This window comes from Brevundimonas sp. D3-1P (assembly GCF_055809335.1).
This window is the reverse complement of sequence record NZ_CM147908.1, coordinates 56,793-110,762: the sequence shown is the minus strand read 5'-3', so window position 1 is coordinate 110,762 and position 53,970 is coordinate 56,793. Positions and strand designations below refer to the sequence as shown.

Below are 53,970 nucleotides of genomic sequence, written 5' to 3'. Positions count from 1 at the left end.
CGGCGAAACCTTCCCCGTCCGCGCCTTCCCCAAGACCGAGTTCCAGTTGGCCGGCCTGTTCGTGCAGGACGAGATCGAACTGCTGGACGGCGCCCTCAGCATTATCCCGGCCGTCCGTTACGACTGGTACGATCTGTCGCCCAAGGTCGACGCCCGGTTCCCCGCCCCGGCCTCGGGCCAGAGTGACGACCATATCTCGCCCAAGCTGGGCGTCGTCTATTGGACCGGCGCGCATCTGGGCGTCTTCGCCAACTACGCCTTGGGCTTCCGGGCGCCGTCGCCGATGCAGGTGAACAACTTCTTCGAGAACCCCGTCTACGGCTATCGCTCGATCCCGAACCCGAACCTGTCGCCCGAGACCAGCGAAAGCCTCGAGGCCGGTTTCCGCCTGCGCGACATCGATATGGCGGGCGGCAGGATGCGGCTGAACACCACCGCCTTCGCCACCCACTACGACGATTTCATCGACCAGGTGGTGGTGTCCGGCACGGGCGTTCCCGGCGTCGATCCGCTGGTCTATCAATACGTCAACTTGACCGAGGTCGATATTCGCGGCCTGGAGGCGCGCGCCGACATCTATTGGGACAACGGCTTCAGCCTGATCGGTTCGGCCGCCTATGCAGAGGGCGAACAGACCACCGAAGGCCGCCGCACCGAACTGGCCAGCGTCGATCCGGTGAAGGTGGTCGCCGGCCTGAACTATGCGGCCCCTTCCGGCGTCTGGGGCGGGTCGGCCACCGTCACCTGGTCGGGCAAGAAGGACGACGCGACCTATGGCGGCCTGGGCTGCGGCTCGGCCTGCTATCTGGGCGACAGCTTCACCCTGCTGGACCTGACGGCCTATTGGAACGTGACGGAGCGGGCGACGCTGCGCGCCGGCGCCTTCAACGTCTTCGACGAGACCTATGGCTGGTGGAGCGACGTGCGCGGCCTGGGCGCGACTTCGACCGTCAAGGACGCCTACACCCAGCCGGGGCGCAACTTCGGCGTCTCCCTGACGCTGCGTCTGTAAGCAGCATGTCTTCTCACACTGCAAGGAAACGCCCCATGCGCGCCATCCTCATCGCCGCCGCCCTGCTGACGACCACCGCGCCTGCGGCCCTGGCGCAGCAGGCGACCGCCCCGACGGCTGCGGCGGCCATGCCCGCCAACGCCTTCGAACGGGATCGCCAGTCGATCCTGGCCCAGGCGGGGCAGTACCGCGTCCATTTCGACATGCGCGAGAACGTCAGCTTCCGGGCCGACTACGATCCGCTGGAGGAAAAGCTGTCAGGCGGCAGCGAGATCGTGCGCGTCGTCTATGACAAGGGCGACAAGATCAGCCTGCAGCACATCCTGGTCATGGAGCACGACGGCCAGACCATCGTCGTCAAACACTGGCGTCAGGACTGGGTCTATCAGCCGGAAACCGTCCTGACCTACGCCGGGCCGAACCAGTGGACCCTGACCCCGGTGCCGGAGGCCGAGCGCGCCGGCGCCTGGTCCCAGACCGTGTGGCAAACCGACGATTCGCCCCGTTACGGCGGCGTGGGTCGCTGGACCTACGACAACGGCCTGTCGGCCTGGACCTCGGACGCGACCTGGCGTCCGCTGGCGCGTCGCGACGCGGTTCGAAACCCGGTCTATGACCGCTATCTCGGCACGAACCGCCACATCCTGAAGCCCGACGGCTGGGTCCACATCCAGGACAATATGAAGATGTCCGGCAGGAACGGCGGCGAACCCATCGCCATCGTCCAGGAAGACGTCATCAACACCTACGACCGCTCCACCGGCTATTCGCCGCAGGCCGGCGACGACTACTGGGCCAAGACGCAAGGCTTCTGGGCCGCCGTTCGCGACGCCTGGGACGCCGCCATCGCCGCCCATGACGGCGTTCGCCTTCAGGAAGAAGGCGAGACCGGATCGGCCACGGGCGCCCCCTTGATGGACCTGGCCCAGGCGGTGGCGGACGGAAAGACCGCCGAGGCCGAGGCCATCGCCCAGGCGCGCACCCTGATTTCCGAGGCTACGACCCCGCGCTGACGATCCCCCGGCGCGGGTTCCTGCAGCGGCGGCCGGGCGACCGGCCGCCGTTTTCGCCGTCAGTTCAGGACGACCCGACCATCGACCAGGCGGAAGGCGACGCCCGTGCGCTGGAACAGGCGTGCGATGACGGCGGACGGATCGGCCGCCCCCTGATCCAGCAACCGCTCCACATCGACCCGCAGCGACGGATCGCGCGACACGCGCGTCAGGCCGCGCAGCCATTCCTCACGGCTCAGAACCCCGTCCGGCTGGCGCAACAGGGGCTTCAGGAAGTCGAACCAGTCGCCGCCCGTGCGCTGACGCTGCGCCCCCTCGGCGGCCAGGGCGAAGACGGCGCCGCAGGCGTAATAGGCCCTGTGTTCGCCACGCTCGCCAGCCTGGGCCACCGGCCGTTTGGCCAGATCGGCGCAGTCGTCCACCTCGGACTGCAGTTCATTTCGGGCGTCATACGCCGGGTCCAACGCCTTCAGCGCCCGCACCGCCATCAGATCGGCCCCGCCCTCGGTGATCCACGCCTCGTCCGCGAACTGATACCGCACGGTCTGGCCCAGCCAGAAATGCGCGCCCTCATGGCCGATGAACCAGCGCGACCGTTCGCGGATTTCGGCCTGGGGCGTCGTCACGCCGCGTCCCTCGAAGGACATGACGATCAGGCCGGGCAGGACGCTGCCGCCCATGCTGGTCATCCGCTCCGTCGGCCCGTTCCAGGCCACCATGACGATGGGCGTATCCCCGCCCGCGCCCGGCGCGCCCAGGCGGTCGCGGTAGTATTGGCCGACATGCGGAGCGAAGTCGCGAATCTCCTCGCCGATCCAGGGCGGCAGGTTCGGGTCGATCACCGTGGACAGGCCTTGTCCCGGCGTCACCGTCGCCTCGCCCAACAGGACGTAGCTGCGCTCGTCAGTCGTGGTCAGGGCGTCGCGCCGACGCCCGTTGAACAGCACGGGGCCGCTGTCGTCGCGCCAAGTCACGCGCGACGGACCGCCATCCAGCTTCACCCGGTTCAGATCGTCCGGCACCGCGTCCGCCGCTTGGACCGAATCCAAGGCGAAGACATCCAGTTGGCGGGTCGGCAGGGCGACCGCGCCGTTCGAGAACAGCAGGGTCGGATATTCCGCCTCCAGGTCCACCGCCTTGGGCGTGACCCGGAAACGCACCTCGCGCGGCACAGGGCCGCCGTCGGCGCTGCGGACGATGTCGTAATGGCCGCGGCGCTCCATGACCACGCCGGGGGTCTCCACCGTCCACTGGCGGGGCCGCCAGGGCTGGCGCGTGTCGGTTTCGAGCGCCGAATCCATGAAGGCCCAGACCGGCGCGTCGCGACCGAAGCGATAATCGACGACGAGGCGATCGCCCCTCCGCGTCACCGTGACCTGCGGCCCGCTTTCGTCCAGAACCGCCGGCCGGTGCGGCGCCGGTCCCGCCGCACAAGCCCCGCCGATCAGGACGACGGCGGCGAGCGCGGAGGACGAGGCGAGGGCGTGAAGGCGCAAAGGGCGGTCTCCTGGGTACGATCGGCGCAAAGCCTAGCCGCCCGGAACGTTCGCAGTCAGCTTACGGTTTCGTCAGGCTGAAGCCCGATCCAGGGCGCGCCCCGCCGCCGCCAGTTCCTCGGCCATGACCGCTTTCAACCTCCCCGGCGCCAGGATCGACGCCTGCTCGCCCCAGGTGAACAGGTGCCAGGCCAGTTCGCGCATCCCCGAGGCGCGGAACCGCACGATCACCCCGCCGTCCGCCTGATCCTCGAACGCCTGAGTGGGATGCCAGCGCCAGCCCCGGGCCTCGGCCGCGCCGTCGGGCGCGATACGGATGGCCACGTCCTCGATCTCGTCCTGATAGATGCCGAACGACTGGCTGGCGAAGGCGGCCAGGTCGAAATCGGCGGGCGGGACGGCCAAGCCGTCCTGCGGGGCGACATGGCTCATCCGATCCAGGCGGAAGGTCTGAATGCGGCCGGTCTCCCGGTCGGCCGCGACCAGATAGTTGGCCCGCCCGAACATGACGCCGCAGGGCGCCACGCTGCGTCGGCGCGGCTCCGCGCCGGGCCGGGAATAGGTGAAGCCCAGCGGCTGTTGCGCCAGCACCGCGCCGCGAATGGCCGTCAGCATCGCCTCGTCCGCCGACGGGCGCGGGCCCGCCTGGACCGCGATGGTCTCGGCCCGCACCAGGGCCTCCAGGTCCGGCGCCATCCGGTTCAAGGTCGTGGACCGCATCGCCGCCTTCAGTTTGCGCTCCAAAGCCTCCAGCGCCACCGCCCGCGCCGGTTCGCCCGCCGCGCGCAGCCCTGCGGCCGCCTTGGCCAGTTCCAGCATCTCGGTCGCCGTGGGCGCCTGTTCGAACGCCGACAGGCCGCCGCGAATGCGCCAGCGTTTGGTCGGCGGGTCCGACACCTCCTCGGCCTGCGGAAACAGCATCAGAACCGCGTCGCGCATCCGCTCGGCGGTGCGGCGACCGACCCGCATGTCGCGCGCCATCTCGTCCAGCGTCAGGCCCTCGGCGCTGGCCGCCATGCGCCGCGCAAGGTCGATCACCATCGCCGCCTTGTCGTGCCTCAACCGCCGCTCCCGATTGCTACGTCCGTTTCTGACGCAACAGTGGAGCAAAAGACCATCATCGACAAGAGGCCCATCGCTTCCAGGAGATCGTCACATGGCCCGCTTCCAACCGACTTCCGCCGTCAACGCCAGCCGCTACATCATCGTGCCCTGCGAAGCGGACGGCGCATCCGACCTGGCGGTGATCTGGGACCGCCTGGAGGAGCAGGTGGTCGACGTCATCTCAGCCGCCGCCAGCCGTCGCTATTCCGACGAGGATCTGCTGTGGGACGAGGGTCGCGCAGCCGAGACGGCGCCGGAATGGCGGATGGCCGCCTGAATAGACAAGCTTCGATCCGCGTGGGACAGTGAGACGGTCCCACGTTCGTCGGCCGATGATCGGAGCTTTCAGATGTCTTCTTCGCCGCTTGATATCCTGGCCCACCGTTTTCTTAACGCCGCCTGGTGGGCGGTGCTTATCCGGGGCGTCGCCGCCGTCATATTCGGCGTGCTGGTCTTCGCCTGGCCGGGCATCAGCCTGTTGTCCCTGATCATCGTCTATGGCGCCTACGCCGTGGTCGATGGGGTATTCGCCCTTGTTTCCGCCTTCCAGAGCAAGGGATCGGGCGTCTGGTCGCTGGTTCTGGTGGGGATCGTCAGCGTGGCCGCCGGCCTGATCGCCCTGGTCTGGCCCGGCGTGACGGCCCTGATCCTGGTGTTGATCATCGGCTGGGCCGCCGTATTCCGGGGGGTGTTCGAAATCGTCGCCGCCATTCGCCTGCGCAAGCGCCTGCCCAATGAATGGCTGCTGATCCTGGCGGGCGTAATCAGCATCCTGTTCGGCGCGGTCCTGATCGCGGCGCCCGGTCCGGGGGCGCTGGCCCTGCTGTGGCTGATCGCGACCTGGGCGGTCATCTTCGGCGTCGCCCTGATCGTCCTGGCGTTGCGGTTGAAAAAAGCGGCGGGCCGCTGACGGTCAGGCCGATCTGGGCTTGGTCCAGCGGTCGATCATACGCTGGGCCGGCTGTTCGACCAGCCGGTGCGCGACCACCGCGACCGCGACGATCAGCCCGAACATGGCGACGGCGAACAGGTCGTTCAGCCATACCGAGCCGAAGTCGATGCGCCGTCCGTTCGGCAGCCAGTCCAGCTTTCGCCCGATGATCAGCATGACCGTCAGGATGAACATATGAACCATGTAGATGGCGAAGGACCACCGGCCCAGCGTCACCAGCGCCGGCCGGTCCAAAAGGCGTGACAAGGCGCCCTCCTCGCCCGCGAACACCCAGACCAGGCCCACGAACACCAGAGTGACCGCCACCGTGATCGGTCCCGTCGCCCAGCCGACGAAGAGACAGGCCGCGACGACGGCGGCGACCTCCAGCCCTGTCGCCGCCGCTCCCTTCAGGCGCGGTACGCGGGTCCACAGCCCCTGCAACAGGCACCCCAGAAAGAAGCCGTAGACGGCGCGCGGCACGGCGAGATCGAACGTCGTGTTCATCCAGCGCCGGGCGTAGGCCAGAACGAGCGCACCGCCCACGACCGCCAGGACCAGGCCGATCCAGCGGAACCGCCTGGGCGCGATCAACACCAGACCGGCGAAGATCAGATAGCAGGCCCACTCTGCGCTCAGCGTCCACGCCGGCCCGTTCCAGGTCAGATAAGGGTGGACCCGCCAGGCCTGCACCAGCAGCAGATTGGAGAAGATCGCCTCGACCGACCGATCGCGCGTGAACGGAACGGCCCCGTCGAAGTGGAAGATCAGCCGCGCCAGTTCCAGCAAGACGAAGGCGCCCAGCATCAGCAGATGCAGCGGCCAGATCCGGCCGAACCGCCGCACCATGAAACGCCCCGCGTCCCGCCCCGACTTCAGCCGGTTCGCATAGGCATGGGCGATGACGAAACCCGACAGGACGAAGAAGTAGTCGACGAACAGATAGGCGTGCTGGACAAGCCCCCAGTCCCGCCAATGGCTGGCCACCGGCATGTGGAACATCACCACCAGAATGGCGCAGACCCCGCGCAGGGAGTCCAAGGCTTCAAATCGCTGATGTCCGACTGTCTTCACGGGCGCGTGATAGCCCCGGTGAAGGTTGCGCGATAGAGGCTTTGGCGGACTTAGCCGGGATGGCGGCTTCGCATCGCGTGGACGGATCGGTCGCACAGGTCGCGCAGGACCTCGCCGTCGATCCGATCCAGACGTGCGACATAGAGGCAACCGACGCCGGTCTTCACCTTGCCGAGCCTGCTGACCAGCCCTTCCCGCTCGGGAAATCCGCCAGCGACATAGAGCACCAGGTTTGCCTTACGCGGCGAGAAGCCGATCAGCGGCCAGTCCCCCGTCGGCCCGCCGGTGTTCCCGAAGCCGACGATGGACGTCCCCCACATGACCGCCGGCTCTCCGCTGATCTCGGTCATCAGGTCGCGGACGGCTTCGGCGTCGGCCCGGCGGCGCGGGTCCTCGACGGCGGCGAGGAAATCGTCGACCGAGGCGTCTGTCGGACGGGTCTTGGGCGCGCTGACCATGGTCCCTTAAAGCCCCTTCACAATCCCCTCGACCATCTTCTTGGCGTCGGCGAACAGCATCATGGTGTTGTCGCGGAAGAAGAGTTCGTTCTCGACGCCGGCATAGCCCGAGCCCATGCCGCGCTTGATGAACAGCACCGTGCCCGCCTTCTCGACGTCCAGGATCGGCATGCCGTAGATCGGCGACTGGGGATCGGTCTTGGCGGCGGGGTTGGTCACGTCGTTGGCGCCGATGACGAAGGCCACGTCGGCGGTGGCGAACTCGGCGTTGATGTCCTCCAGCTCGAACACCTCGTCATAGGGGACGTTCGCTTCCGCAAGCAGGACGTTCATATGGCCCGGCATCCGGCCTGCGACGGGGTGGATGGCGTATTTCACCTCGACCCCTTCCTCCTTCAGCTTGTCGGCCATTTCGCGAAGGGCGTGCTGGGCCTGGGCCACCGCCATGCCGTAGCCGGGCACGATGATGACCTTGGACGCGTTCTTCAGAATGAAGGCGGCGTCCTCGGCCGAGCCCTGTTTGACCGGCCGCGTCTCCTGAACGCCGCCAGCGCCCGCCGCGCCCGTCTCGCCGCCGAAGCCGCCCAGTATGACGCTGACGAAGCTGCGGTTCATGCCCTTGCACATGATGTAGCTGAGGATCGCGCCTGAGGACCCGACCAGGGCGCCGGTGATGATCAGGGCGATGTTCTCCAGCGTGAAGCCCAGGGCCGCCGCCGCCCAGCCGGAATAGGAGTTCAGCATCGACACGACGACGGGCATGTCGGCGCCGCCGATGGGGATGATCAGGGTCGCGCCCAGGACCAGGCTGAGCACGAACACGCCCCAGAAGGCCCAGGTCGTCTGGCCGCCCGATCCGACCATGATGCCGATCAGCAGCACCAGGACCAGCCCCAAGCCCACATTGATAAGGTGCCGCCCCGGCAGCAGGATGGGCGCCCCGCTCATGTTGCCGTTCAGTTTGGCGAAGGCGATGACCGAGCCGGTGAAGGTGATGGCCCCGATGGCCACGCCCAGAGACAGTTCGATCACCGACTGGACCTTGATCCCGCCCGCCCCGTCCGAAATGCCGAAGGCTGCGGGGGCGTAGACGGCGCCCACCGCGACCAGACAGGCGCTGAGGCCGACCAGGCTGTGGAAGGCGGCGACCAGTTGCGGCATGTCGGTCATGGCCACGCGCTTGGCGATCAGGGCGCCAGCCCCGCCGCCCACGATGACGCCGCCCGCGATCAGGGCCAGGGTCAGCGCGTCCAGAGCGCCGGTGGCCCCCAGCGTCAACAGGGTCACGCCGATGGCCAGGGCCATGCCGATCATGCCGAAGGCGGCGCCCCGCCGGCTGGTCTCGGGGCTGGACAGGCCGCGCAGCGACAGGATGAACAAGACGCCCGACGCCAGATAGGCCAGCGCGGCCAAAGACGCGGTAAGCGATGCGGTCATCGCGCCCCTCCCCTCACGACGTGCGCGCCAGCCGCCACAGGGCGGCGGCGATGAACAGCGGGCCGATGAAGAACAGGGCCCATTCGAAGACGCCCAGCGGCCGGTCCTGCGTCACCACCCGGACCAGGATGGCCGAGAAGACCAGGGCGATGCCGCAGTCGTGCAGCCGCTGGCGCTTGATCGGAACCCGGGTTCCGAACCAGCCGTACAGCCACAGGCCGAACCCGACGCCGGTGGCGACCCAGGACCCGACGATGGCGATCTGCGCGGCGTCGGTCACGAAGACGCCTTTGGAGCGGCCGGCCGCTCCTTCTTCTTGTACATGGCCAGCATCCGCCGCGTGACCATGAAGCCGCCGAAGATGTTGACGCTGGCCAGGGTGACGGCCGCCACGCCCGCCCCCTTGGCGACCCAGGCGCCGGGACCGGCCGCATTCCCTGACACGGCCGCCGCCGCGATCAGGCCGCCGACGATGATGACGCTGGAAATGGCGTTGGTCACGGCCATCAGCGGCGTGTGCAGCGCCGGCGTCACGCTCCAGACGACATAATAGCCGACGAAGATGGCCAGGACGAAGATGGCCAGGCGGAAGACGGTGGGATCGACGTGTTCCATCAGCTTGCTCCCTTGATCCCTTCATGCACCACGGCCCCGCCGTCGGTGACGACCGCCGCCTTCAGGATCTCGTCCTCAAGATCGACCGTCAGCGCGCCGTCCTTGACCATCAGCCCGACGAAGGCCGTCAGGTTGCGGGCGTAGAGGGCGCTGGCGTCGGCGGCGATACGGCCCGGCATATTGGCCCAGCCGACGATGGTGACGCCATTGGCCGTGGTCACGACCTCGTTCAGCTTCGAACCCTCGACGTTTCCGCCCGCCTCGACCGCCAGATCGACGATGACCGAGCCGGGCTTCATCGAGGCGACGTGGTCAGCGGTCAGCAGGATCGGGGCGGCGCGGCCGGGGATCAGGGCGGTGGTGATGACGACGTCCTGCTTGACCACATGGGTCGCGGTCAGTTCGGCCTGTTTGGCCTGATATTCGGCGGACATCGGCTTGGCGTAGCCGCCGGCGGTCTGGGCGTTCCTGAACTCCTCGTCCTCGACGGCCAGGAATTTCGGCGCCCAGGCTTTCGACCTGTTCCTTGGTCGCGGGGCGAACGTCTGTCGCGGTGACGACGGCGCCCAGGCGGCGCGCGGTGGCGATGGCCTGAAGCCCGGCGACCCCGACGCCCATGACGAAACATTTGGCGGCCGCGACCGTGCCCGCCGCCGTCATCATCATCGGGAAGCCCTTGCCATAGGCGTAGGCCGCCTCGATCACCGCGCGGTATCCGGCCAGGTTGGCCTGAGACGACAGGACGTCCATGACCTGGGCGCGGGTGATGCGGGGCACGAACTCCATGGCGAAGGCAGTGGCGTTGGCCCCGGCCAGGGCGTCGACGGTGGCCTTGTCACGATAGGCGTCCATCATGGCGATGACGATGGCGCCGGGCTTCAGCGCGCTGGTTTCCTGAGCCGTGGGGCCGCGCACCTTCAGCACGATGTCGGCGCCGTCCAGAACGGCGCGCGTGTCCGGCCTCACCACCGCCCCGGCGGCGGCGTAGTCGGCGTCGGGAATGGAGGAGCCCAGGCCCGTACCGGCCTCGACCGCGACAGTCGCGCCCAAAGCGATCAGCTTCTTCACCGTTTCGGGCGTCACGGCGCAGCGCGTCTCGCCTTCGCGGCGTTCCCGGGTGACGGCGACTGAGACGGTCAAGCGAATCCCCTCGTTCTCGTGGTTGAACGAAGGTTAGGCCGTTCCGGCGCAAGCCGTCAAAGCACGGTTACGCCAAGGCTTGGAGAGAGGCGGCGATCGATCCTAGTGCGCGGCGCCGCGCTTTGGCCTCAGAGCCACGAAGCCCACGCCGCCCAGAACGACCGCCCCCAGCAACGCGACCATGAAGCTGCCGCCGGGATGGAACCAGAGCGTCAGGAAGACGACCAGCACGGAGACGGCCAGTCCGCCCCATTTGGCCAGGTTCAGGAACAGGCGATAGGTGGAGATCTGCTCGCGCACCTCCATATGGCCGCGCATATAGCTTTGCGCATCGGCGTCAGCCGGACCTGTGGCGGCATTGTCGTGGTCGGCCATGGCGTCGTCCCCTCGTCTTTTCCTCGCCCCGACTATAGCGAGGCGTCCTCGCGGCTCAAGTCCGGCGCGTTCAGCCCAGGGCCTCGAACTGATCGACCAGCCGCTCCAGACGCTGGCAGCCGACGCTCCAGAAGGCCGGATCGCGCGGATTCAGGCCGAACGGCTTCAACGCCTCGACATAGGTCCGCGTCCCGCCTCCGGCCAGCAGATCGCGATACAGGGGCGTGAACCCCGCCGGATCGGCGCGCCGCGCCTCCATCAGGGCCGCCACCAAGAGGTCGCCGAAGGCGTAGGCGTAGACGTAGAAGGGCGAATGGACGAAGTGGCTGACGTAGGCCCACCAGTGCTCGTAGCCGGGGTTCAGCTTGACCGCCGGCCCCAGCGAGGCGCCCATTTCCTCCAGCCACAGCTGGTTGATCCGCGTCTGGGACACTTCGCCCCGCAGCCGCTCGTCGTGGAAACGGGTCTCGAACCGGTGGAAAGCGATCTGGCGGACGACGGTGTTCAGTCCGTCCTCGATCCGTCCGGCCAGCAGGCCCCGCTGCTCGGCCTTGGGCGCGGTGGCCAGCAAACGGTCGAAGGTCAGGCCCTCGGCGAAGATGGAGGCGGTCTCGGCCAGGGTCAGGGGGGTGTCGGCCAGCAAGGTGCCCTGGTCCGCCGCCAGGGTCTGGTGGACGCCGTGCCCCAGTTCATGGGCCAGGGTCAGGACGTCGCGCCGCTCGCCCATCCAGTTCAGGAAGACATAGGGGTGGCGGTCGGCGGTCACGGGGTGGGCGTAGGCGCCCGACTGTTTGCCCGGCCGCGCGCGGCCGTCGATCCACGGCTTGTCGAAGAAGGCGCCGGCCCGATCGGCGAAGTCGCCGCCCAGGTCCGAGAAACTGTCCAGCACGATCTCTCGTCCCTGGCTCCAGGTGAAGGCGCGCGGGGCGGTGGTTTCGATGGGGGCGTTGCGATCCCAGTGATCCAGCCGCGACTTGCCCATCGCCTTGGCCTTCAGCGCGTAATAGCGGTGCGACAGGCGTGGATAGGCGGCGGCCACCGCCTCGGCCATCGCATCCACCGCCTCGCCGTCGACCTCATTGGCCAGGTGGCGGCTGTCGGCGGGGCGTTTGAAGCCGCGCCAGCGATCCTCCATCGCCTTGTCGGCGGCGACGGTGTTCAGCACCAGGGCCAGGGTCGGGGCGCGGGCGGCCAGCGCTTCGGACAGGCCCTCGGCCGCGGCCTTGCGACGCGCGGGCTTGACGTCCGACAGACGGTTCAGGGCCTCGGCCAGGGTCAGGTCTTCGCCGCCGGCCTTGGCCCGCAAGGCAGCCAGTTGCTCGTCGAACAGGCGCGGCCACTGGGCCGTTATCGGGCCGCGTTCGGCGATGAAGGTTTCCAGCTCGGTCGAAAGTTCGTGCGGCTTCATCGCCCGCACCCGTCGCAGCCACGGCCGCCAGCGCGCCGCGCCTTCATGAGCGTCCAGCGCCGCCTCCAGCGCCGCATCGTCGATCCGGTTGATCTCCAGCGTCAGCCAGACGGTCGGGGTGGCGATGGCGGTGATCTTCTCGCGCACGTCCGCCTCGAACCCCTGGGCGGCCGCATCGTCGCGCGCGGTCGAGGCCGACAGGAAGGCATAGGCCCCCAGGGCGCCCAGCACGTCCGACGCCTGTTCATACAGGCCGATGGCCTGATCCAGCACGGCGCCCAGTTGTCGCGGGTCCCGATCCGCCGCCTCCGTCTCCGCCGCCAGCCGTCCCCGAAGGGCGTTCAAGGCGTCGACCAGCGCCTTCGCCTTGTCCAGATCGGCGGCGAGCCGAGCATCCTCGCGCGAGGCGTAGAGGTCGGTCAGGTCCCAAAGCGGGGCTTCGGCGCTGGGCGTCTTGAAGGGAGCGTTCATGGCCCTGTTCTGGGGACGCCCGCCGCGAGGCGCAACCTTTGACGCCGTTAACCCGCCGCTCACCACGCCGCACAACGCCATTTTCACCTCATCGGCGCTAGAACCGTCCCGAAACAGGCCACCTGCGTCAAGGCGGCCGAGACGAAGAGGCGGCTCCCCATGGCCAAGACCATCCTGGTCGTCGACGACGATCCGACCCAGCGCCGCCTGATCCAGGCCGTGCTGGAGCGCGACGGCTATGCGGTCGTCCATGCGGCCGGCGGCGGCGAGGCCATCGACCGGATGACGCGGGGCGGCGGGGCGGACCTGATCCTGCTGGACATGGTGATGCCCGAGATGTCGGGCCTGGAATGCCTGGCCGAACTGCGCAGCGCCGGCGTCGCCGAGCCGGTCATCGTGCTGACGGCCAACGGCGGCATCGACATGGTGGTCAAGGCCATGCAGGCCGGGGCCCAGGACTTCTTCGTCAAGCCGGTGGGGCCGGAACGGCTGCTGGTCGGGGTGCGCAACGCGCTTCAGATGAAGCGGCTGACGGCCGAGGTCGGACGCCTGACCAAGCGCGCCCAGGGCCGCGCCAATTTCGACGACATCGTGGGCGACAGCCCGGCGATGCGGATGGTCAAGGCGCTGGGCGTGCGCGCCGCCAAATCCTCCATCCCCGTCCTGATCACCGGCGAGAGCGGCGTCGGCAAGGAGGTGATCGCCCGCGCCCTGCACGGCGCCAGCGACCGGGCCGGCAAACCCTTCGTCGCCGTCAACTGCGGCGCCCTGCCCGCCAATCTGATCGAATCCATCCTGTTCGGCCACGAGAAGGGCGCCTTCACCGGGGCGGTCGACAAGACGCTGGGCAAGTTCCGCGAGGCGGACGGCGGCACCCTGTTCCTAGACGAGATCGGCGAGCTGCCGCTGGACATGCAGGTCAAGCTGCTGCGCGCCCTGCAGGAAGGCGAGATCGACCCGGTCGGCGGCAAGCGCCCGGTCAAGATCGACGTCCGCATCGTCTCGGCCACCAATCGCGATCCGGCGCAGCAGGTGCGCGACGGCGCCTTCCGCGAGGACCTGTTCTATCGGCTGAACGTGTTTCCGATCGAGGCCCCGTCCCTGCGCGACCGGCGCGAGGACATCCCCGCCCTGGTCGAGCATTTCATCGCCCGTTTCAACGCCGAGGAGGGCAAGCGGATCGCCGGCTGCGCGCCCGAGACCCTGGCCCTGCTGCAGGGCTTCGACTGGCCGGGCAATGTCCGCCAGCTGGAGAATGCGGTGTTTCGCGCCATCGTCCTGGCCGACGCCCCCTTCCTGCAGCCGCACGATTTCCCGGCCATCTCCGGCGTCGCCGCCCCGCTGCCCGACGCCGCCCCGCTCCAGGCCGCGACGGCCGCCAGCGTTCAGACCAAGGCCGCCGTCGGCGCCGATCCGCCGATCCGCATCCTGGACGAACGCGGCCATCTGCGCACGCTGGAAGACATCGAACGCGACCTGATCCAGCACGCCATCGAGGTTTACGCCGGCCACATGAGCGAGATCGCGCGGCGCCTGGGGATCGGCCGTTCCACCCTGTATCGCAAGGTCCGCGAACAGGGGCTGGAAGGTCAGTTGAAAGAGGCGGGGTGAGGTTGAAGCTCTTTTCCTCCCTGCTTCGCGGGGAGGTGGCGCGGCGCGTCTTCCGCGCCGTGACGGAGGGGCTTCTCACCGCATGATAGGCGCCTTTTTAGGCTTCAAGAGCCCCTCCACCGCTTCGCGGTCCCCCTCCCCATGAAATGGGAAGGAGACAGTCATTCCTGCCTCTTGCGCCCCCACCGCCGTTTCGGCCCTTCGCCCTTGGCCTTGGCGGCGATCTCTTTCAGCTTGCGGCCCTGCATGGCCGACAGGGCCTGGCCGGGGACGCCCTTTTCGGGGTCGGCGAAGGCGCGGCCGTGGGTCTTGACGCGGTCGCTGACCGAATCGAGGAATTCGCCCTCCCATTCGGACAGGGAGACGCCCGCCTTCTCGGCCGAGCGGCGGGCGCGTCTCAGGGCGTTCAAGGCGGCGCGCTGGGCCGCCTTGCGCTGGGCCTCGAAGGGGCTGTCGGAAGGCGGTTTGCGCTTCAGCCCCCAGCTCCTCAGACTTCGCCGAGGGCGGACAAATAGAGGTCCAGAATGGCCTCTTCCTCCTGGCGCTTGGCCTTGTCCTGCTTCCTGATGCGGATGACCTTACGCAGGACCTTGACGTCGTAGCCTTCGCCCTTGGCCTCGGCGAAAACCTCCTTCATGTCGGTCATGACGGCCTGCTTGTCCTCTTCGAGGCGTTCCAGCCGCTCGATGATGGTGCGCAGGCGCCCTTGCGCCGTCGAGGTGAGAACGTCGGGACCGCCGTCGAAGGAGGCGTCGTCAGCCATTGGGGAATACTCCAGAAATCAGGCGCGGACGCTAACCATGCCGCCGGGCGCGCGACAACCGCGAACACGAAAAAGGCCGCGGACGAAGGCCCGCAGCCTGTGGATCGTAGACTTTCCTGCCCCGCCGCCGACCTTCGGCCGACCTGAGCGCGACGCCCCTGAACGGGGCGCAGGAAGTCCTTAGCCCTGCTTGGCCTTGAAGCGCGGGTCGGTCTTGTTGATGACGAAGACGACGCCCTTGCGACGCACGATCTTGCAATCGCGGTGGCGGGTCTTCAGGGACTTGAGCGAGCTACGGACCTTCATGGTCGGACGTCCTGAGAGAAACCAATAAGAAAGCCGCTGACCCGGTCGGATCGCGGCGGAGGCGGTCGTATAGAGAGCGGGGTCGCGAAGGTCAAGCCGCCAAGGGCCGAAACCGCATAAACCCCAGGCCCAGCCTGCTCCAGACCCCTGCTCCAAACTGTGCTCAAGCAGCCCAAAGGGCGATAGCACGATCAAAAAGAGCTGGAGGCCTGACCTCCGAGTCGAACGGAGGGTTTTCGGGTTTGCACGCCCGCCGCGTCGCCACTCCGCCATCAGGCCGTCACAGGACAGGTGCGGTCATACGCCGCAGCGGTTAAGGCGTCGACGAAAATCAGGGTTAACGCTCCTGACAGGCGCAGGCCCCGCAACGGATTCGCGCCGCAGGCGATTTAGGATCGGAAGACAGCCCTTCGCGCGGATGTCATTTCACCTGTCGGGTCGGGGGCTTTAGTCTGAATCGCATGCGTTTTTCCTATCGTCTTCTCCTGATCTTCAGCGTCTCGGCCTGCGCGCCCATGTTGCCCGAACCGCCGGCCCGACCCCCCAGCCCCCAACCGGAGGCGCCGGCCGGACAGCCCGCCGCGACGCCGGCCCCCGCGCCGCAACCGCCGCTGGCCGCCTATGACCAACAGGGGTTCGAGGGCTGGAAGCAGGGCTTCCTGGCCAGGAAGGGCGGCGCGCGGCGGGCCGAATACGCCCGCGAGCTGGAGGGGCTGACGCCCGACCCGACGGTGGTGCGGCTGGACCGGAACCAGCCGGAGTTCTCCAAGCCCGCCGGCGCCTATGTCCAGAACGCCGTGACCTCGGTGCGGATCGCCCAGGCCAAGCAGCGGATCGACCGCGTGCCGTGGCCGGTGGTCCAGCGATTCGGCGTGCCCAGCGAAATCCTGGTCGGGGTCTGGGCTCAGGAAAGCGCCTTCGGCCAGGTCCAGGGCGACTATGACGTGATCCGCTCCCTGGCGACCCTGGCCTATGACGGGCGCCGTCGCGACTGGGCCGAGGGCCAGTTGAAGGACGCGCTGGACATCGTGGTGGACGGGCGTCGAGAGCGCGCGGGCCTGAAGGGCAGCTGGGCCGGGGCCATGGGCCAGACCCAGTTCATGCCCGACAACTATCTGCGCCTGGGCGTGGACCAGGACGGCGACGGCAAGGTGGACATCTGGGACGACGACGCCGACGCCCTGGCCTCCGCCGCCAATCTGCTGGCCCAGGCCGGATGGAAACGCGGCCAGGGCTGGGGCTATGAAGTCGTCCTGCCCCCCGGCTTCGACTACGCCGAGGCGGAAGGGCCCAAGCACGACTGGGCCTATTGGGCGGCCAAGGGGGTGCGGCTGGCGCAGGGCGGCACGCCGAACGGCGCCGAGGCGCTGGAAGCGGCGACCATCCTGCTGCCGCAAGGGGCGAACGGGCCGGCCTTCCTGGCCCTGCCGAACCACTACGTCATCCGCCGCTACAACAACTCGGTCAGCTACGCCCTGGCCATCGGCCTGACGGCGGACGGGATCATGGGCAAGCCGCCCCTGACCAAGGCCTGGCCCAACGATCCATCCATGTCGCGCGACCAGCGGATCGGGGCGCAGCGGGCGCTGACGCGGCTGGGCTACGACACCCGCGGGGTGGACGGGGTGATCGGATCGAACACCCGCGCGGCCCTGCGCCGCTGGCAGATCGCCACGGGCCGGATCGCCGACGGCTATCTGACGCCGGCCCTGGCCGACGAACTGATCCGCCGGGCGGGCTGAGGACGAAAATTCGGGCATGGTTCGACGCTCCTGCCGTCGCGGGCGGAGGTGTTGGAGGGCTGGGCGGAGCGCCGGGCCTTCGCCCGGAGTGTGAGTTTGTAAGTACCGTTTCGACGAAGGGTATGACGCTCCGCGCGGTTGGTTGGCCTGCAAGCTCGGGGCGCCGAGCGGTGGCGGTCTTATCGCCTAACCCCATAAGCCTGCGACGGGTCGGCGGGGTCTGCGAAACCCCGTCCCGAGTGCGGCCGAGTATCCCCCTCGACCCTCCGACGGCGCACCGTGTCGCCGCCGGCGCGATGGAGTTTCGCCATCGCTCCCGTTCCATCCGCTCCCGCCGCCGCAAGGTCGCAGGCCAGGCGAGCCCTCCGATGCGACGAGACGGGGTGAGAATACGCGCGTTTCGGAGGGGGGATGGATGATGGGGGAGATATTTCGGCAAGCGGTTGGATTCGCAGGGAATGCACCAGCCGCATTGTGATGGCTGAGCGAGCCACCCTCTCAATCCGTCATCCTAGGCCTTGTGCCTAGGATCCATAATCCCGGCGTCCGCCGCCATGCCCCGATCTGGAAACACCGGGCGTATGGATTCTCGGGACAAGCCCGAGGATGACGAAGTGGGGTGGGTGCGGGTAGGAGACGTGGGGGCGTTCAGCCCTTCATCCGCCAGGTCGCGCCGTCGGGGCCGTCCATGACGATGACGTTCAGGGCGTTCAGCCGGTCGCGGATGCGGTCGGCTTCGGGCCAGTCCTTGGCGGCGCGGGCGACGGCGCGTTGCTCCAGCAGGGCCTCGACCTCGGCCTTCAGGGCGGGATCGCCGCCCTCGAACCAGACATCCGGCGTCAGCGACAACACCCCAAGCAGGCCGGCGGCCTCCCGAAGGCTCCAGCGCGCCATGGCGACGTCGTTGATGTCGGCCTCGGCGTCGTTCAGCAGATCGCGCAGGGCGTTGCCCAGGCCGAACAGCTGGGCGATGGCGCCCGGCGTGTTGAGGTCGTCCTCGAGCGCGTCGAGCACCGGGCCCAGGGCGTTTTCGGCCAGCTCCATCTCGGCCTCGTCCAGCGTGGCCGGGTCGAAGTCGGCCAGGGCCGCGTCGGCGTCGCGCAGGACGCCGTACAGCCTATCCAGGTTCTTGCGGCTCTGATCCAGCAGGCCCTGGTTCCAGTCCAGGGGCTGGCGATAATGGGCCGACAGCAACGCCCAGCGGACGACCTCGCCCGGCATGGCCTGGACCAGATCGTGCAGCAAGAGGACGTTGCCGATGGATTTCGACATCTTCTCGGCGTCCACAGTCAGGAAGCCGTTGTGCATCCAGTAGCGGGCGTATTCGTCATGCGCCAAGCCATCATGCGCATGGCCGTGGGCGCAGACCCCTTGCGCGATCTCGTTCTCATGGTGGGGAAACACCAGGTCGACGCCGCCGCCGTGGATGTCGATGGGCAGGCCCAGGGTCCGTTCGATCATGGCCGAGCATTCGATGTGCCAGCCCGGACGCCCCTGCCCCCAGGGCGACGGCCAGGACGGCTCGTCCGGCTTGGACGGCTTCCACAGGACGAAGTCGTGAGGGTTCTTCTTGTAAGGCGCGACCTCGACGCGGGCGCCGGCGATCATGTCGTCCAGATTCCGGCCCGACAGGGCGCCGTAGGCGGGATAGGACGAGACGTCGAACAGGACGTGCCCCCCCTCCTTCTCGTCATGGACGGCATAGGCGCAGCCGGCGTCGACGATGGCCTGGATCTGATCGACGATGGCCGGGATGTAGTCGGTGACGTGCGGGGCGATGTCGGGCGGCGAGACGTTCAGCAGCCCCATGTCGGCCAGATAGGCGGCCTCGTAGCGGGCGGTGATATGGCCGATCGGCACGCCTTCGCGCGCGGCCTTCTGGTTGATCTTGTCGTCCACGTCGGTGACGTTGCGGGCGTAGATCACATGGTCCGCGCCGTAGGTCCGGCGCAGCAGGCGCACCAGAACGTCGAACACCACCGGCGGGCGCGCATTGCCGATATGGGCGTAGTCATAGACCGTCGGGCCGCACACATAGAGCGTCACCCGGTTCGGATCGCGCGGCTCGAACAGGCGCTTTTCACGGCGCAGGGTGTCGTGGATGTGCAGCGGCATCGGGTAAGGCGGACTTCGTTTTCTTGCAGGACGGAGGCTCCGTCCCATATAGCGGCCTGATATACAGTCCGAGCGGATTGTTAAATGCTAACCTGGGGGCGTCGGCCCCGGTCGGATCAGTTCATGAGCGTCATCCCCGCCAAGCCCGTCCTCGTCAGCGACGGAATCACCCAACGCCCCAGCCGCGAACAGGCGCTGGAGGCGGTGCGGACGCTGATCGCCTGGGCCGGCGACGATCCCGACCGGCCGGGCCTGATCGACACGCCCAAACGGGTGGTGGACGCCTATGGCGAATGGTTCGACGGCTATGACGCCGACGCGGCCAAGGAGCTGAGCCGCACCTTCGAGGACGTGACCGGATACGACGACATGGTCATCCTGCGCGACATCGAGGTGGAGAGCCATTGCGAGCACCATATGGCCCCCTTCCTGGGCAAGGCCTATGTCGCCTATCTGCCCGGCGAGAAGGTGGTCGGAATCTCCAAGCTGGCGCGGGTGGTCGAGATCTTCGCCCGACGGCTGCAGAACCAGGAGACCCTGACCAACGACATCATCGACGCCATCGAATCGCATCTGCAGCCGCGCGGCGTGGCTGTTCTGATCGACGCCGAACACCAGTGCATGACCACGCGCGGGGTGCATCATCGGCACGTTTCGACCATCACCACCCGCTTCACCGGCGCCTTCAAGGACGACGCCGCCCTGATGGACCGTTTCCTGAAGCTGGCGAAGGCGTGAAACGACCCTGCGCCGGCCCGTGTCGCGGGGCTGTCGCGTATAATTGACGTTCGGGCACGGCCGATCGTTTAGAACCGCTTTACAAGCGCGCATCGGGACGCCAAGAACCGAACGAGCTTTCGGGCGACCCATAGGGCCAAGACCGGCGCGCCACGGCGTCGGCCAGTAAACGGAGACGCAGCATGGCTGCCAAACTGAGCGGAGCCGGCGGCGACGGCGGCAAGACCATCGAACAGAACGCGGACATCAACGTCACGCCGTTCGTCGACATCATGCTGGTGCTGCTGATCATCTTCATGGTCGCCGCGCCTATGGCCACCGTCTCGATCCGCCTGGACCTGCCGCCCGCACAGCCGCCGGTCAATCCGACCCAGGAAAAGGAACCGGTCTACATCACCATCCAGGACTCGGGTCAGCTGTTCATCGCCGAGAAGCAGACCTCGCTCGACAACCTGGCCACCGACGTCTGCACCGCCCTGGGCGGCGGCGCCTGCCAGGAAGAGCGCGTCTTCGTCCGCGCCCAGCCGGAAGTGAAATACTCCCAGTTCATGGAAGTCATGAACAAGATGCAGGAGAACGGCTTCTTCAAGGTCGGCCTGCTGAACGAAGACATCGAATAGGACCGGCGTCCTCTTCCCCGGATCAGGGCCGCGCTCCGAAAGGGACGCGGCCTTTTTCTTTGGGCAAACCCAGCGTCGATCCCGTCTGGCTGAGGGCCGCGCTGGAGAAGCGGCGGCGCAAGGCGGCGCCGAAAAGCCTGGTGAAACAGCGCCCGGCCCCTACCGATCCGGCCAGGGGCGCCTAACTACGTCCCCTTGCCCGAACGACGCGAAGGAGCGCCCCCCATGGCCTATGGCGACCAACCCACGATCACCGTCGACGGGATCGAAATCCCCCTGCTGGGTTTCGGCACTTGGCAGCTGGAGCCTGACGACGCCCGGCGCATGGTCGCCGAGGCCCTGCGCATCGGCTATCGCCACATCGACACCGCCTGGATCTACAAGAACGAAAAGGCGGTCGGACAGGGCATCGTCGATTCGGGCGTGCCGCGCGAAGACATATTCCTGACCACCAAGATCTGGGTCGAACATTTCGGCCATGACGCCCTGCTGAACCAAGCCAGGGAATCGGCCGACAGCCTGGGGACGACGCCGGACCTTCTGCTGCTGCACTGGCCCAAGGCGACGCCGTCGTTCGAGGAGACGCTGGGCGCGCTGAACGAAGCGCGCGACCAGGGCCTGACGAAGTCGATCGGCCTGTCCAACTTCCCCTCCAAGGAATTCCGCCTGGCGCAGAGCCTGTCGAAGGCGCGGCTGCTGACCGATCAAGTCGAGCACCACCCCTATCTGGGCGTTGATCGGCTGGTCGCGACGGCGGCCGAACTGGGATCGTCGATCACCGCCTGGTCGCCCCTGGCCCAGGGCAAGATCGCCGACGACGCCACCATTTCCGAAATCGCCGCCGCCCACGGCAAGACCAACGGGCAGATCACCCTGCGCTGGCTGATCCAGAACCGGATCATCGCCATCCCCCGCACCTCCAAGGAAAGCCGGGCGCGCGAGAATTTCGACATCTTCGACTTCGCCCTGACCGACGAGGAGATGCAGCGGATGGACGCCCTGGACCGGGGCGAGCGGCTGGGCGACTGGCTGGACCCGGCGTTCGAATGGGACAAGGCTGACGCCTGATCGACGGCGGAGGCGGCGATGCTGAGGGAAAGGGACCGGCCCCGGCTGTGGCGGGCGACCTTCGCGGTCGTCGGCTGGGCCGCGTTGGTCCTGCAGTACATAGTGATGGTCGGGCCGGCCCAGGGCTGGGGCGTGATCGAGCGGACCGTCAACTATTTCAGCTTCTTCACCATCCTGACCAACACCCTGGTCGCCCTGGCCTTCACCGGACCGCTGATCGACGCCAATCGCAGGCTGGCGCGCTGGAGCGCCAGCGAAGGCGTTCGGGCGGCCGTGGCCATGTACATCGTGGTCGTGGGCGTGGTCTATCACGTGCTTCTGGCGCCGCACTGGAAGCCGGAGGGGCTGATGTACGGGGTCAATCTGGTGCTGCACTACGTTATGCCGGTCGCCTTCGTGCTGGACTGGCTGTGGTTCACGGCGAAGGGGCGGCTGCGCTGGATCGACCCGGTGAAATGGCTGGCCTTCCCGATGGTCTATGGCGGCTGGACGCTGGTCCACGGTCTGGCGACGCACTGGTGGCCCTATGGGTTCGTCGATGTGGACGCGCTGGGCCTGGGGCGGGTGCTGGCCATCTTCGCGGGATTGCTGGTCTTCTTCCTGCTGGTGGGTGTGGGGCTGGTGGGTCTGGATCGGCTGTTCGGTCGTCGGACAGGTGACACGGCGTCCGCAGCCCTTTAGGCGAGGCGCATGGCCTACAAATCCCTTCGCGACTTCATCGATCAGCTGGAAGCCCAGGGCGAGCTGGCAAGGGTGTCCGAACCCGTCTCCACCGTGCTGGAGATGACCGAGATCCAGACGCGCCTGCTCAGGAACGGCGGCCCGGCGGTGCTGTTCGAAAAGCCGGTGATGCCGGACGGGACGATCAGCCCCATCCCCTGCCTGGCCAATCTGTTCGGCACGGTGAAGCGGGTGGCCATGGGGGTGACGCTGGAGGGCAAGAGCCGCACCACCACCGCCGAACTGCGCGAGGTCGGCGAACTGCTGGCCTTCCTGAGGAATCCCACGCCGCCGCGCGGCCTGGGCGACGCGATGGAGATGCTGCCTCTGGCCCAGACCGTCATGTCGATGCGGCCCAAGACGGTGAAGAAGGCGCCGGTGCAGGAGGTGGTGCTGAAGGGCGACCAGATCGACCTGACGGCGCTTCCCGTCCAGTCGTGCTGGCCCGGCGAGCCGGCGCCGCTTATCACCTGGGGGCTGGTCGTGACAAAGGGGCCGAGCGAGGAGCGAGAGGACGACTTCAACCTGGGCATCTATCGGATGCAGGTGCTGGGCAAGGACAAGGCGATCATGCGATGGCTGGCGCACCGGGGCGGGGCGCAACACTATGCCCGGCACAAGAAGGCCGGAAAGCGCGAGCCCCTGCCCTGCGCCGTGGTTCTGGGCGCCGATCCGGGCACCATACTGGCGGCGGTGACGCCCGTGCCGGACACCCTGTCGGAATATCAGTTCGCGGGCCTGATGCGGGGCGCCAAGGCCGAACTGGTCGCCTGCAAGACCGTGCCGCTGATGGTGCCGGCCCAGGCCGAGATCGTGCTGGAAGGCCATGTCCTGCTGGACGCGTTCGAGGACGAAGGCCCGTATGGCGACCACACCGGCTATTACAACTCGGTCGAGAAGTTCCCCGTCTTCCAGGTCAGCGCCATCACCATGCGCCGCGACCCCATCTATCTAACCACCTTCACCGGCCGGCCGCCGGACGAGCCGAGCGTGCTGGGCGAGGCGCTGAACGAGGTGTTCATTCCCTTGCTGCATCAGCAGTTCCCGGAGATCGTCGACTTCTGGCTGCCGCCCGAGGGCTGTTCCTACCGGATCGCCGTGGTGTCGATGAAGAAGGCCTATCCGGGCCACGCCAAGCGGGTGATGCTGGGCGTCTGGAGCTATCTGCGCCAGTTCATGTACACCAAGTGGGTCATCGTGGTGGACGACGACATAGACGCCCGCGACTGGAAGGACGTGATGTGGGCCATCTCGACCAAGATGGACCCGGCGCGCGACATCACCGTGATCGAGTCGACGCCGATCGACTATCTGGATTTCGCCAGCCCGGAGAGCGGCCTGGGCTCCAAGATCGGCCTGGACGCCACCGACAAATGGCCGCTCGAGACCAAGCGCGAATGGGGCGAGGAGATTCGCATGGACGAGGCGGTCGTCGAACGGGTCAACGAGCTGTGGGGCCGTCTCGGCCTGCCGGGTGACGGGACGCCGATCTGGAAGTAAGCTTGGCTTTTGGTGACGCCGGGGGGCGATGTGAGCGCGTTCGAGTTCTTCTTCAGCTTTTACGGCCTGCTGCTGGGCCTGTCCGTGGCCGAACTGGTCGGCGGGTTCGCGCGAGTGCTGCATGAGAAGCAGCGGATCCGGTTCGGTTGGTTGACGCCGATGCTGGCCCTGTTCGTGGCCATCGACATCACCACCTTCTGGAACCAGGCCTGGGTCATCTTCCGGGGGGCGCCGTTCAACACCTTCGTCCTGCTGATCTCGCTGAGCATCGCAGCGACCTTCTATGTTGCCGCCAGCGTCACCTTCCCGCGCGTGTCGGCCGAGGGCGGCGACGAACGGATCGATCTGGACGACCACTTCTGGGCGCATCGGCGGCTGGTGTTCGGCTGCATCCTGGCGGCCAATCTGATCGTGGCGGTGATCGTCGTCATCCTTGCCCAGCTCGATCCGGGCTTCGCCAAGATCGCCGGGTCAGTGCGGTTGTGGGTCGGGGTCGCCATCTTCGTGATCGGCACGGCGACGGCGGCATTCGCGCCGTGGCGCCGGGCGGCCACCGGCGCCCTGGTCGTCGTGCTGATCTACAGTCTCTGGCAGATAGGGAACTCGGCGGCGCTGCTGCTCAAGGCCGGCGGCTGGGCGCCCGTCCTGGGTGGCGGCGGTTGAAACCTTGTCAGAGCCGCGCAATCGGCCCACGAAAGGCCATGCAGTCCCCTCTTCTGGTTTCGGCGCTGGTCGCCGCCCTTGCCTGTAGCGTGAGCCCCGCCATGTCCCAGACGCTTCCCAACACCGCGCCGTGGGATCAAGCCTTCCTGCCGCCGGCCCCCACCTGGGACGGCGCGTCCAAGGCTCTGTTGCGTGACGCGAGCGACCCGTGGGTCACGCCGTTCGAGGCCGACGCCGCACACGATTTCTCGCCCAACTACGCCGACACCCGCGCCTGGTTCGACCGACTCGACCAGGCCAGCGACCTGATCCGCATCGAACAGTTCGGGGTCTCGCCCGAGGGCCGGCCCATCTATGCGGTGATCGCCTCGAAGGACGGGGCGACCTTCGATCCGGCCAAGCCCGTGCTGATGATCCAGGCCGGCATCCACCCCGGCGAGATCGACGGCAAGGATGCGGGCATGATGCTGCTGCGCGACATCGCCTTCTATGGAAAGGACGCCCTGCTGGACCGGGTCAATCTGATCCTGATCCCGATCCTGAGCGTGGACGGACATGAGCGAGCATCCGCCTATTCCCGCCCGAACCAGCGCGGGCCGCGCATCCAGGGCTGGCGCAACACGGCGACCAACCAGAACCTGAACCGCGACTATCTGAAGCTGGACCAGCCCGAGATGCGGGCCGTGAGCGGCCTGATCCTGAAATACCGGCCCGACCTGTACGTCGACGTCCATGTCACCGACGGCATGGATTACCAGTACGACGTCACCTACGGCTTCAACGGCGAGGACGGGGCCTTCAGCCGTTCGCCCAACAGCTCGGCCTGGCTGGATTCGGTGTTCAAGCCGGCGATGAATGGGGCGCTGGAACGCGAAGGCCATATCCCCGGCGAACTCGTCTTCGGCATCGACGACGACGAGCCGAAGAAGGGCCTGTCCGACGGCGGCCTGGGCGAGCGGTTCTCGAACGGCTGGGGCGCGGCGGCGCATGTGCCGACGATCCTGATCGAGAACCACAGCCTGAAACCGCACGAGCAGCGGGTGCTGGGGACCTATGTCTTCATCGAGGCGGCGCTGCGGCTGCTGGCCGACCAGGGCGCGGACCTGCGCGCCGCGACGGAACAGGACAAGGCCCTGCGCCCGGCGCAGATCCCGGCCAACTTCGAAGCGGAAGAGACGCCGTCGTCGATCCGCCCGTTCAAGGGCGTCCTGTACGAGATGTACGACAGCGCCGCCTCCGGCCGCAAAGAGATCCGCTGGCTGGGAAGGCCCGATCCCGAACCGTGGCGGATGCCCTTCTACGGCTCCAGGCCGACCCTGACCCTGACGCGGCCGACCGCCTATTGGGTTCCCGGCTATCGCACCGACATCATCGAGCGTCTGAAGGCGCACGGGATCGAGATGGAGACGGTCGAGGCGCCGCGCACCATCACTCTGTCGATGCTGCGCCTGGTCGAGCCGAAGCTGGCGACGCGGGCCAACGAGGGCCATGTCCAGGCCTCGGTCAAGACGGTCGAGGTCGAGCGGCGCGACTGGACCTGGCCGGCCGGATCGGTGCGCGTGCCGACCGACCAGCCGCTGGGCGACATCGTCGTGCTGCTGCTGGAGCCGCAGTCGAACGAGAGCTTCTTCGCCTGGGGGATGTTCCCAGAGGTCATGAGCCGGGTCGAATATATCGAGGCCTACGCCATCGCGCCCCTGGCGGACAGGATGATGGCCGCCGATCCCGCGCTGAAGGCCGCGTTCGAGGCCAGGCTGGCGGCCGAGCCGGCGTTCGCCGCCGATCCGCAGGCGCGCCTGGCCTGGTTTTACGAACGGACGCCCTTCTACGACGAGCGCTATCTGCTCTATCCGGTCGGGCGCGAGGACTGAAACCATGACCACGCCGATGATGTACGCCATCCAGGCCGCCGCCCTGTGGAGCGGCCTGCTGATCCTGCTGATGCTGGTGCTGTCCGGCGTCGTGGTCAGCGGCCGGCGAAAGCATATGGTGTCGTTCGGCGACGGCGGGAACGCCGACCTGATGGCCGCCAGCCGGGCGTTCGGCAATCTGACGGAATATGCGACGCCGGGCATGATCGCCCTGCTGCTGTTGGCGGCCGTGGGCGCGCCGGCCTGGATGGTGCATGGCGTAGGGGCGACCCTGCTGGCCGGGCGGATCAGCCATGCGCTGGGCCTGCTGTTCCAGACCGGGCCGTCGCTGGGGCGGGTCGTGGGGATGCTTCTGACCTGGGTGGCCTTGCTGGCGGCGGCGGTCGGACTGATCGGCTTCGCGGTCGTCTGAACCACCGGCCGGTTGCGGCGCAGCAAGCCGTCCGCCATATCGGGGCATGACCAACACCCTGGCCGCGCCCGTCTCCGCCGATCTTCTGAACGACATCGTCAAGGCGGCCTTGAAGGCCGGCGCCGACGCCGCCGAGGCGGTCAGCGCGGATCGCCGCGCCCTGTCGGTCGGGGTGCGCAACGGCGGGCTGGAGGATGTGGAGCGCGAGGAATCGCGCGACCTGGGCCTGAGGGTCTTCGTGGGACAGCGTCAGGCCTCGGTGTCGGCGTCCGACCTGTCGCCGGTTGCGCAGGCGCGGCTGGTCGAGCGGGCGGTGGCGATGGCGCGCCTGGCGCCGGAAGACCCCTACGCCGGCCTGGCCCCGGAGGACCGTCTGGCGCGCGGCCCCTTCCCCGACCTGGACCTGTTCGACGCCACAGAATGCAGCGCCGAGGCCCTGGAGCGCGCCGCCGCCGAGGCCGAGGCCGCCGCCCTGGCCGTCGACGGGGTGGCGCGATCCGAGGGCGGGCACGCCAGCTGGTCGTCCAGCCGATGGCGGCTGGTCACGTCGCACGGTTTCGACGGCGCCTACGAAGGCTCGGCCTTCTCTCTGGGCGTCGGCGTCATCGCCGAAAAGGACGGGGCGATGGAGCGGGGCGGCGAAAGCCGTTCGACGCGGCATCTGTCCGACCTGCCGGACGCCGACCGGATCGGACGCACGGCGGGCGAACGCGCCGCAGCCCGCGTCGGGCCGCGCAAGATCGCCTCCACCACCGCCCCCGTCATCTTCGACAACCGGATGGCCGGCCAGATCGTATCGCCCGCCCTGGGGGCCATATCCGGTCCGTCCATCGCGCGCGGCACCTCCTTTCTGAAGGACCGGCTGGGCCAGCGGGTGTTCGCCGAGGGCGTCGCGCTGATCGACGACCCGTTCCGCCCGCGCGGCATGGGTTCGACCCCCTTCGACGACGAGGGCGTCGCGGTCGAGAAGCGCGCTCTGTTCGACGACGGCGTCCTGACCACCTGGCTGCTGAACAGCGCCGCGGCCCGGCAGCTGGGTCTGCAATCGACGGGTCACGCCTCGCGCGGCCTGGCGGGACCGTCAGGCGTCTCGACCCATAATCTGCACATGGAGCCGGGCGAGCGGGACCTGGCGGGCCTGATGGCCGATGCGGGGTCCGGGCTGCTGATCACCTCCATGTTCGGCCCGTCGCTGAACGGCAATACGGGCGACTGGTCGGCCGGGGTGTCGGGCTTCTGGTTCGAGAACGGCCAGATCGCCTATCCGGTCAGCGAGGTCACGGTGGCTGGCAGGCTGACCGAGCTTTATCTGCGGATGCAGCGCGGATCGGACCTGGAGTTCCGGGGCGGGTTCAACGTGCCCAGCCTGATGTTCGACGCGGTGGCCATCGCGGGCAAATGACGAGCCTGGACGACGACCTCGACCTGATCCGCCAGGCCGCCCTCGACGCCGGCGCCCTGGCCGTGGGCGAGCGCGAGGCGGGGCTGACGACCGAGGCCAAGCCCGGCGGGTCGCCCGTCACCAGCGGCGACCTGAAGGTGGACGCCATGCTGAAGGAAAGGCTGCTGTCCGCCCGCCCCGACTACGGCTGGCTGTCGGAGGAGACGGCGGACACGCCCGACCGACTGTCGAAGCGGCGCATCTTCGTCGTCGATCCCATCGACGGCACGGTCGCCTATATGAAACGGACTCCCTGGTGGTGCACCCCCATCGCCGTGGTCGAGGACGGCCAGGTCGTCGCCGCCGTCATCCACGCCCCCGAGGTCGAGGAGACCTATGTCGCCGTGCGCGGCGGCGGGGCGTGGCGCAACGGCAAGTCCATCCACGCCTCTGACGTCGACACGCTGGAGGACGCCTCCGTGCTGGGGGACGCGCGGCTGATCCAGGCGCCCTGGTTCGAGGAGCCGTGGCCGCCTATGCGGTTCGCCAAGCGCAACGCCCTGGCCTATCGGATGGCGCTGGTGGCGTCGGGCGCCTTCGACGCCGCCCTGGCCCTGACGCCGAAATGGGACTGGGACGTCGCCGCCGGCTGGCTGATCGCCACCGAGGCGGGCGCCCGGGTCAGCGACCACCACGGACGGCCATGGGCCTTCAACCGGCCCGATCCGCGTCAGGCCAGCCTGGTCTGCGCCGCCCCGACGATCCAGCCGATGATCGTGCAGCGCTGTAAAAACGTGCCGTTTTCGACCTAGGCCCAGGGTGGAAAAACCCCGGGCCGCATTGATCCAAGACCGTTCTCGGCCTATTGCGCGCGCAAAGCTCCTCCCCAAGCCTTTCAGGACTCTTCAATGACCGACCAGAACGTCCCGCAGCAGCTTCTGCACATCGTGATCGGCGGCGAGTTGCGCCACCTGAACGAGCCGGTGTTCCGCGACGTGTCCAAGGTCGAGTTCGTCGGCGCCTACGGCAGCTACGACGAGGCCAAGAAGGCCTGGAAGGCCCGCGCCCAGGCCACCGTCGACAACGCCCATATGCGCTATTTCATCCTGCACGCGCACAAGCTGATCGACCCGCGCGGCGAAGGCGCCTGATCCTGCGACATCGGGGCGTCCGAACCGATGTCCCGATCCCGCGTTTCGCCTGCAGGACGCGAGGACGACGGTGAACCTGGAACCGCAACAGATATTTCAACTGGTCAGCCTGCTGGCGGTGCTGGCCCTGTTCAGCTTTTCGCTACGCGGCCATCTGAACCATGCCCGCTGGTTCAGGCGCTGGGAGGCCGACCGCAAGGCGCGCCGCGACGCCGAACTGGCCGCCGAAGCGCGCCAGAACGGCCGGGACGGCGACGCGCCCAAGACCGGCCCCTGGGGCTGAACCCCTACTCCCGCCGCAGCAGCTTGTCGGTCAGCAGCGTGCCCCACCAGCCGGCCTTGAACTCGGCGCGGATGGCCTTGGGGTCGTAGTCGGGACTGTCGATCCAGTCGATGAAGCTGACGCCCTTCGGCTCGATTTCGCGGACGTATTTTTCCAGCGTGTAGTCCAGCACCCCGGTCAGGCCCTCGCGCGAGTGCAGGTATTTCTTGGACAGCTGTTTCATGGCGACCGAGATCGGCTCGCCCAGGTGGAAGTGGCGATAGAAGACCGCCATCATCCCCGCGCGGTCCGCCCCGGACTTGCAGTGGATCAGCACCGGATATTCGATGGTCCTGAACAGGTCGCGGGCGCGGTGGACGCGGTCGCGCTGAGGCGGATCGCGCGAGTCCAGCGGGGCGTCGATCAGGGTCAGGCCCAGCCGGTCGCAGGCGTCCTTCTCCAGCCAGTAATAGCCCTCGTCCCGCTCGCCGCGCAGATTGATGACCGTGCGCACGCCCTTGGATTTCCAATAGGCCAGTTGACGGGGCGACGGCTGGTTGGTGCGCACCAGATCAGGCCCCAGCCAGTGGGCGTTGGAAAAGGCCAGGCGCAGGAAGGCGTGATCGGCCCAGAAATAGTGCCAATGCGCCCGGAAACGGCCCATCGCGGTCGAGAGATCAAAGCGCGCCATGAGCGCCAGATAGCGAGCCGCGACCCTGGCGTCATCCAAACACCGCGTCCGCGCGTTGGATTGTTCACGCCGCACCCAAGGACCGCCATGACACGCCAAGCCGCCGCCGCCACCCTCGCCCTCGCCCTCGGTCTGTCGACCGGGGCCGCCGCCCAGACGCCCTCCGCCGCCGCGCCGCCCGAAGACCCCGTCCTGATCGCCTATCTGCGACAGCGGGCGCACGATGCGCTGGACACCACCCGCTATACGGCGGCCAACACCCCGGACGGGGCGATGACCGTCGTCTATCTGACCGGACCGAACTGGTGCGGATCGGGCGGATGCCGCCTGCTGGTGCTGGACCGCGCGGGCGGAGCCTATCGCTCGATCGGCGAGATCGGCGTCGCCCGCGCCCCGATCCGCCTGCTGGAACGCCAAAGCCATGGCCTGCGCGATCTGGCGGTGCAGGTCGCGGGCGGCGGGATCGTGGAGGGCTACGAGGCGGCCGTGCCGTTCGACGGGCGGCGATATGCATCCAATCCGACCGTCGCCCCCTCGGCCCGGATCGAGGACGCGCCGGGCGAGACCCTGATCCGCGCCGACGAACCCGGCCGCCCGCTGGTTCCGGCGCCCGACAAGCCTTGACTCGAGGGGCGGGTCGGACGACCGAAGGCCGATGAGCGAGCCCGCCCCCTCCATGCCCCTTCGCGTCCTGCTGGCGCGGATCTGGCGTGACTATCTGAGCAGCCGCAAGGTATCGCTGATCCTGTCGATCCTGTGCGCGGCGACGACGGGCCTGTTGACCGCCGCCCTGCTGAAGCTGTTGGAGCCGGCGGTGAACGGCCTGTTCCTGGGCGGGGATCAGCCCATCGTGCTGTTCGACCGTTTCCGCTTTCCCGCCGACCAGGCCCTGATCGTCATCCCGGCCGCCATCCTGGGGGTGGCGATGGTGCGGACCCTGGCGGCCATCGGACAGGCGGCCCTGGTCAACCGGCTGGGCCACACCATCGTTGGCGACATCCAGATCCGCCTGTTCGGGGCCATGATCCGGGCGGACCTGGCGCGCCTGCGCAGCCAGCATTCGGGCGGCTTCGTCTCGTCGGTGCTGTTCGACGCCAATCTGGTGCGCGAGGCCTTCACCTCGGGCGTGGTCAACTACACTCAGAACCTGCTGACCCTGATCGCGGTGCTGATCTATATGGGCTTCATCGACTGGCGGCTGACCCTGGTGGTGTTGCTGGGCGTGCCGCTGGTGGCGCTGGTGCTGCGGTGGTTCGGGCGCAAGACGCGCAAAGCCGCCGTCGGCGCCATGGCCGAGACCGAAAACCTGTCCACCGCCCTGATGGAGAATCTGGACGGGGTTCGCCTGATCAAGATCGAGAACCGCGAGGCGGCCGAACAGGACCGCGTCGCCGAGGTGATCGCCCGCCGCCAGCGCCACGTCATCAAGGGCGCCGACGCGCGCGCCTTCGCCGGGCCGTCCAGCGACCTGGTGGCCTATGTCGTGGTCGCCGCCGTCATGGCCTACGCCGGGTGGCGGGCGCAGTCCGGCGAGATGACGGTGGGCGGGTTCGCCGCCTTCATCGGGATGCTGCTGGCGGCCGGTCAGGCCCTGCGGCAGGTGACGAACCTGGCCACGGTGATGAGCGAGGGCTTCACCGCCGCGCGCCGCCTGTTCGCCGCCCTGGACATCCAGCCCGAGATCCGCGAGGCGACCGACGCCGCCCCCCTGCCCCCCGGCCCGGTCGAGGTGGCGCTGGACCGCGTCGCCTTCGCCTATGCCGGGACGGACGCGCCGACGCTGGAGGATGTGTCGATCCGCGTGGCGCCGGGCGAGACCGTGGCCCTGGTCGGGCCGTCGGGCGGGGGCAAGAGCACGATCCTGAGCCTGCTGCCGCGCTTCTACGACGTGACGGGCGGGGCGGTGACGATCAACGGCCGCGACGTGAGGGCGCTGCGCATCCACGACCTGCGCGACCATATCGCCCTGGTGACGCAGGAGCCCTTCTTGTTCGACGACACCATCGCCGCCAACATCGCCTATGGCCGGCCGGGCGCGACGCAGGATCAGATCGAGGCCGCCGCCCGCGCCGCCGCCGCCCATGACTTCGTCACGGCCCTGCCTCAGGGCTACGACACCCGCGCCGGCGAGGCGGGTCTACGTCTGTCCGGGGGGCAGCGCCAGCGCATCGCCATCGCCCGCGCCTTCGTCAAGGACGCGCCCATCCTGTTGCTGGACGAGGCCACTAGCGCCCTGGACACCGAGAGCGAGGCCCTGGTCCAGGCGGCGTTGGAGCGGCTGATGCACGGCCGCGCCACCCTGATGATCGCCCACCGGCTGTCGACCGTCAGGAACGCCGACCGCATCTATGTGATCGAAGCGGGCAAGGTGGTCGAACAGGGATCGCACGACGCCCTGGTGGCCAGGGGCGGTCTCTACGCCCGTCTGGCGCGGCAGCAGTCGCTGGACGGCGCGCCGGTCGAGGTGGGGACGGTGGCGTGAGGGCTCATTTCGACATCCTTCCCTTCGACTTCATCCTAGGCCTCGTGCCTAGGATCCATAAGCACGGCAGCCTGAACGTGGGTCGTCGCCGCCAGACACCGGGGGTCTGGATCCTAGGCACAAGGCCTAGGATGACGGGCTTTGAGTATGGCGCATTCTGTCTAGCAGAGGCCTGCGCGTGAGGCCCCTGCGCAATCCCGCCGTCCAGTCGGCCCTGGCCTGGACCCTGGCGAAATGGATGCGGTTCTGTTTCGCCACCATCCGTTGGACCCATGTGAACCGGGAAGCCGCCGAGGCGGTATGGGACCAGGGCGGCGGCGTCCTGTGCGTCTTCTGGCATTCGCGCATCGGCCTGGCGCCGGCGTGCTGGCCGCTGGATCGGGCGCAGCCGGCCAAGGCCCTGATCTCGCTGTCGGCGGACGGGGAATTCATCGCCAAGGCCGTCGCGCGTCAGGGCTTTCCCGCCGTGCGCGGGTCGTCCGCCAACAAGGACAAGGCCGCCATGGCCAAGGGCGGTTCGCAGGCCCTGCGCGACGGGCTGAAGCAGCTGAAGGTCGGCGCCCTGGCCATCACCCCCGACGGCCCGCGCGGCCCCGCCAATGTGATGGCCGAGGGGCTGCCGCTGCTGGCGAAACTGTCCAAGGCGCCGGTGCTGTTCATCGGCCTGTCGTGCAGCCCGGCGATCCGGCTGAACAGCTGGGACCGCGCCGTCCTGCCCCTGCCCTTCGGCAAGGGGGCCATCGTCTGGGACCGGGCCGACTACCCCGCCGGGGCCCAGATCGCCGATGTGGCCGCCGACTGGACGGCCCGGCTGAACGCCGTCGAGGCGCGGGCCGACGCGATGACGGGCCTGAAACCGTGACGCCCCTGCCGCTGATCGCCTATCGGCTGGCGACCCGCGCGCTGGAGCCGCTGGCGCCGCGCCTGCTGGACGCGCGCGCCCGGCGGGGCAAGGAGGATCCGGTGCGCGTGGACGAACGGATGGGCTTCACCCGCACCGAACGCCCTGACGGCGACCTGATCTGGCTGCACGGCGTCAGCGTGGGCGAAAGCCTGTCGCTGCTGCCCGTGGTCGAGCGGTTCGTCAAGGCGCGGCCGGACCTGACGGTGCTGGTCACGTCCGGCACCGTGACCTCGGCCCAGGTCCTGGCCGAGCGCCTGCCGGCGGGGGTGATCCAGCAGTATGCGCCGGTCGACGCCCCCGGCGTGGTCGCGCGGTTCCTGGACCACTGGCGACCGAGCCTGGCGGTCTTCGTCGAGAGCGAACTGTGGCCCAATCTGCTGCTGGAGGCGCATCGTCGCGGCGTCAAACTGGCCCTGGTCAGCGCGCGCCTGACCGAGAAGACGGTCCAGGGCTGGGCGCGGTTTCCGGCCTCGGCGCGGGCGGTGACGGGGACGTTCGACTTGGTGATGCCCCAGGACGCGACCTCGGCCCGTCGGCTGGAGGCGATGGGCGCGCGCATCGACGGGCTGGTGAACCTGAAACTTTCGGGCGAGGCCCTGCCGCACGATCCCGCCGCCTTCAGCCGCCTCTCCGCCGCCATCGGCGACCGCCCGGTGGTCGTGGCCGCCAGCACCCATGAGGGCGAGGAGATCGCGATCGTCCGCGCCCTGGACGGCCCGGGCGACCGCATCTGCCTGATCCTGGCGCCGCGCCACCCGGAGCGGGGGCCGCATATCGCCCAGGGCCTGGCGCGCGAGGGCTACGCCTTCGCCATGCGCTCGCGCGGGGAAACGATCGGGCCGGACACCGACATCTATCTGGCCGACACCCTGAACGAGATGGGGCTGTTCCTGCGGCTGGCCGATGTGGTCATCATGGGCGGATCGTTCGCCCCGGCCCTGGGCCTGCCGCCGGTCGGGGGACACAATCCGCTGGAGCCGGCGCGGCTGGGCCGGCCGGCGATCATGGGGCCGGACGCCTCCAACTGGGCGCCGGTGACGGCGGCCCTGAGCAGCGCGGGCGGTCTGGCCCTGGTCCAGGCGCCATCGGACCTGGCCGGCGCCATCGCGCCGTTGCTGGCCGACCCGGCGGCGGCCAAGGCGATGGGCGAGCGGGCGCGGCGCGCAGCGGCCGAGGCGGGCGGCGGGCTGGAGCGGCTGTGGGCTGCGCTGCTGCCGCTGACGCCCCCGCCGGCGCGGGCCGGACGATGAAGCTGAACACCCCCCGCTGGTGGTATGTGCGCGACAGCAGCCATGCGCGCCTGACCCGCACCCTGCTGAAACCGCTGGGCTGGGCCTGGGCCGGCGTGACGGCGCGGCGCATCGCCAGGGCCGCGCCGGTCGATCCGGGCTGCGCGGTGATCTCCGTCGGCAATCTGACGGTGGGCGGATCGGGCAAGACGCCGGTCGCGCGTGAAATCCTGCGTCTGCTGCGGGCGGCCGGCGTGGAGACGCAAGGGCTGTCGCGCGGCTATGGCGGGCGGCTGGAGGGGCCGGTGCGGGTCGATCCGACCGCGCATACGGCCGCCGACGTCGGCGACGAACCCCTGATGCTGGCGCAAGGGGCGCCGGTCTGGATCGCGCGCGACCGAATCGCAGGGGCCAGGGCGGCGGTCCACGGCGGCGCCCGGACCCTGGTGCTGGACGACGGGCACCAGAACCCGGCCCTGAAGAAGACCGTCAGCCTGGTCGTCGTGGACGGCGAGACGCGCGGCGACGAATGGCCGTTCGGCGACGGCTCGGTCTTTCCCTCCGGCCCCATGCGAGAGCCGCTGAAGGCCGGGCTGGCGCGGGCCGATGCGGTGGTGGTGATGCTGCCGACCGACGTCGAGACCGCCGATCCCGAACTGTTGGCGACGTTCGGCGCCCTGCCCGTCTTCGTGGCCCGCCTGACGCCCGAAGGCCCGCCCCCGACCGGACCGCAGGTCGGGTTCGCCGGCATCGCCAAGCCGTGGAAGGTCGAACGGTCGCTGAAGGCGGCGGGCTGCGACCTGATCGACTTCGTCCCCTTCCCCGACCACGCGGCCTATGGCGCCGACACCCTGGCCTTCCTGGCCGACCGCGCGGCCGTCTATGAGGCAGGCCTGGTGACGACGGAGAAGGACTGGGTGCGGCTGACGCCCGAGCAGCGCGCGGGCGTTTCGGCCTGGCCGGTCGTCGCCCGGTTCGAGGATCAGGCGGGCTTCACCGCCTTCCTTGACAAGCGGATTCAAGCGGCGCGGTAGGGCCACGCGCTATCTCTGCGCTTGGTTCCCCTTGATCACGAGAGTTTTATCGCGCTGCACAACGCCGTTCATCGGGTTCGTCTGCAACCTTCGCACCTGAACGAACGTTGTCAGCGGTTAGGATGAAACCCCAACGTCCGTGGGGCTTTGACGGGCGTCCTCGGTCGCCGCCGCCGCCATCGGCGCGGCGGGTTTCGGCGCGATCCGTCGCATCCGACCGTCCATACAGGGCCGTCGCCGCAAAAATGCCCCACAAGGCTCAGGTTGCCTCGCCCGCCCGGCTTTGAAACAACCCTGCCTTCGGACCAACCGCAACGAGGGCGTCGCATGCGGCTATCGAGACGAGGGCTGATCCTGGGCGGATCGGCGATGCTGGCCGGTTGCGCCAGCGCCAGCGCAACCCCGCCGCTGACCACGGCCCAGACCATCACCCCCGTCGCGCCGCCGCAGGTCGGATCGCCGACCATCCAGACCGCGTCCCTGACGCCGCCGCCGCTGGACCCGCGCGGCCATGTGCGCAAGGAACTGATGGAACAGGCCATGACGGCGCTGGACACCCATCACCGCCACCTGCCGCTGCGCGACCGGATGTATCTGGTCGATTTCCAGAAATTCTCGGGCGAGGAACGGCTGTACGAGGTCGATCTGGTCGCTGGCGAGGTCAAGGTCCTGCGGACCTGCCACGGTCGCGGCTCGGACCCCCGCCACAGCGGCTACGCCCAGCGGTTCTCGAACACGCCGGATTCCAACATGTCCTCGGTCGGCGCCTACGCCACCGCCGGCGCCAACTGGGGCCGCCAGCAGGGGCCGAACGTGCTGCTGGACGGGCTGGAATACACCAACGACAAGGCGCGCGAGCGGGCCATCATCATCCACGGCGCCGACTACGCCGACCCCGACTTCCTGGCGCGCGAAGGCAAGCTGGGCCGCAGCTACGGCTGTTTCTCTGTCGCCCACACCGACCTGCCCGCCCTGCGCGAACGCATGGGCGAGGGCCGGCTGCTGTACGCGGCCGCCTGACGCTCAGCCGTCCCGCCTGCGCGCCGAATGGCGGATGGTGATGACCTCGACATGGTCCACCTTGACCGCATATCTGATCAGATAGGGCTTCACCAACGTCAGTTCGCGCGTGCCGTGGATCGCCGGTCGTCCTCGATCGGCGAATTCCGACAGGCTTTCTGCGGCGGCTTTCAGCCTGATGAAGAATCGGGCGGCGGCGGCCGGATTGAAGTCCGCGATATACAGGCTGATGTCTTCCAGATCGGCCAGAGCCTGATCGGTCCAGACGACTATCCGCATTTCGGCCTAGGCAGGGGATTGCCCGAGGCCCAAGACTCGACCCACCGCATCACGGTGTCGTTGTCCACCACCCGCCCCGCCTCGGCGTCCGCCAGGCCGCGCAGGGTCGCCGCCTCGTCGGCGGCGTCGTCGGGAATGTCGAAGACGCCCGGCTCGTCGTCATCGTCGTGATAAGCGGGTTCGACCATGCCCCGACCCTTAGCACAGCCTGGGCGCGCGGTCAGCCCCGCTCCAGCGCCCGCCAGCCGATGTCCGAACGGTTGAAGCCGCCGGGCCAGTCGATCTTCCTGATGGCGGCGTAGGCCCGGTCGCGGGCCTGGGCGATGTCGTCGCCCTCAGCGCAGACGTTCAGAACGCGCCCGCCCGAAGCGCATAGCTGGCCGTCGTCGCGGCGTTTGGTGCCGGCGTGGAACACCTGGACGTGGGGGCCGAAGTCCTGATCGGCGCCGCGGATGATGGAGCCTTCCAGCGGGCTGTCGGGATAGCCCTTGGCCGCCATGACCACGCAGATCACCGTCTGCGGCTTGAACGCCGGCGCCGGCAGGCCCGACACGTCGCCCCGCGCGCAGCCCAGCAGATAGGGCACGATGTCGCCGGCGAACCGCATCATCAGCACCTGGCATTCCGGGTCGCCGAAACGGGCGTTGAACTCCACCACCTTGGGGCCGTCCTCGGTCGCCATCAGGCCGGCGTAGAGGACGCCGCGATAGGGGGCGCCCTCTTCGGCCATCTTCTGGATGGTCGGCTGGACGATCCGCTCGTCGGCCTGGCGCACCAGATCGGCGGTGAAGACGGGCGCCGGCGAATAGGCGCCCATGCCGCCCGTGTTCGGTCCCAGGTCGCCGTCGAAGGCGCGCTTGTGGTCCTGAGCCCCGCCGAACAGCAGGGCGTGGCGGCCGTCGCAAAGGGCGAACAGCGACCCCTCCTCGCCGTCCATGAACTCCTCGATGACGACGCGCGCGCCGGCCGCGCCGAAACGGCCGCCCAGCATCCGCTCGATCTCGGCCTCGGCGTCGGGGCGGTCGGGGCTGATGGCCACGCCCTTACCGGCGGCCAGGCCGTCGGCCTTGACGACATAGGGGGGGCGGAAGGCGTCCAGCGCCGCCTTGGCGCCCGCGACCGTATCGTAGACCCCGTAGCCGGCCGTGGGGATGTCGTGCCGTTCCAGGAACGCCTTGGAGAAGGCTTTCGACGTCTCAAGCTGCGCGGCCTTGGCCGTGGGGCCGAAACAGGGGACGCCCGCCGCCGCCAGACGGTCGGCCAGGCCGGCGGCCAGCGCCACTTCCGGTCCCACCACCACCAGATCGGCGCGGATCTCGCGCGCCAGGGCCGCCAGCCCCTCGGCGTCGTCGGCCTTGACCGCGCGCAGTTCGCACAGTTTCTCGATCCCCGGATTGCCGGGCGCCGCCACCAGGCGCGTGACCAGCGGCGACTGGGCGATCTTCCAGGCCAAGGCGTGTTCGCGGCCGCCCGATCCGACGAGAAGAATGTTCATGAGACCGGGCAATGACCGGCCCGCGCGGGCCGGTCAAGCGCCGGTTGGGCTTGACGCCGAATTCGGCGCTGGATCAGCGCGCGGGCGGCGTCCAGGCCGGCAGGGCCTGAAGCTGGCCGGGCGTCAGGTCCGTGACCAGATCCTTGTCGCCGTTGCGGTCGACGGGGGCCACGTCGGCGACCGGAACCAGCACCTTCATGTCGCCCGGGCCGTTCAGCTCGACCACCAGATGGGTCAGGGCGCCCGAGGCGTCCAGCACCAGGGTCTCGACATCGCCCAGGTCGACGTCGGCGCGCGAATAGAGGTCGGCGTCCTCCAATTGATCGCGCGTCATGCCGAAGGCCAGGGCGGCGTTGGTCGCGGCGGCGTCGGCCCGACGGTCGGGCAGAGGCGCAGGCGCAGCCCCCGGCGCCGGCGCCTGGACCACGTCGTCGTCGCGGTCCGAACAGGCGGCGGCTCCGGCCAGGCACAGGACGGCGGCGAACGGGACAAGGCGGTTCATGGAATCTCCTTAAAACAGGGCGAAAACGACGTAGGCGGCCAGACCCAGCAGGGCGATGCCGCCGACGATCAGCCACGGGCTCATGGCGCCGCCCTCGCCCGCGCGGCGGCGCAGATCGCGCTCGCGAGGGTCCTGGTCGGACGGATCGGTGCCTGGGGGATCGGCGGCCATGAGGACCCAACGAGGCGCCGCGGCCCCCGTTCCCGGACGCATCGACGCAGGCTAGAATGCCCCGATGAGCGACGACTATGTTTTCGAAGGTCCGGCCCAAGCCCCCGCCCCGCGCGACAACAATCCGCCGCTGTCGATCTCGGAACTGTCGTTCGCGCTGAAGCGGACGCTGGAGGATCGATTCGGCCATGTGCGGCTGCGGGGCGAGATCTCCAAGGTCAACCGCCACGCCTCGGGCCATATCTATCTGACGCTGAAGGACGACAAGTCCGCCATCGACGGCGTGGTGTGGAAGGGATCGACGCGCGGCCTCGGCGTCCAGCCCGAGGCGGGGCTGGAGGTCGTCGTCACCGGCAAGATCACCTCCTATCCGGCGCGCTCGTCCTATCAGATCGTGATCGAGAGCATGGAGGCGGCGGGGGCCGGCGCCCTCCTGGCCCAGTTGGAGCGGCTGAAGGTCCGGCTGCGCCAGGAAGGCCTGTTCGATCCGGCCCGCAAGAAGCCCCTGCCCGCCTTTCCCGCCGTCATCGGCGTGATCACCAGCCCCACCGGCGCGGTGATCCGCGACGTGCTGCACCGGATCGCCGAGCGCTGGCCCTGCCGGGTCATCGTCTGGCCGGTGATGGTCCAGGGCGACACGGCCTGCGGCCAGGTGTCGAATGCGATTCGCGGCTTCGACGGCATGACGGAGGGCGGTCTCGTCCCCCGCCCCGACCTGCTGATCGTGGCGCGCGGCGGCGGGTCGGTCGAGGACCTGTGGTGTTTCAACGACGAGGGGCTGGCCCGCACGGTGGCGGCGGCGCGCATCCCGGTCATTTCGGCCGTCGGGCACGAAACGGACACCACCCTGATCGACTTCGTGTCGGATCGGCGCGCGCCGACCCCGACCGGCGCGGCCGAAATGGCGACGCCGGTGCTGGCGGACCTTCGCTACGCCGTGGCGGACCTGGACCGGCGCATGGTCCAGGCGGGCGGGCGGCTGATCGAGGATCGGCGCACGCGGCTGCGGGCCGTGGCGCGCGGCCTTCCGGCCCGGCCCGAGGACCTGCTGGCTTTGGCGCAGCAGCGGCTGGACCACGTGTCGAGCCGGCTGGGATCGGGGCTGCAACGCAACGTCGCCCTGCACGAGCGGCATCTGGCCGTCGCGGGCGGCAAGCTGAGCCCCGCCCTGCTGCGCACACGGATCGAGCGGGGGCGGGACCGGCTGCGCGGCGCCGGCGACCGGCTGGGCGCGGCCCTTCAGGCGGGGGTGGCGCGCGGCGAGCGGCGGCTGTTGCAGGTGTCGGCCCGGCTGTCGCCCGAACCGCTGCACCGGCGGCTGGACCAGCGCGAGGCGCGGCTGGACGCCCTCGGCGCGCGGCTGGACAGCGTCATGCCGCGCCGGATGGAGCGGGAAGCCGACCGTCTGGCGGGCCTGTCGCGGGCCCTGGCCACCCTGGATCCCGGCCGACCCAAGCCGGGATTCGCCCGCGTCGAGAATGCCGACGGCGGCTGGATCACCTCGGCCTCCGCGCTGGAGACGGGTCAGGCGGTCCGGCTGGTGTTCGGCGACGGCGCCCGCCCGGCCGTCATCGAGGGCGATCCCCGGCCGGCTTCGCCGCGTCCGCCGGCGAAACCGAAGCCGCCGGCGGCGGGTCAGGGAAGCCTGTTCTAATTTCTGTCGCCGACCGTCATTCTGGGGCGTCCGCAGGACGAACCCGCAACCCAGGAGGCGTGCATCCGGCGCCCAATGCATCGGACAGCTCGAGTGCGGCCCTGGGTTCCGGGTTCTTCGCTTCGCTCAGCCGCGGAATGACGACCGGGCGGCAGGTGACGGCCGTTTTCCGCTTCGTCCCGGCTGCGCTTCCTGCTAACCGGCCCGGCATGAAGATCACCCGCCTCGCCGCCGCCGCCTATGTCTTCGCGCTTCTGATCATCCTGCTGGACCAGGCGACCAAGGCCTGGGTCATCGGCGGCCTGACGCTGCACGAGGTCGGGCGCATCCCCATCCTGCCGCCGATCCTGAACTTCAGCTGGGTCGAGAACACCGGCGTCAGCTTCGGCCTGTTCGGCGGCGGCGAAGCGCGCTGGGGCCTGGCCGTCTTCTCGGTCATCGTCTCGGCGGGGCTGGCCTGGTGGGCGACCAAGGCGGATCGCCGTCTGCTGATCACCGCCATCGGCTTCGTCATGGGCGGCGCGCTCGGCAATGTGATCGACCGCATCCGCTTCGGCTATGTGGTGGATTTCATCGACTTCTCGGGCACGGGCGTCTTTCCCTGGGTTTTCAACGTCGCCGACAGCGCCATCACCATCGGCGTGATCCTGCTGATTCTGGACAGCCTGATGTCAGACAAACCCGGCAAGGTTGGCGCGGCCCCCGAAAAGTCGTAATCACCCCGTCTTCACTATGCCCATGACGCCCGCGCGGCGTTTCGTGCATCAGCCGACCAGAGCCTGAAACCATGCGTATCCGCAGCGTCGCCGTCCTGACCCTCGTCGCCTCCTCCGCCCTGGCCGTCTCGGCGTGCGGCGGACTGAAGCAAGGCATCGGCCTGACCAAGGTGGTGCCGGACGAATTCGTCACCGTCTCGACCGCCCCGCTCAGCGTGCCGCCGGAATACGGCCTGCGCCCGCCCGCGCCCGGCCAGCCGCGCCCGCAGGAACTGGCTCCCGAAAGCGCCGCGCGCCAGATCCTGCTGGGCCAGCGCCAGGCCGTGACCCGCACGCCGGGCGAGCAGGCGCTGGTGGCGCAGGCCGGCGGCGAACAGGCCGACCCCCTGGCCCGCTATGTCGTCGACGACGAGTTCGGCGACCTGGCGCACAAGGACGAAAGTTTCGCCAACCGGCTGATGTTCTGGCGCAAGGACGACCCCTCGACCCAGGCCCCGACGGTTCGCCAGACCGCCGAGGGCCAGAAGACCGTCGACGCCGCCACCGAGGCCGAGCGCCTGCAGGCCCTGACCGGCGGCCGTCAGGCCATCACCATCCAGCCGCGCCGCAGCTCGGGCTTTAAACTGCCCGGCCTCTAAGCGACGCCGGAACGGACGCTTGCCACGGCGGCGTCCGTCCTTATTGTAAACGGACCTGCTGGAGCCGTTTGCATGACCGAAGCCCTCGACATCGCCGCCCTGTCCGGGGTCGAACAGCTGCGCCTGGGCCTGAGCGGCGGATTCGTCGCCCCGATCGCGCGCACGGTGGGATTCGACCTGACCGAGGTGGAGGAAGGCCGCGTGGCGTTCGAGGCCGTGCCGACGACGGCCGTCTACAATCCCCTGGGATCGGTGCATGGCGGCTGGATCGCCACCGTGCTGGATTCGGCCTGCGGCTGCGTGGTCCATTCGACGCTGCGGCCAGGCCAGACCTATACGACGCTGGAGCTGAAGACCGTCTTCCACAAGGCGTTGAGCGCCGGCACGCCGGTTCGCGCCGAGGGGCGGATCGTCCAGGCCGGCCGCCGCACCGCCTTCGCCGAGGCCGATCTGCGGGGGCTGGACGGGCGGCTGTACGCCACCGCGACCTCCACCTGCCTGGTGATGGAGCTATAGGCGGCCAGCAAGCGTTTGCCGCGCCTCGCTTTAGCCGCTATCAGCGGCGAGCGTTCAACGGTCGGCCGCCGATCGTGGCGCGCCCCCTTTCGCTGTCGGAAATATAAGCTGATGCGTCGCGTCCTCACCGCCCTGGCCGCCTTCTCGATCGCGGCCTCCGTCCTGCCGGTCGCCGCCGAGGCCCAGACCTCGCAACGCCAGCGCGACCGCGGGTCCAGCGGCCAGCAGCAGGCGTCGGGCGAGGAAGACGCCCCGCGCCGCGCGCCCCGCATCGCCCCCTTGCGCCGCCGCGCCAACGCCGGTCCCTGCCCCTATGTGAAGGTGCTGTACGACGCCGCCCGCTATGTCGAGCTGGAAGGCGGCCGAGCCGCTGTGGCCAACGTCGGCTATACCGGCGAGATCGAAGGCGTGTCCTCCGACTGCGAATATCGCGAGGACGACCCCATCCGGGTGGATATGAACGTGCTGTTCAACCTGGGGCGCGGGGCCCAGGCCGCCGGCGACCAGCGCACCTATCGTTACTGGATCGCGGTGACGGAGCGGAACACCGCCATCCTGTCCAAGGAATATTTCGACCTCCCGGTGAACTTCCAGGGACAGCGCACGGCCTCCGTGACCGAGGAGCGCACCATCGTCATCCCGCGCGCCGAGGCCACGACAAGCGGAGGCAATTTCGAAATCCTGGTCGGTTTCGACGTGACGCCGGAAATGGCCGAATTCAACCGTTCGGGCAGCCGCTTCCGCGTCAACGCCGGCGCGGCCCCCGCCGCTCCCGCCCCGACCAGCACGCCGAACCCATAATGGCCGACCTGAAGACCGTTCTCGGCGAAGCGGTCGGCGCCGCCTTCGCCGCCGAAGGCGTGGACGCGGCCCTGGCCCGCGTCACCCCGTCCGACCGGCCCGACCTGGCCGACTTCCAGTCCAACGGCGCCCTGGCCGCCGCCAAGGCGCTGAAGGCCAATCCGCGCGAACTGGCCGGCAGGGTCGCCGAACGCCTGGTCGCCGATCCCCGCTTGGCCTCGGTCGATGTCGCCGGCCCCGGCTTCATCAATCTGAAGATCGCCGACGCGGCCCTGGCCCAACGCGCCGAAGAGGTCGCCGCCGACGAAGCCCATGCGGGCGCCGCCATCGTCGCCGACCCGCGCCGCGTGGTCATCGACTACGGCGGACCGAACGTGGCCAAGCCGATGCACGTCGGCCATCTGCGCAGCGCCATCATCGGCGAGAGCCTGAAGCGGCTGTTCCGCTTCCGCGGCGACCATGTGACCGGCGACGCCCATTTCGGCGACTGGGGCTTCCAGATGGGGCTGCTGATCGTCGCCTGCGGCGACGAGAACCTGGCCGACGCCTTCATGGTCGAGGGCGACGGCCCCTTCCCGGCCGACAGCCCCGTGACCCTGGCCGATCTGGACCGCCTCTATCCGCTGGCGGCCGGCAAGGCCAAGGAAGACCCCGCCTTTCGCGACCGCGCGCGCAAGGCGACGGCGGAATTGCAGAACGGCCGCCCCGGCTATCGCGCCCTGTGGCGGCATTTCGTGGCGGTCAGCCGCGAGGCGCTGAAGCGCGAATACGGCGACCTGTCGGTCGATTTCGACCTGTGGAACGGCGAGAGCGACGCCGATCCCCTGATGCCGGAGATGCTGGCGCATCTGAAGGACGCCGGCCTGCTGGTCGAGGACGACGGCGCCCAGGTGGTCCATGTCGCCAGGCCTGGCGAGACCCGCAAGAAGAAGCTGGCCGACGGCTCGGTGATCGAGGCGCCGTCGCCCCCGCCGCTGCTGGTCATCAGTTCGGAAGGCTCGGCCATGTACGGCACGACCGACCTGGCCACCATCCTGGACCGCAAGAAGACCCTGTCGCCCGACCTGATCCTTTACGTCGTGGACGAGCGTCAGGCCGAACATTTCGAACAGGTGTTCCGCGCCGCCTATCTGGCCGGCTACGCCCCCGAAAAGTCGCTGGAGCATCTGGGCTTCGGCACCATGAACGGCCAGGACGGCAAGCCGTTCAAGACCCGCGCGGGCGGGGTGTTGAAACTGCGCGACCTGATCGACCAGGCGACCGCCAAGGCGCGCGAGCGTCTGCACGAGGCGAAACTGGGCGACGATCTGTCGGCCGAAGAGTTCGAAACCATCGCCCACAAGGTGGCCATCGCCGCCCTGAAGTTCGCCGACCTGTCGAACGCGCGCACCACCAGCTACGTCTTCGATCTGGACCGGTTCATGAGCTTCGAGGGCAAGACCGGGCCGTATCTGCTGTACCAGGCGGTGCGGATCAAATCCCTGCTGAGGAAGGCCGTCGACCAGGGCGTGAGCCCCGGCCCCATCGTCATCGCCGAACCGGCCGAACGCGACCTGGCCCTGACGCTGGACGCCTTCTCGACGGCTGCGGCGGACGCCTACGACAAGCGGATGCCGCACCTGGTGGCCGAACACGCCTATCGCACGGCCCAGGCCTTCTCGAAGTTCTACGCCGCCTGCCCCGTTCTGGTCGCGCCGGACGAGGCGACCCGGCGTTCGCGCCTGGCCCTGTCGGCCGCAGCGCTGCGCCAGCTGGAAATCGCCCTGAACCTGCTGGGCGTCGACACGCCGGAGCGGATGTAGCGACAGAAAGCCTCGCGTGCTATATCTGCTAGCAGAGGAGTGCGCCAATGCCTGCCAATCTCCATGTCCGCAACGTGCCCGACGAAATCACGCGACGCATGAAGGCCCGCGCCGCCGCAAACGGACGCTCTGCCGAGGCGGAGCATCGCGCGGTGCTGGAACAGGCTTTCGGCGGCGAGGACAAGCAGGCCTGGCTGAACCGTGCGGACGCCTTGCGGGCCGCGATCCTGGCTCGACGCGGCGGCGAGCCCTTGCCCAGCTCTGTGGACCTCATTCGAGAAGATCGGGACTCGCGGTGATCGTCGTCGACGCCAGCGTCGTCATCACCTGCCTATTGCCCGAAGCCGAAAGCGACGCCGCCAGAATGCTGATCGCGTCGGAGTTCTGCGTGGCTCCCGATCCGCTGGTCAGTGAATGCGTCAACGCCTTCTGGAAGAACGTCCAACTGGGCCGCATCCTGCGATCCGAGGCGGAAACCGCGCTGATGACCCTGCCGCATCTGGGCGTGGAGCTGGTCCCGTCTCAGGACATGGCGGACCGGGCGATGGCCCTGGCGATCGATCTGAAACACCCCGCATACGATTGCTTCTATCTCGCCCTGGCCGAAAGTCGCCGCGTGCCCCTGATCACCCAGGACAAGACATTGCTTCGAAAGGTGAAGGCCTCTTCGGTCTCTACCGCCGACCTCAGACTTCTAGCTCCGAACATTGCATGACTGACCTCGACGCCTACATCGCCGGCCTGCCCAAGGCGGAACTGCACCTGCACATCGAAGGGTCTCTGGAGCCGGAACTGATGTTCGAACTGGCGCGGCGGAACGGCGTCTCCATTCCCTACGACAGCGTCGAGGCCGTGCGGGCGGCCTATGACTTCTCGAACCTGCAGGATTTTCTGGACATCTATTACGCCGGCGCCGCCGTCCTGCTGACGCGCCAGGACTTCGAGGATCTGGCCTTCGCCTATTTCCGGCGTGCGGCGGCCGACAATGTGCGCCACGCCGAAATCTTCTTCGATCCCCAGACGCATACGGATCGCGGCGTGCCGTTCGGCGTGGTGGTCGAGGGGCTGATCGCGGGCATGGACCGGGCCAGGGCCGAACTGGGCGTGTCCTCGGGCCTGATCCTGAGCTTCCTGCGCCATCTGACCGAGGACGAGGCCTTCGCGACGCTGGAGGCGGCCAAGCCGTATCTGCATCATTTCATCGGCGTGGGACTGGATTCGTCCGAGGTCGGCCATCCGCCGTCCAAGTTCCAGCGCGTCTTCGCCGCCGCCCGCGACCTGGGCCTGAAACTGTGCGCCCATGCGGGCGAGGAAGGCCCGCCCGCCTATGTGCACGAGGCGCTGGACCTGTTGCACATCGACCGGATGGACCACGGCAATCGTTCGATGGAGGACGCGGCCCTGGTGGAGCGGCTGGCGCGCGAGGGCATGACCCTGACGGTCTGCCCGTTGTCCAACCTGAAGCTGTGCGTGGTGAACGACCTGAAGGACCACCCTGTGCCCGAGATGCTGCGGCGGGGGCTGCACGTCACCCTGAACTCCGACGACCCGTCCTATTTCGGCGGCTATGTGAACGACAACTACATCCGATTGGCCAGGGCGGTCGGCCTGACAAAGGATCAGGTGACGCAGATGGCCAGGAACAGCTTCGCAGGTTCGTTCCTGCCCGAGGCGGAGAAGGCGGCGTATCTGGCGGAAGTCGAGGCGTACGCGAAGGCGGGCTGAGCCTGCTTCTTCCTTTCGTCATCCTCCGGCGAGCGCAGCGAGACCGGGAATGACGAAAGGATGGGGTCAGCCGAGGAGCGACCCGGCCTCGATCTCCGTCACGCCCAGCGCGCGGAAGCTGTCGCGCGCCGCAGCCGTCGTGTCGGGCGCGATGGCGCGGCTGGCGTCGGAGATCACAACGGCCTCGAAGCCTTCGCGCATTGCGTCCTCGGCGGTGAAGCGGACGCAGTAGTCGAAGGCCAGGCCCGCCAGGAAGACGCGAGTCACGCCGAGCGCGCGCAATAAACCCGCTAATCCCGTCGACGTGCGGCGGTCGTTCTCGAAGAAGCCCGAATAGCTGTCGACCGCCGGATTGTAGCCCTTGCGGATCACCGCCAGCGCCTTGCGGACCGCAGGAGCGGCGTCCGAGTGGAAGTCAGCGCCCGGCGATCCCTGCAGACAATGGTCGGGCCACAGCCGCTGGCGTCCATAGGCGACGTCGATCTCCGTGAACGGCGCCGCGCCCGGATGGTTGGAGGCGAAACTGATCTGGTCCGGCGTGTGCCAGTCCTGGGTGACGATCACCCGGTCGAACCGTTCGGCCAGTCTTACGATCAGCGGCATGGTCGCCGTCCCGCCGTCGACCGCCAGGGCCCCGCGCTCGCAGAAGTCGTTCTGCGGATCGATGACCAGAAGCGCGTCCGTCGCCCGAATGTCCATCAGGCGGCGGCCAGGGCGTCGATCTCATTGGCCGAGCCCAGGGCGACCGGAATGCGCTGGTGCAGCTGTTCCGGCTGGACGTCCAGAATGGGCTGCACCCCGTCGGTCGTCGCCTTTCCGCCCGCCTGTTCGACCAGCAGGGCCATCGGATTGCCCTCGTACATCAGGCGCAGCTTGCCCGGTTTGTTCGGCTCGCGCCGATCCCAGGGATAGATGAAGACGCCGCCGCGCATCAGGATGCGGTGCACGTCCGCCACCATGGCCGCGACCCAGCGCATGTTGAAGTTCTTGCCGCGCGGACCGTCCGCCCCCTTCAGCAGGCCTTCGACATAGCGTTGCACCCCCTCGGCCCAATGACGCTGGTTCGAGACGTTGATCGCGAACTCCCGGGTCTCGGGCGAAATGGCGATGGCGTCGTGCGTCAGGAACCACTGGCCGTCCTGCGCCAGGGTGAATCCCTTCACCCCCGCCCCGGTCGTCAGCACCAGCATGGTCTGCGGCCCGTAGACGGCGTAAAGGGCCGCGACCTGCCGGCGTCCGGGTTGCAGGAAGTCGGCCTCGACCGGGGCGGCGGACGGCGATCTCAGCACCGAGACGATGGTGCCGACCGGGGCGTTGATGTCGATGTTGGACGAGCCGTCCAGCGGGTCGAACAGGGCCAGATAGGCGCCGTCCGGGTTGGACGCGATCTGAGGCTTGTCCTTCTCTTCCGAGGCGACCCCGGCGATGGCGGGACAGGCCAGCAACGCCTGGGTCAGCATGTCGTCGGTGATGACGTCCAGCTTCTTCTGTTCCTCGTCCTGGACGTTGATCCGGCCCGAGGCGCCCAGGGCGCCGACCAGGGCGCCGCCCGCGACCACCCGGCTGATCTCGGCGCAGGTCCGGGCCACGACGGTCAGCACCGACTTCAGGCCGTCGTCCACGTCCAGGGCGGCGATATGGGCGTCCAGGCTGGGGCGGGTCATGCGGTCGGTCCGGTTCTCTGAAGCGTTGCGCCGTTCTTGGCGGCCAGACGGCATGACCGCAAGAACCCTCTTCAATCTTCTCCCGCCGTCATCCCAGGCCCTGCGCGAGGGACCGGCACAAGACCGAGGATGACGGATGTCGTGGTCGAGGATCAGATCGGCAGGATCGCCGTGCCGAACGCGCGCTTCAGTTCATGGGCGGCGAAGGTCTGGGCCGCGGCCGCATCCGGCACGACCATGGCCATGCCGAAGAACTCGTGCGTCGAACCGTGGAAGGTCTTGTGTCGCACCTCAACGCCCGCCTGCTCCAACCTTTCGGCCAGCAGTTCGCCTTCCGAACGCAAGGGGTCGATCTCGGCGCAGATCACAGTCGACGACGGCAGGCCGGTCAGGTCCGCATTTTCGACGATGTTGACGCGCGGATCCTGGGCGTCGCCTTCGTTTTCGAAGATGTGCTTCACGAACCACTGCATCATCGGCTTGTTCAGCGGTTTGGCGGCGGCGTTTTCGACATAGGACTCGGTGTTCATGTCCACGCCGGCGACAGGATAGACCAACACCTGATGAACCGGCGCCGGCAGGCCGGCGTCGCGCGCCATCATCGACACGCCGATGGCCAGGTTGCCGCCCGCGCTCTCGCCCATCACCGCCACCTTCTGCGGGTCGCCGTTGAAGCTCTGGGCGTTGTCCAGCACCCAGCGATAGGCGGCCAGGGCGTCGTCGTGGGCGGCGGGGAAATGATGCTCGGGCGCCTGGCGATAGTGGACGGAGACGACGATGGCGTCGGCCATCTTGGACACGCCGCGCGGCCCGCCGTCATAGACGTCCAGATCGGCGATGACGAAGCCGCCGCCGTGGAAATAGACCACGACCGGATGCAGCTTGTCCTCGGAATGGTCATGCGGCTTGTAGATGCGGGCCTGGATCTGGCCGGCGGCGCCGGGGATGGTCAGGTCGGTGATGTTGACGCCCAGGTCGTCGGCCTTCGGCTCCTTCCCGGCCTTGCGCAGCAGGGCGTTGACCGCATCGGTCGGGGTCGGCTGGCGGCGCGCCTCGGCCGGGGTCAGGGTCTCGATCGGCTGGCCGCCGAGCGACGCGAGTTCGTCCAGCACCTTCTGCATCGGGCCATCGGGTTTGGCGGGGGTGTCGCGCGACTTGTCGTGGCCGCCGAACAGCTTGTCTATTATCGACATTTTCGTCTTCCTGGGGTTTGGGTGAGGGCTCGGAACGACAACCCGCCCCCGCCGGCCTTGTTCCGCCGACGCTTGACTTGGCGCTGGAGTCGATGCCTTAGGTCGAACGCTCTCGCGGGAGAGATCGAGGATGGGGAACCGTCTTCGACGCCGAAGGCGCAACCGCCCCGGAAACGCTCAGGCAAACGGACCGCGACAGCATACGGACGCTGGAAAGCCGCCCTTGCGGGCGCGCCGACGGAGCAAGGCGACATGATTTGGTCGCCGGAATCTCTCAGGCTTCAGGACAGCGGGGGCGCGAGGACCGGCGGAGCTCCGCCACAACACGCGACCGCGAAAGCCTGAGCCATGACCGATCAAGCCCTGAAGACCACGCCCCTGAACGCCGCGCACCGGCGCCTGGGCGCCCGCATGGTGGGCTTCGGCGGCTACGACATGCCGGTCCAGTACGCTGGCGAATTTGGGGGCGTCCTGGCCGAACACCGCTGGACCCGCGAACACGCCGGCCTGTTCGACGTGTCGCACATGGGCCAGTGCAAGATCACCGGCGCGGATGCGACCGCCCAGTTCGAACGTTTCACGCCCGGCGACTATGCGGTGCTGAAGGCCGGCAGGCAGAAATATTCCCTGTTGCTGAACGCCGAGGGCGGGATCATCGACGACCTGATGGCCGGCCGCCCCGATCACGACGGCCTGTTCGTCGTCGTCAACGCCGGCAATAAGGATGAGGACTTCGCCTTCTGGAACGCGAACCTGGAAGGGGACGCCAAGCTGACGGTCCTGGACCGCGCCCTGATCGCCATCCAGGGGCCGGAAGCCGCCGAGGTCATGGCCGCGCACGAGCCGATCCTGGCCGAGATGGGCTTCATGGACTGCGCCCGCCTGATGCTGTTCGGGGCCGACTGCTATGTGTCGCGCTCGGGCTACACCGGCGAGGACGGCTATGAGATTTCGGTCCCGGCGGACCAGGCCGAGCGCATCTGGAACACCCTGTTGGAAGACGCCCGCGTCAAGCCGATCGGCCTGGGCGCCCGCGACAGCCTGCGGCTGGAGGCCGGACTGCCGCTGCACGGTCACGACATCGACCCGACCACCAGCCCGGTCGAAGGCGCCCTGACCTTCGCCCTGTCGAAGTCGCGCAAGGAGCGCGCGGACTTCGCCGGCGCCGAGCGTGTCCTGAAGGAACTGACCGATGGTCCGTCTCGCGTTCGGGTCGGCCTGATCGTCAAGGAGGGCGCCCCGGCCCGCGAAGGCGCCGAGATCGCCGACGCCGAAGGAAACGTCATCGGCAAGGTCACTTCGGGCGGCCCCTCCCCCACCCTGGGCAAGAACATCGCCATGGGCTTCGTGCCCCCCGCCTTCGCCGGTCTGGGCACGGAGTTGAAGGTCATCGTGCGCGGCAAGACCGCCGCCGCCGAGGTCGTCGCCATGCCCTTCGTGGCGCAACGCTATTATCGGAAGCCGAAGTAACGCCTTCCCCATCCGTCATCCTAGGCCTTGTGCCTAGGATCCATAAACACCGACGGCCGCCATCGGATCACGACTTCCAACACCGGGAGTCTGGATCCTAGGCACAAGGCCTAGGATGAAGAATTTAGAAATCGAACCGCTTGCGGGCGGCTCAACCGAGGACAGACAGATGAAGTTCACCAAGGATCACGAGTGGGTCAGCCTGGACGGCGACATCGCCACCGTCGGCATCTCCAAACACGCCGCCGACGCCCTGGGCGACGTGGTGTTCGTTGAGGTCCCGGAAGTCGGCAAGACCGTCTCCAAAGGCGACAGCTTCGCCGTCGTCGAGAGCGTCAAGGCGGCGTCGGACGTCTACGCCCCCGTCTCGGGCGAGGTGGTCGAGGCCAACGACGCCCTGTCGACCGCCCCGGAAACCGTCAACTCGGCCGCCGAAGCCGACGGCTGGTTCGCCAGGATCAAGGTGTCGGACGCCTCGGAACTGGACGCCCTGATGGATCAGGCCGCCTACGATGATTTCCTGAAAACCCTCTGAACCCCTTCCGCTCATCCCCGCGGAAGCGGAGACCCAGTTCGTTCGCGAGAACAGTGCTGGGACGGGTGGAAAATCTTCCGGCCATATCGGTCGCCCAAAGCACTAGGTCCCCGCTTTCGCGGGAATGAGCGGAACATAAGATGCGTTACCTCCCCCTGACGCCCGACGACCGCACGGCGATGCTCGCCGCCATCGGCGCGAAATCCATCGACGACCTGTTCGTGGACGTGCCCGAAAGCGCCCGTCTGGCCGGCCCCGTGGACCTGCCGCGCGTGGCGGGCGAGTTGGAGGTGGAGCGCGCCCTGTCCGCCATGGCCGCCAAGAACGCCACGGCCGGCGCCGTGCCCTTCTTCTGCGGCGCGGGGGCCTATAAGCACCACGTCCCGGCGACGGTGGATCACGTGATCCAGCGGTCGGAGTTCCTGACCAGCTACACCCCCTACCAGCCGGAAATCGCGCAAGGCACGCTGCAGTATCTGTACGAGTTCCAGACCCAGGTCGCAAACCTGACCGGCATGCCGGTCGCGAATGCGTCGCTCTATGACGGCTCGACCGCCATGGCAGAGGGCGTGCTGATGGCGACCCGCGTGACCCGCCGCAACAAGGCGGTGATCTCGGGCGGCGTCCACCCCCACTACATCAAGGCGACCGAGACCGTCGTCCACGCCGTCGGCGTCGAGACTCTGGCCCTGCCCGCCGCCGTCGACGCCGAAGCCGCCGTCATCGACCAGATCGGTCCCGACACCGCCTGCGTCGTCGTCCAGACGCCCAACGTCTTCGGCACGGCGACCGACGTGACGAAGATCGCCGAGGCCGCCCACGCCGCCGGCGCCCTGCTGATCGTCGTCGTCACCGAGGCCGTGTCGATGGGCCTCTTGAAATCGCCCGGCGAAATGGGCGCCGACATCGTCGCCGCCGAGGGCCAGTCGATCGGCAACGCCCTGAACTTCGGCGGCCCCTACGTCGGCCTGTTCGCCACGCGCGAGAAGCTGATCCGCCAGATGCCGGGCCGCCTGACCGGCGAGACGGTCGATGCGGATGGGGAGCGGGGCTTCGTCCTGACCCTGTCCACGCGCGAGCAGCACATCCGCCGCGACAAGGCCACGTCCAACATCTGCACCAATTCCGGCCTCTGCACCCTGGCCTTCACCATCCACATGAGCCTGCTGGGCGAGACGGGCCTGCGCAAACTGGCTCTGCTGAACCACGAGAAGGCCGTGGCGACGCGCGACGCCCTGGCCGCCATCCCCGGCGTCGAGATCCTGACCCCGCGCTTCTTCAACGAGTTCGCGGTCAGGCTGCCCAAGAACGCGGCCCAGGTCGTGGACACCTTGGCCGGTCATCACGTCCTTGCAGGCGTTCCCTATAGCCGTCTCGCCCCCCACGCCGGCCTGAACGACATCCTGCTGGTCGCGGCGACTGAAACGACGCTGGACCACGACATCAAGTTCCTGGCGACCGTGCTCGCCAAGGTGCTGGCGGCCTGACGATGATCATGCACGACCTCCTTCCGCTCATCCCCGCGAAGGCGGGGACCCAGACCTTTCGCACGACGGGTCTGGGACACGCGGCTTCGAACATCGGCGAGATCTTTCGCCCAAAGACCTGGGTCCCCGCTTTCGCGGGGATGAGCGGTGAATTGAAATGAGCACCATGAACACCGTCGGCCGCCCGACCGCCCCGAACGCCGTCGATCACGACTACAAGCACCCGACCCTGACCGGCGGCCGCGGCCTGCTGCAAGACGAGAAGCTGATCTTCGAGGGCGACGGCTGGGGCAAGACCGGCGTCGATCTGCCGGAGCCCAGGACGGACGGCGCCGACTTGGGCGACCTGGTCCGCACGGACCCGATCGGCCTGCCCGGCCTGTCGGAGCCCGAGGCCATGCGCCACTATGTGCGGCTGAGCCAGAAGAACCACGCCATCGACCTGGCCATCTATCCGCTGGGCTCGTGCACGATGAAGCACAACCCGCGTCTGAACGAGAAGATG

At 68.5% G+C, this 53,970-nt stretch carries 59 protein-coding genes, 1 tRNA gene, 1 pseudogene and 2 riboswitches (2 of these 63 running past the window's edge); of the genes and pseudogenes, 37 read left to right on the top strand and 24 right to left on the bottom strand.

Annotated features, from left to right (window positions below):
- Both AC0L6G_RS00575 and AC0L6G_RS00570 read left to right on the top strand, forming a co-directional pair.
- A protein-coding gene (locus tag AC0L6G_RS00575; RefSeq protein WP_293824322.1) for a TonB-dependent hemoglobin/transferrin/lactoferrin family receptor crosses the window boundary here: on the top strand, positions 1 to 1,012 show its final stretch. The gene continues 1,211 nt to the left of window position 1, outside the view; 1,012 of the gene's 2,223 nt are visible here — the last part of the coding sequence; its start codon lies beyond the left edge, outside the window; its stop codon occupies positions 1,010 to 1,012.
- A gap of 35 nt (positions 1,013 to 1,047) precedes the next feature.
- Positions 1,048 to 2,025, top strand: coding sequence for a DUF6607 family protein (locus tag AC0L6G_RS00570; RefSeq protein WP_293824320.1), 978 nt, complete (start codon positions 1,048 to 1,050; stop codon positions 2,023 to 2,025).
- A 59-nt stretch (positions 2,026 to 2,084) separates the two neighbouring features.
- Here the strand turns inward: AC0L6G_RS00570 and AC0L6G_RS00565 are convergent, their stop codons facing one another.
- Positions 2,085 to 3,521 (bottom strand): hypothetical protein, encoded by a 1,437-nt coding sequence (locus AC0L6G_RS00565; protein WP_293824318.1) that lies wholly within the window; start codon positions 3,519 to 3,521, stop codon positions 2,085 to 2,087.
- Between the two features lie 72 nt (positions 3,522 to 3,593).
- The gene (locus tag AC0L6G_RS00560; protein ID WP_473252713.1) at positions 3,594 to 4,583 is read right to left on the bottom strand and encodes a helix-turn-helix transcriptional regulator; all 990 of its coding nucleotides are present in this window, start codon (positions 4,581 to 4,583) and stop codon (positions 3,594 to 3,596) included.
- A gap of 94 nt (positions 4,584 to 4,677) precedes the next feature.
- Here AC0L6G_RS00560 and AC0L6G_RS00555 point away from each other — a divergent pair, with 94 nt between their 5' ends.
- Entirely contained in the window at positions 4,678 to 4,902 is a 225-nt protein-coding gene (locus AC0L6G_RS00555; protein ID WP_293824314.1) for a hypothetical protein, read from the top strand.
- Positions 4,903 to 4,974: 72 nt separating this feature from the next.
- Positions 4,975 to 5,535, top strand: a complete 561-nt coding sequence (locus AC0L6G_RS00550) for an HdeD family acid-resistance protein (protein ID WP_293824312.1) — start codon at positions 4,975 to 4,977, stop codon at positions 5,533 to 5,535.
- Positions 5,536 to 5,538: 3 nt separating this feature from the next.
- Here AC0L6G_RS00550 and AC0L6G_RS00545 read toward each other — a convergent pair whose 3' ends face one another.
- The 8 genes and pseudogenes from AC0L6G_RS00545 to AC0L6G_RS00510 all read right to left on the bottom strand — a co-directional run bounded on the left by AC0L6G_RS00545 (position 5,539) and on the right by AC0L6G_RS00510 (position 12,534).
- On the bottom strand, positions 5,539 to 6,597 hold the full coding sequence (locus AC0L6G_RS00545; protein ID WP_293824310.1) for an acyltransferase family protein: 1,059 nt from the start codon (positions 6,595 to 6,597) through the stop codon (positions 5,539 to 5,541).
- Between the two features lie 83 nt (positions 6,598 to 6,680).
- Positions 6,681 to 7,088, bottom strand: a complete 408-nt coding sequence (locus tag AC0L6G_RS00540; protein WP_293824308.1) for a DUF1801 domain-containing protein — start codon at positions 7,086 to 7,088, stop codon at positions 6,681 to 6,683.
- Positions 7,089 to 7,094: 6 nt separating this feature from the next.
- Positions 7,095 to 8,525: an NAD(P)(+) transhydrogenase (Re/Si-specific) subunit beta gene (locus AC0L6G_RS00535; RefSeq protein ID WP_473252712.1), complete on the bottom strand. Its 1,431-nt coding sequence runs from the start codon at positions 8,523 to 8,525 to the stop codon at positions 7,095 to 7,097.
- 13 nt (positions 8,526 to 8,538) lie between these two features.
- Complete coding sequence (locus AC0L6G_RS00530; RefSeq protein WP_291537254.1) at positions 8,539 to 8,805, bottom strand: hypothetical protein; 267 nt, start codon at positions 8,803 to 8,805, stop codon at positions 8,539 to 8,541.
- Complete coding sequence (locus AC0L6G_RS00525) at positions 8,802 to 9,140, bottom strand: NAD(P) transhydrogenase subunit alpha part 2 (protein ID WP_293824304.1); 339 nt, start codon at positions 9,138 to 9,140, stop codon at positions 8,802 to 8,804. The genes AC0L6G_RS00530 and AC0L6G_RS00525 overlap by 4 nt, the downstream gene beginning before the upstream one ends.
- Positions 9,140 to 10,280 (bottom strand): annotated as a pseudogene (locus AC0L6G_RS00520) (Re/Si-specific NAD(P)(+) transhydrogenase subunit alpha). Before AC0L6G_RS00520 ends, AC0L6G_RS00525 begins: the two are co-directional and overlap by 1 nt.
- 102 nt (positions 10,281 to 10,382) lie before the next feature.
- On the bottom strand, positions 10,383 to 10,655 hold the full coding sequence (locus AC0L6G_RS00515) for an aa3-type cytochrome c oxidase subunit IV (protein WP_291537251.1): 273 nt from the start codon (positions 10,653 to 10,655) through the stop codon (positions 10,383 to 10,385).
- 70 nt (positions 10,656 to 10,725) lie between these two features.
- On the bottom strand, positions 10,726 to 12,534 hold the full coding sequence (locus tag AC0L6G_RS00510; RefSeq protein WP_473252711.1) for a M3 family oligoendopeptidase: 1,809 nt from the start codon (positions 12,532 to 12,534) through the stop codon (positions 10,726 to 10,728).
- 159 nt (positions 12,535 to 12,693) lie between these two features.
- Between AC0L6G_RS00510 and AC0L6G_RS00505 the strand changes: the two genes are divergently transcribed.
- Entirely contained in the window at positions 12,694 to 14,145 is a 1,452-nt protein-coding gene (locus tag AC0L6G_RS00505) for a sigma-54-dependent transcriptional regulator (protein ID WP_293824299.1), read from the top strand.
- 161 nt (positions 14,146 to 14,306) lie between these two features.
- On the opposite strand, the gene AC0L6G_RS00500 is transcribed toward AC0L6G_RS00505, so the two are convergent.
- The 4 genes from AC0L6G_RS00500 to AC0L6G_RS00485 form a co-directional block, all read right to left on the bottom strand.
- Positions 14,307 to 14,621, bottom strand: a complete 315-nt coding sequence (locus AC0L6G_RS00500; RefSeq protein WP_293824518.1) for a hypothetical protein — start codon at positions 14,619 to 14,621, stop codon at positions 14,307 to 14,309.
- A gap of 11 nt (positions 14,622 to 14,632) precedes the next feature.
- Positions 14,633 to 14,908 carry a nucleoid-associated protein GapR gene (gene gapR, locus AC0L6G_RS00495; RefSeq protein WP_292178386.1) on the bottom strand — a complete coding sequence of 92 codons (276 nt, stop codon included), beginning with the start codon at positions 14,906 to 14,908 and terminating at the stop codon, positions 14,633 to 14,635.
- A 180-nt stretch (positions 14,909 to 15,088) separates the two neighbouring features.
- Entirely contained in the window at positions 15,089 to 15,214 is a 126-nt protein-coding gene (ykgO, locus tag AC0L6G_RS00490; protein ID WP_131254103.1) for a type B 50S ribosomal protein L36, read from the bottom strand.
- A gap of 202 nt (positions 15,215 to 15,416) precedes the next feature.
- Positions 15,417 to 15,493 (bottom strand) — tRNA-OTHER (locus tag AC0L6G_RS00485).
- Between the two features lie 182 nt (positions 15,494 to 15,675).
- Between AC0L6G_RS00485 and AC0L6G_RS00480 the strand changes: the two genes are divergently transcribed.
- Entirely contained in the window at positions 15,676 to 16,956 is a 1,281-nt protein-coding gene (locus AC0L6G_RS00480) for a lytic murein transglycosylase (protein WP_291537248.1), read from the top strand.
- Between the two features lie 648 nt (positions 16,957 to 17,604).
- Here the strand turns inward: AC0L6G_RS00480 and cysS are convergent.
- Complete coding sequence (gene cysS, locus AC0L6G_RS00475; RefSeq protein ID WP_293824296.1) at positions 17,605 to 19,071, bottom strand: cysteine--tRNA ligase; 1,467 nt, start codon at positions 19,069 to 19,071, stop codon at positions 17,605 to 17,607.
- Between the two features lie 123 nt (positions 19,072 to 19,194).
- Between cysS and folE the strand changes: the two genes are divergently transcribed.
- From folE to AC0L6G_RS00415, 12 genes are all read left to right on the top strand, one after another.
- Positions 19,195 to 19,809, top strand: coding sequence for a GTP cyclohydrolase I FolE (gene folE, locus AC0L6G_RS00470; protein WP_293824294.1), 615 nt, complete (start codon positions 19,195 to 19,197; stop codon positions 19,807 to 19,809).
- A gap of 182 nt (positions 19,810 to 19,991) precedes the next feature.
- Positions 19,992 to 20,429, top strand: coding sequence for a biopolymer transporter ExbD (locus tag AC0L6G_RS00465; protein ID WP_291536061.1), 438 nt, complete (start codon positions 19,992 to 19,994; stop codon positions 20,427 to 20,429).
- 225 nt (positions 20,430 to 20,654) lie between these two features.
- The gene (locus AC0L6G_RS00460) at positions 20,655 to 21,497 is read left to right on the top strand and encodes an aldo/keto reductase (protein WP_293824292.1); all 843 of its coding nucleotides are present in this window, start codon (positions 20,655 to 20,657) and stop codon (positions 21,495 to 21,497) included.
- A gap of 18 nt (positions 21,498 to 21,515) precedes the next feature.
- A complete protein-coding gene (locus AC0L6G_RS00455; RefSeq protein WP_293824290.1) occupies positions 21,516 to 22,178 on the top strand; it encodes a Pr6Pr family membrane protein in 663 nt (220 codons plus the stop codon).
- A 9-nt stretch (positions 22,179 to 22,187) separates the two neighbouring features.
- A complete protein-coding gene (locus AC0L6G_RS00450) occupies positions 22,188 to 23,717 on the top strand; it encodes a UbiD family decarboxylase (RefSeq protein WP_293824288.1) in 1,530 nt (509 codons plus the stop codon).
- 30 nt (positions 23,718 to 23,747) lie between these two features.
- Positions 23,748 to 24,380, top strand: a complete 633-nt coding sequence (locus tag AC0L6G_RS00445) for a hypothetical protein (protein ID WP_293824286.1) — start codon at positions 23,748 to 23,750, stop codon at positions 24,378 to 24,380.
- A 101-nt stretch (positions 24,381 to 24,481) separates the two neighbouring features.
- Entirely contained in the window at positions 24,482 to 26,251 is a 1,770-nt protein-coding gene (locus AC0L6G_RS00440) for a M14 family metallopeptidase (RefSeq protein ID WP_293824284.1), read from the top strand.
- Between the two features lie 4 nt (positions 26,252 to 26,255).
- Positions 26,256 to 26,663, top strand: coding sequence for an MAPEG family protein (locus tag AC0L6G_RS00435; RefSeq protein WP_293824282.1), 408 nt, complete (start codon positions 26,256 to 26,258; stop codon positions 26,661 to 26,663).
- A gap of 46 nt (positions 26,664 to 26,709) precedes the next feature.
- Entirely contained in the window at positions 26,710 to 28,065 is a 1,356-nt protein-coding gene (locus tag AC0L6G_RS00430) for a TldD/PmbA family protein (protein WP_473252710.1), read from the top strand.
- Positions 28,062 to 28,856, top strand: a complete 795-nt coding sequence (locus AC0L6G_RS00425) for a 3'(2'),5'-bisphosphate nucleotidase CysQ (protein WP_291536067.1) — start codon at positions 28,062 to 28,064, stop codon at positions 28,854 to 28,856. Before AC0L6G_RS00430 ends, AC0L6G_RS00425 begins: the two co-directional genes overlap by 4 nt.
- 96 nt (positions 28,857 to 28,952) lie before the next feature.
- Entirely contained in the window at positions 28,953 to 29,195 is a 243-nt protein-coding gene (locus AC0L6G_RS00420) for a DUF4170 domain-containing protein (RefSeq protein ID WP_291536068.1), read from the top strand.
- Between the two features lie 70 nt (positions 29,196 to 29,265).
- Positions 29,266 to 29,478: a hypothetical protein gene (locus tag AC0L6G_RS00415; protein WP_293824278.1), complete on the top strand. Its 213-nt coding sequence runs from the start codon at positions 29,266 to 29,268 to the stop codon at positions 29,476 to 29,478.
- 4 nt (positions 29,479 to 29,482) lie between these two features.
- Here the strand turns inward: AC0L6G_RS00415 and AC0L6G_RS00410 are convergent, their stop codons facing one another.
- Positions 29,483 to 30,148, bottom strand: coding sequence for a protein tyrosine phosphatase family protein (locus AC0L6G_RS00410; protein WP_293824516.1), 666 nt, complete (start codon positions 30,146 to 30,148; stop codon positions 29,483 to 29,485).
- 87 nt (positions 30,149 to 30,235) lie between these two features.
- Between AC0L6G_RS00410 and AC0L6G_RS00405 the strand changes: the two genes are divergently transcribed.
- The 6 genes from AC0L6G_RS00405 to AC0L6G_RS00380 all read left to right on the top strand — a co-directional run bounded on the left by AC0L6G_RS00405 (position 30,236) and on the right by AC0L6G_RS00380 (position 36,817).
- A complete protein-coding gene (locus tag AC0L6G_RS00405) occupies positions 30,236 to 30,772 on the top strand; it encodes a hypothetical protein (RefSeq protein WP_293824276.1) in 537 nt (178 codons plus the stop codon).
- A gap of 31 nt (positions 30,773 to 30,803) precedes the next feature.
- Positions 30,804 to 32,630, top strand: a complete 1,827-nt coding sequence (locus tag AC0L6G_RS00400) for an ABC transporter ATP-binding protein (protein WP_473252709.1) — start codon at positions 30,804 to 30,806, stop codon at positions 32,628 to 32,630.
- 178 nt (positions 32,631 to 32,808) lie between these two features.
- A complete protein-coding gene (locus AC0L6G_RS00395; protein ID WP_293824272.1) occupies positions 32,809 to 33,492 on the top strand; it encodes a lysophospholipid acyltransferase family protein in 684 nt (227 codons plus the stop codon).
- A complete protein-coding gene (locus tag AC0L6G_RS00390; protein WP_293824270.1) occupies positions 33,489 to 34,784 on the top strand; it encodes a 3-deoxy-D-manno-octulosonic acid transferase in 1,296 nt (431 codons plus the stop codon). The genes AC0L6G_RS00395 and AC0L6G_RS00390 overlap by 4 nt, the downstream gene beginning before the upstream one ends.
- On the top strand, positions 34,781 to 35,797 hold the full coding sequence (gene lpxK / locus AC0L6G_RS00385; protein WP_293824269.1) for a tetraacyldisaccharide 4'-kinase: 1,017 nt from the start codon (positions 34,781 to 34,783) through the stop codon (positions 35,795 to 35,797). Before AC0L6G_RS00390 ends, lpxK begins: the two co-directional genes overlap by 4 nt.
- 327 nt (positions 35,798 to 36,124) lie before the next feature.
- Positions 36,125 to 36,817, top strand: coding sequence for a murein L,D-transpeptidase catalytic domain family protein (locus tag AC0L6G_RS00380; protein WP_293824267.1), 693 nt, complete (start codon positions 36,125 to 36,127; stop codon positions 36,815 to 36,817).
- A 3-nt stretch (positions 36,818 to 36,820) separates the two neighbouring features.
- On the opposite strand, the gene AC0L6G_RS00375 is transcribed toward AC0L6G_RS00380, so the two are convergent.
- The 5 genes from AC0L6G_RS00375 to AC0L6G_RS00355 form a co-directional block, all read right to left on the bottom strand.
- On the bottom strand, positions 36,821 to 37,096 hold the full coding sequence (locus tag AC0L6G_RS00375; protein ID WP_293824265.1) for a type II toxin-antitoxin system RelE/ParE family toxin: 276 nt from the start codon (positions 37,094 to 37,096) through the stop codon (positions 36,821 to 36,823).
- Positions 37,087 to 37,284, bottom strand: coding sequence for a CopG family transcriptional regulator (locus AC0L6G_RS00370; RefSeq protein WP_293824263.1), 198 nt, complete (start codon positions 37,282 to 37,284; stop codon positions 37,087 to 37,089). The genes AC0L6G_RS00375 and AC0L6G_RS00370 overlap by 10 nt, the downstream gene beginning before the upstream one ends.
- Positions 37,285 to 37,316: 32 nt before the next feature.
- Positions 37,317 to 38,591, bottom strand: a complete 1,275-nt coding sequence (gene purD / locus AC0L6G_RS00365; RefSeq protein ID WP_293824261.1) for a phosphoribosylamine--glycine ligase — start codon at positions 38,589 to 38,591, stop codon at positions 37,317 to 37,319.
- A 73-nt stretch (positions 38,592 to 38,664) separates the two neighbouring features.
- Positions 38,665 to 39,093, bottom strand: a complete 429-nt coding sequence (locus tag AC0L6G_RS00360) for a PRC-barrel domain-containing protein (RefSeq protein ID WP_293824259.1) — start codon at positions 39,091 to 39,093, stop codon at positions 38,665 to 38,667.
- 9 nt (positions 39,094 to 39,102) lie between these two features.
- Positions 39,103 to 39,264, bottom strand: coding sequence for a hypothetical protein (locus tag AC0L6G_RS00355; RefSeq protein ID WP_293824257.1), 162 nt, complete (start codon positions 39,262 to 39,264; stop codon positions 39,103 to 39,105).
- Between the two features lie 64 nt (positions 39,265 to 39,328).
- Between AC0L6G_RS00355 and xseA the strand changes: the two genes are divergently transcribed.
- From xseA to AC0L6G_RS00310, 9 genes are all read left to right on the top strand, one after another.
- Entirely contained in the window at positions 39,329 to 40,918 is a 1,590-nt protein-coding gene (gene xseA, locus AC0L6G_RS00350; protein ID WP_473252708.1) for an exodeoxyribonuclease VII large subunit, read from the top strand.
- 209 nt (positions 40,919 to 41,127) lie between these two features.
- A complete protein-coding gene (gene lspA, locus AC0L6G_RS00345; protein ID WP_291536083.1) occupies positions 41,128 to 41,634 on the top strand; it encodes a signal peptidase II in 507 nt (168 codons plus the stop codon).
- A gap of 71 nt (positions 41,635 to 41,705) precedes the next feature.
- Positions 41,706 to 42,272, top strand: coding sequence for a DUF3035 domain-containing protein (locus tag AC0L6G_RS00340; RefSeq protein WP_291536084.1), 567 nt, complete (start codon positions 41,706 to 41,708; stop codon positions 42,270 to 42,272).
- 72 nt (positions 42,273 to 42,344) lie between these two features.
- The gene (locus tag AC0L6G_RS00335; protein ID WP_293824253.1) at positions 42,345 to 42,788 is read left to right on the top strand and encodes a PaaI family thioesterase; all 444 of its coding nucleotides are present in this window, start codon (positions 42,345 to 42,347) and stop codon (positions 42,786 to 42,788) included.
- A 111-nt stretch (positions 42,789 to 42,899) separates the two neighbouring features.
- Entirely contained in the window at positions 42,900 to 43,589 is a 690-nt protein-coding gene (locus AC0L6G_RS00330) for a Tat pathway signal sequence domain protein (protein WP_293824251.1), read from the top strand.
- Entirely contained in the window at positions 43,589 to 45,391 is a 1,803-nt protein-coding gene (argS, locus tag AC0L6G_RS00325) for an arginine--tRNA ligase (RefSeq protein WP_293824249.1), read from the top strand. Before AC0L6G_RS00330 ends, argS begins: the two co-directional genes overlap by 1 nt.
- Positions 45,392 to 45,438: 47 nt before the next feature.
- Positions 45,439 to 45,690: a FitA-like ribbon-helix-helix domain-containing protein gene (locus AC0L6G_RS00320; protein ID WP_291536088.1), complete on the top strand. Its 252-nt coding sequence runs from the start codon at positions 45,439 to 45,441 to the stop codon at positions 45,688 to 45,690.
- Complete coding sequence (locus AC0L6G_RS00315; RefSeq protein WP_473252707.1) at positions 45,687 to 46,106, top strand: type II toxin-antitoxin system VapC family toxin; 420 nt, start codon at positions 45,687 to 45,689, stop codon at positions 46,104 to 46,106. Before AC0L6G_RS00320 ends, AC0L6G_RS00315 begins: the two co-directional genes overlap by 4 nt.
- Entirely contained in the window at positions 46,103 to 47,116 is a 1,014-nt protein-coding gene (locus AC0L6G_RS00310; RefSeq protein WP_473252706.1) for an adenosine deaminase, read from the top strand. Before AC0L6G_RS00315 ends, AC0L6G_RS00310 begins: the two co-directional genes overlap by 4 nt.
- 66 nt (positions 47,117 to 47,182) lie before the next feature.
- Here the strand turns inward: AC0L6G_RS00310 and AC0L6G_RS00305 are convergent, their stop codons facing one another.
- From AC0L6G_RS00305 to AC0L6G_RS00295, 3 genes are all read right to left on the bottom strand, one after another.
- Positions 47,183 to 47,815: a nicotinamidase gene (locus AC0L6G_RS00305; RefSeq protein ID WP_473252705.1), complete on the bottom strand. Its 633-nt coding sequence runs from the start codon at positions 47,813 to 47,815 to the stop codon at positions 47,183 to 47,185.
- Entirely contained in the window at positions 47,815 to 48,780 is a 966-nt protein-coding gene (locus tag AC0L6G_RS00300) for a class 1 fructose-bisphosphatase (protein ID WP_473252704.1), read from the bottom strand. The genes AC0L6G_RS00305 and AC0L6G_RS00300 overlap by 1 nt, the downstream gene beginning before the upstream one ends.
- Positions 48,781 to 48,932: 152 nt before the next feature.
- Positions 48,933 to 49,973, bottom strand: a complete 1,041-nt coding sequence (locus AC0L6G_RS00295; protein WP_473252703.1) for an alpha/beta hydrolase — start codon at positions 49,971 to 49,973, stop codon at positions 48,933 to 48,935.
- 105 nt (positions 49,974 to 50,078) lie between these two features.
- Positions 50,079 to 50,176: riboswitch (glycine riboswitch) on the top strand.
- Positions 50,177 to 50,180: 4 nt separating this feature from the next.
- Positions 50,181 to 50,265: riboswitch (glycine riboswitch) on the top strand.
- Positions 50,266 to 50,321: 56 nt separating this feature from the next.
- On the opposite strand from AC0L6G_RS00295, the gene gcvT reads away from it, so the two are divergent.
- The 4 genes from gcvT to gcvPB all read left to right on the top strand — a co-directional run.
- Positions 50,322 to 51,443: a glycine cleavage system aminomethyltransferase GcvT gene (gcvT, locus tag AC0L6G_RS00290; protein WP_473252702.1), complete on the top strand. Its 1,122-nt coding sequence runs from the start codon at positions 50,322 to 50,324 to the stop codon at positions 51,441 to 51,443.
- 169 nt (positions 51,444 to 51,612) lie between these two features.
- The gene (gene gcvH, locus AC0L6G_RS00285) at positions 51,613 to 51,978 is read left to right on the top strand and encodes a glycine cleavage system protein GcvH (RefSeq protein WP_293824235.1); all 366 of its coding nucleotides are present in this window, start codon (positions 51,613 to 51,615) and stop codon (positions 51,976 to 51,978) included.
- Between the two features lie 140 nt (positions 51,979 to 52,118).
- Positions 52,119 to 53,465, top strand: a complete 1,347-nt coding sequence (gcvPA, locus tag AC0L6G_RS00280; RefSeq protein WP_473252701.1) for an aminomethyl-transferring glycine dehydrogenase subunit GcvPA — start codon at positions 52,119 to 52,121, stop codon at positions 53,463 to 53,465.
- A 157-nt stretch (positions 53,466 to 53,622) separates the two neighbouring features.
- Positions 53,623 to 53,970, top strand: partial view of an aminomethyl-transferring glycine dehydrogenase subunit GcvPB gene (gcvPB, locus tag AC0L6G_RS00275; protein ID WP_473252700.1) — the 5' portion only. It continues 1,227 nt past the right edge of the window; only the first 348 of its 1,575 coding nucleotides appear in the window; its start codon is at positions 53,623 to 53,625; its stop codon lies off the right edge, out of view.

What these genes read in the sequence shown, in the direction of transcription:
- AC0L6G_RS00570 (WP_293824320.1), top strand. Translation starts at nt 1,048, where the DNA reads ATGCGCGCCATCCTCATCGCCGCCGCCCTGCTGACGACCACCGCGCCT.
- AC0L6G_RS00555 (WP_293824314.1), top strand. Translation starts at nt 4,678, where the DNA reads ATGGCCCGCTTCCAACCGACTTCCGCCGTCAACGCCAGCCGCTACATC.
- AC0L6G_RS00550 (WP_293824312.1), top strand. Translation starts at nt 4,975, where the DNA reads ATGTCTTCTTCGCCGCTTGATATCCTGGCCCACCGTTTTCTTAACGCC.
- AC0L6G_RS00540 (WP_293824308.1), bottom strand. Translation starts at nt 7,088, where the DNA reads ATGGTCAGCGCGCCCAAGACCCGTCCGACAGACGCCTCGGTCGACGAT.
- AC0L6G_RS00535 (WP_473252712.1), bottom strand. Translation starts at nt 8,525, where the DNA reads ATGACCGCATCGCTTACCGCGTCTTTGGCCGCGCTGGCCTATCTGGCG.
- AC0L6G_RS00525 (WP_293824304.1), bottom strand. Translation starts at nt 9,140, where the DNA reads ATGGAACACGTCGATCCCACCGTCTTCCGCCTGGCCATCTTCGTCCTG.
- AC0L6G_RS00515 (WP_291537251.1), bottom strand. Translation starts at nt 10,655, where the DNA reads ATGGCCGACCACGACAATGCCGCCACAGGTCCGGCTGACGCCGATGCG.
- AC0L6G_RS00510 (WP_473252711.1), bottom strand. Translation starts at nt 12,534, where the DNA reads ATGAACGCTCCCTTCAAGACGCCCAGCGCCGAAGCCCCGCTTTGGGAC.
- AC0L6G_RS00505 (WP_293824299.1), top strand. Translation starts at nt 12,694, where the DNA reads ATGGCCAAGACCATCCTGGTCGTCGACGACGATCCGACCCAGCGCCGC.
- gapR (WP_292178386.1), bottom strand. Translation starts at nt 14,908, where the DNA reads ATGGCTGACGACGCCTCCTTCGACGGCGGTCCCGACGTTCTCACCTCG.
- ykgO (WP_131254103.1), bottom strand. Translation starts at nt 15,214, where the DNA reads ATGAAGGTCCGTAGCTCGCTCAAGTCCCTGAAGACCCGCCACCGCGAT.
- AC0L6G_RS00480 (WP_291537248.1), top strand. Translation starts at nt 15,676, where the DNA reads ATGCGTTTTTCCTATCGTCTTCTCCTGATCTTCAGCGTCTCGGCCTGC.
- cysS (WP_293824296.1), bottom strand. Translation starts at nt 19,071, where the DNA reads ATGCCGCTGCACATCCACGACACCCTGCGCCGTGAAAAGCGCCTGTTC.
- folE (WP_293824294.1), top strand. Translation starts at nt 19,195, where the DNA reads ATGAGCGTCATCCCCGCCAAGCCCGTCCTCGTCAGCGACGGAATCACC.
- AC0L6G_RS00465 (WP_291536061.1), top strand. Translation starts at nt 19,992, where the DNA reads ATGGCTGCCAAACTGAGCGGAGCCGGCGGCGACGGCGGCAAGACCATC.
- AC0L6G_RS00460 (WP_293824292.1), top strand. Translation starts at nt 20,655, where the DNA reads ATGGCCTATGGCGACCAACCCACGATCACCGTCGACGGGATCGAAATC.
- AC0L6G_RS00455 (WP_293824290.1), top strand. Translation starts at nt 21,516, where the DNA reads ATGCTGAGGGAAAGGGACCGGCCCCGGCTGTGGCGGGCGACCTTCGCG.
- AC0L6G_RS00450 (WP_293824288.1), top strand. Translation starts at nt 22,188, where the DNA reads ATGGCCTACAAATCCCTTCGCGACTTCATCGATCAGCTGGAAGCCCAG.
- AC0L6G_RS00440 (WP_293824284.1), top strand. Translation starts at nt 24,482, where the DNA reads ATGTCCCAGACGCTTCCCAACACCGCGCCGTGGGATCAAGCCTTCCTG.
- AC0L6G_RS00435 (WP_293824282.1), top strand. Translation starts at nt 26,256, where the DNA reads ATGACCACGCCGATGATGTACGCCATCCAGGCCGCCGCCCTGTGGAGC.
- AC0L6G_RS00430 (WP_473252710.1), top strand. Translation starts at nt 26,710, where the DNA reads ATGACCAACACCCTGGCCGCGCCCGTCTCCGCCGATCTTCTGAACGAC.
- AC0L6G_RS00425 (WP_291536067.1), top strand. Translation starts at nt 28,062, where the DNA reads ATGACGAGCCTGGACGACGACCTCGACCTGATCCGCCAGGCCGCCCTC.
- AC0L6G_RS00420 (WP_291536068.1), top strand. Translation starts at nt 28,953, where the DNA reads ATGACCGACCAGAACGTCCCGCAGCAGCTTCTGCACATCGTGATCGGC.
- AC0L6G_RS00410 (WP_293824516.1), bottom strand. Translation starts at nt 30,148, where the DNA reads ATGGCGCGCTTTGATCTCTCGACCGCGATGGGCCGTTTCCGGGCGCAT.
- AC0L6G_RS00405 (WP_293824276.1), top strand. Translation starts at nt 30,236, where the DNA reads ATGACACGCCAAGCCGCCGCCGCCACCCTCGCCCTCGCCCTCGGTCTG.
- AC0L6G_RS00400 (WP_473252709.1), top strand. Translation starts at nt 30,804, where the DNA reads ATGAGCGAGCCCGCCCCCTCCATGCCCCTTCGCGTCCTGCTGGCGCGG.
- lpxK (WP_293824269.1), top strand. Translation starts at nt 34,781, where the DNA reads ATGAAGCTGAACACCCCCCGCTGGTGGTATGTGCGCGACAGCAGCCAT.
- AC0L6G_RS00380 (WP_293824267.1), top strand. Translation starts at nt 36,125, where the DNA reads ATGCGGCTATCGAGACGAGGGCTGATCCTGGGCGGATCGGCGATGCTG.
- AC0L6G_RS00375 (WP_293824265.1), bottom strand. Translation starts at nt 37,096, where the DNA reads ATGCGGATAGTCGTCTGGACCGATCAGGCTCTGGCCGATCTGGAAGAC.
- AC0L6G_RS00370 (WP_293824263.1), bottom strand. Translation starts at nt 37,284, where the DNA reads ATGGTCGAACCCGCTTATCACGACGATGACGACGAGCCGGGCGTCTTC.
- purD (WP_293824261.1), bottom strand. Translation starts at nt 38,591, where the DNA reads ATGAACATTCTTCTCGTCGGATCGGGCGGCCGCGAACACGCCTTGGCC.
- AC0L6G_RS00360 (WP_293824259.1), bottom strand. Translation starts at nt 39,093, where the DNA reads ATGAACCGCCTTGTCCCGTTCGCCGCCGTCCTGTGCCTGGCCGGAGCC.
- AC0L6G_RS00355 (WP_293824257.1), bottom strand. Translation starts at nt 39,264, where the DNA reads ATGGCCGCCGATCCCCCAGGCACCGATCCGTCCGACCAGGACCCTCGC.
- xseA (WP_473252708.1), top strand. Translation starts at nt 39,329, where the DNA reads ATGAGCGACGACTATGTTTTCGAAGGTCCGGCCCAAGCCCCCGCCCCG.
- lspA (WP_291536083.1), top strand. Translation starts at nt 41,128, where the DNA reads ATGAAGATCACCCGCCTCGCCGCCGCCGCCTATGTCTTCGCGCTTCTG.
- AC0L6G_RS00340 (WP_291536084.1), top strand. Translation starts at nt 41,706, where the DNA reads ATGCGTATCCGCAGCGTCGCCGTCCTGACCCTCGTCGCCTCCTCCGCC.
- AC0L6G_RS00335 (WP_293824253.1), top strand. Translation starts at nt 42,345, where the DNA reads ATGACCGAAGCCCTCGACATCGCCGCCCTGTCCGGGGTCGAACAGCTG.
- AC0L6G_RS00330 (WP_293824251.1), top strand. Translation starts at nt 42,900, where the DNA reads ATGCGTCGCGTCCTCACCGCCCTGGCCGCCTTCTCGATCGCGGCCTCC.
- argS (WP_293824249.1), top strand. Translation starts at nt 43,589, where the DNA reads ATGGCCGACCTGAAGACCGTTCTCGGCGAAGCGGTCGGCGCCGCCTTC.
- AC0L6G_RS00320 (WP_291536088.1), top strand. Translation starts at nt 45,439, where the DNA reads ATGCCTGCCAATCTCCATGTCCGCAACGTGCCCGACGAAATCACGCGA.
- AC0L6G_RS00310 (WP_473252706.1), top strand. Translation starts at nt 46,103, where the DNA reads ATGACTGACCTCGACGCCTACATCGCCGGCCTGCCCAAGGCGGAACTG.
- AC0L6G_RS00305 (WP_473252705.1), bottom strand. Translation starts at nt 47,815, where the DNA reads ATGGACATTCGGGCGACGGACGCGCTTCTGGTCATCGATCCGCAGAAC.
- AC0L6G_RS00300 (WP_473252704.1), bottom strand. Translation starts at nt 48,780, where the DNA reads ATGACCCGCCCCAGCCTGGACGCCCATATCGCCGCCCTGGACGTGGAC.
- AC0L6G_RS00295 (WP_473252703.1), bottom strand. Translation starts at nt 49,973, where the DNA reads ATGTCGATAATAGACAAGCTGTTCGGCGGCCACGACAAGTCGCGCGAC.
- gcvT (WP_473252702.1), top strand. Translation starts at nt 50,322, where the DNA reads ATGACCGATCAAGCCCTGAAGACCACGCCCCTGAACGCCGCGCACCGG.
- gcvH (WP_293824235.1), top strand. Translation starts at nt 51,613, where the DNA reads ATGAAGTTCACCAAGGATCACGAGTGGGTCAGCCTGGACGGCGACATC.
- gcvPA (WP_473252701.1), top strand. Translation starts at nt 52,119, where the DNA reads ATGCGTTACCTCCCCCTGACGCCCGACGACCGCACGGCGATGCTCGCC.